Below are 55,664 nucleotides of genomic sequence, written 5' to 3'. Positions count from 1 at the left end.
ACGCGCACGGTGGCGGCCATGTGCGCCATCAGTTCGGCGCGGCTGGCATTGCGTTTCGGACGTTGCAATAGCGCATTGCGCGCGGCCCGCGTGGGGCCGGGCAAGCCGCGCCGGCCGCTGCTCGACATGATGGATGTCAGGCTGAGCACCTGCTGCGGCGCGCGCGCCGCCATCACTTGCGCAATCATGCCGCCCATCGACACGCCGATCACGTGCGCCTGCGCAATGCGCAAGGCCGCCAGCAAGCCCAGCGCATCGGCTGCCATGTCATCGAGGGTGTAGGAAGTTTTCAGGGGCCAGCCGACGAGGTTTTTCAGGTAGGCCAGCGGCAGATACGGCTTGCCCGCCAGCGCCATCTTGCTTGACAGGCCGCTGTCGCGGTTGTCGAAACGCACTACCCGAAAGCCTTGCTCGACGATGCCTTCGACAAAGTCCGCCGGCCAGGCGATCAGTTGCATGCCCAGGCCCATGACCAGCAGCACGCACGGATCGTCGGGGTCGCCGTGGCTTTCATATGCTATATTGAGGCCGTTCGCCATGATGGTTGCCATGATTGCCTCTCTTCCAGGAACCAGCACGCAGGCACGATCGCTGCGGCCTTGGAGTCAGCATACCACTATTGCGATCTTGCCATCATGACTCATGCAGAAGTCGAACTGAAGTGTTGCCGCGCCGGTACGCCGGGCGGCAACGGTACGGCTATTTACTTGGCTTTTGGCAAGGAATCAGCCAGGTCCACCCACGCTTGCGGCTGCGGCTTGCCCCGCTCGCGCACGCCGAAGAAGGAGACCACTTGCGTGCCTTCGTTATCGAAGAACTCGACCGAGGTGACGCCGCCGCGCTTGACTACCCAGCCGCTGCGCAGGGCCGTATCGCGGATGTGCAGGTTGAAGTCCGGGTCCAGCACATTGAAGAAGCCGCCGGCGGCCATGGTTTTCTCGATCTTGCCGCTGTAGATCTGCGTCAAGCCTTCGTTGCCCAGGAACACCATGATGGCGACCTTGTCCTTCGCCGCATTTTCCAGCAGGGTGCGCAGGGCCGCTGGCGTCACGCGCTCGACCACGCCGGCCGGCGCCAGGCGCAGCGCCTGTTCGCGCGACAAATGGAATTCGCGCATGATTTGCGCAAACTGGTGTACGTCCGTCATGTCCTTCCAGGCCAGCTGGAATTCCTTGACGTCGATCTCGGCATCGGGCTTTTCCGCCGCTTTCGGCGCCACGGCCAGCACGTTCAATTCCGCGCTTTGCTGGGGCAGGCGGAAGGTCGCCACCAATTTATCGTAGACGGCCACGCCCGGCTCGTTGCGCAGGTAGATCTTGTGCACGGCCGTGCCGTTGGCATCGAAAAATTGCAGGCTGCGCGTGGGCTTGCCATCGCGGCCTGCTTGTTCCACGGCAAATGCGTATTTCCAGTTTTCAAAATGGAAACGCAGGTCGATCTGGCCGCCCAGGTAACCGCCCGCGATATTGCGCTGGCGCGCTTCCGTTTCCGGATCCTTGGCGTCGGCCTGCTCGGACTTGTCGCCCGCCTGCTTGAACTTGCTGGCGACGCCCGTCGTTTCGATCACGCCGTTTTCATTGCGCGTGATCGCTTGCACCATGCCCAGGTCCAGCGCGGCGCGCATGATTTCGCGCGGCTGGTTGCCATCTGCCTGCAGGCGCGTGACGCCCTTGCCGATGTTGGTTGCCAGCAATTGCGCTTCGGATACACCCAGCGCGCGCGCCGCGTCGCGGATCTGCAGCTTCGGCTGCTCCGTGCGCAAGGTGGACCAGCGTTCCGCCAAAGTGGCTGGGGCCGCGTATGCGTTTGCGATCAGCAGGCTGCCTAGCAGGGATAGAACGAGTTTGGATAACTTCATAGAGAGACCATTCAATCAAACATGGAAAAAAAGAGGGGCAGGCACCCCTCCCCGGTAAAAATCAGTAGTTGATGCTGAGGCTGGCGGCGACGTTGCGGCCCGGCTTGGCATAGCGCTCGATCTCGGCGCGGTTGGCCGCCGTGGTGCCGGCGGCCAGGCTGCGCGCAGCGGCGTAATCCCAGTACTTGCGATCCGTCAAGTTGTACACGCCGACGATGATTTTGGCGTTCTTGTGCACGTTCCAGTAGGTCGACAGGTCGAAGATGGTGTACGACGGCACCTTGTAGCGCGGCGCCGTCGTGCCCATCAACAGATCGTTCGGCGCCTGTTTCTCGCCTGCATGCAGGGCCGTCAGTTCCAGGCCGAACAGCTGGTTCGCATGGTCGTAGCCGAAGGTCAGCGCCGTCTTGGGCGGCGCCACCGAAGCCAGGCCGCCGCTCTGGCCCGTCTGGGTATTGAAGGAGCGGCCCTTGGCCACACCCGTGGCCAGGTCGACCCGGTAGCCCTGCATGGCGGGCGACCAGGCGCCCAGCTCCGCGCGCAGGCTCAGCTCGCCGCCCCAGGTGCGGGCATCGCCGATGTTTTCCGGGCGGAACAGGCCCTGCACGATGGTGGGATAGTTGACCGGATCGTCTTCCTGCGCCACATACTCGATCATGTTCCTGTATTCCGTCTGGTAGACGGAGGCGTGCATGCTCAAGCCCTTGACGATGTCGCCCTTCAAGCCCAGCTCGTAGGCTTGGCTGGTTTCCTTGCGCAGATTCGCATTGCCCAGCACGGCATAACCCGTGCCCGTGCCCGTGTAGCTGAAGGAATCATAGGTGCCCGTGCGCTCGGCCGCCGTCGGCAGGCGCGTGCCGCGCGTGACGGTGGCATAGGCATTCATTTGCGGCAGCACTTCCACGGACAGGCTCAGGCTTGGCGTGAAATAGGTATCGCTTTCCTTGCGCACTTCCTTGGCGGCATTGGGCACGGCGATGACATAGTTTTGCAGGTTTTTCGGTTCCAGCTTGCGGTAGTCGGCACGCAGGCCCGGCGTCAGCACGGCTTTCTTGCCGGCCACATTAAAACTGTAGTCATCGCGCACGTACACGGCCACCTTGGTGCTGTCCATGTCGGCCATGCGGTTCTTGCGCGTGATCTGGTGCACGCCCGTGGCGATGATGGTGCGGTCTTCCATCCATGGCCGGCGCGATTTGCTCTGCTCCAGCTGCACGCCGTACAGCAGCGCGTTGTCCGCGTTGAGCTGCTTGGTCGCTTCCGACGTCAGGCCGATGCTGTCATTCTTGAAGCTGGTGTCGATGGTGCGCTGCGACGGGCTGCCGAAGGTATAGCGGCCTTGCGTCTTGTCATCGATTTTCGCATTCTGCAGATACACCTTCGACGTCAGGCGGTCGAACAGGGCGAAGTCCTTCAGCGCCACGTCGTGGCCCAGGCTGACGCGCGTGCGCCTGGTGGTGGAATCTTGCTGCACGCCGGTCGGATAATATGTGCTGACCTTGTTGCGCAGATCGCGCTTGTTTTTGCGCTCGAACATGTCGACCGTCAAGTCCAGCTTTTGCTCGCCCGGCAAGGCCCACACCAGCTTGGACAGCAAGGCGTTCGAATGCCAGTCGTCCGGATTGACGGGGGCGCTGCCGCGGCTGTCCGTCTGCTCGCCATCGCGGTGCACGTACACGGCCAGGCCTTGCAGATTGGCGCCGATCTTGGCGGCGCCCGTCAGGGTGTGGGCATTGCTGCGGTCCGCCGTGGCGCGGCCGTATTTATACGCCACATAATGGTCCACGCCTTCGCCCAGGTAATCCTCGGGCGACTTGGTGATGAAGGCCACGCTGCCGCCCAGGCCGGGATTGGCGCCGCTGGCGGCCGTCGTGCCCGAATCGATGCGCACTTCGCGGAAGGTTTCAGGATCAAAATAGTCGCGGCCCGTGCCGAAGGCGTTCAAGGTGGTGCCATCCGGTTTCGGCGCCGCATCTGGCAGGGAAATGCCATCCACGTCCAGGCTGACCCGGTTGCCTTCCATGCCGCGGATGTTGTAGCCCGTGTTGCCCGAACCATCCCACACGCTGCCGGCGCCCGAGGCCGCCATTGGCGTGCTGATCAGTGGCTGATAGCGCACGATGCCGCCCATGTCCGTCACGCCGCGGCGTTCCAGGTCTTCGCTCGTGATGACCGTCTTGGTGCCCGCGCGACGCTCGTAATCCTGCTTGGCGTTCACGACGATTTCCGGGAAGACGGGCAGCTTGGCCGGTTCCTGCGCTGCCGTGCCCGCATTGATGGCGGCGTTTTGCGCGGCCACGGGCAGCATGGGGGCCGCAAACAGGCCCAGCAAGGCGGCGCGCAGCACCAGATTATGGCGGCGGACAGGCAGGTGGGCTGGGGATACGACGGGTGCAGCGGTGCGCTGCAAAAGCACAGTAGTCATGATGATCCGGTGGAAGAGTGAAGGCTGGCTCTTGAACCCGGATCGATGACGATGCGTAAGGGGAAAGTTTGCTGGCGAAAACAATACTGTAACACGAATCATTCTCATTTGAGAATGGCAAAGTGGTCTAGACAGATGTTATTTCGCAACAGTTATAAAAAATACCAGCCTGAATGGCTGGCAAGGGTGGCAAGGGGGGCAAGGCCATGGCGGCCCTGCCCTGTCCGGGCTGGCGTCAGCCCTGGGGAGCGGCCAGCTTGCGCGCTTCCGCCTGCGCGCGGCGGCGCTCGGCAAAGAAACGCCGGAGGAAGGCGCCGCACTCATCGGCCAGCACGCCGCCCTCGATGGCCGTCTGGTGGTTCAGCGCCGGCTGCTCGAACAGGTTCAACACGGAACCGCAGGCGCCCGTCTTCGGGTCGCCCGCGCCATACACGACGCGCGCCAGGCGCGCATGCAGCATGGCGCCCGAGCACATCACGCACGGTTCCAAGGTCACATACAGTTCGCAGCCGGGCAAGCGGTAGTTGCCCAGCTTTTCGGCGGCCACGCGCAAGGCCATCACTTCCGCGTGCGCCGTGGGGTCGTGGCGGCCGATGGGCTGGTTGTAGCCCACGGCGATGACTTCCCCATCCTTGACGACGACGGCGCCCACGGGCACTTCACCCAGGTCCCATGCGTGCTGGGCTTGCTCCAGGGCCAGCTGCATGTAGCGCGCGTCCTGCGCGCTAGCGTGCGTTTCAGTCATCGGTCACTTCTGCCCAGCAATTCGGCGTTTCATGCAGCACCAGTTTATGCAGGTGCAAGCCCGTGCCGAAATGGTCGGTAAACGCCGCTTTCAGGATGTCGAAGGCGATGCGCGCCAGGTTTTCCACGGTCGGGATGCGGTCGATGACGACGGTTTTATGGTCGGGCAGGCTGGCCAGGAAGTCGCGCACGGCCGCGTCCTTTTCATAGACGAGGAAGGCGTGGTCCCACACGTCGACCAGGTGCTGCTTGGCCAGGGTTTTCACGTCGGAAAAGTCCATGATCATGCCATTGTCGGAATTGCCTTCCGCTTCGATGACCTTGCCGACCAGGGTGATTTCCACCGTGTAGCGGTGGCCGTGCAGGTTGCGGCACTGGCTCTTGTGGTCGGGAATGCGGTGGCCCGCGTCGAATTCGAGCTTGCGTGTGATAGTCAGCATATTATTTGTTTTAAGGTATTTGCAGGAGTTTATGGGTTTGCAGGCTCAGCTTCCATTTCGGATTGCTTTTGCACGTTTCGATCGCCAGCTTCATATTGTGCGCAGCCAGGGGGCCATCCATCGCCTGCACGAAGAAGTTCTCGAAATCGAGGCCTTCGTAGGCGGCCAGGTCTTGCTGGAACTGGGGGATGACGACCTTGATCTCGTTACCCTTGTGCACGACCAGGGTAGAACCCATCTTCGGGCTGACGCAGATCCAGTCCACGCCGGACGGCACGGGCAAGGTGCCGTTGGTTTCGATGGCGATGGTAAAGCCCACGGCGTGCATGGCGTCGATCAGGGCCGTGTCCAGCTGCAGCAGCGGCTCGCCGCCCGTAAACACCACGTATTTGCTGGCGGCATAGCTGGCCGGCCACAGGCTGTCGATCAGCGCGGCCAGTTCGGCCGGCGTCTTGAACTTGCCGCCCAGTTCGCCGTCCGTGCCGACGAAATCCGTGTCGCAGAACTGGCACACGGCCGTGGCGCGGTCGCTTTCGCGGCCCGTCCACAGGTTGCAGCCGGAAAAGCGGCAGAACACGGCCGGACGGCCCGCGTGCGCACCTTCGCCCTGCAGGGTGTAAAAAATCTCTTTGATGCTATAAGTCACTGTATTTCCTAAGAGCTGGCTGGCGTCCTCGCGCAGGGCGTACGCAGCGATGCCGGCGCATGCCGCCGGAACCGCAAAAGCCGATTGACAACCCTCTATTATATGCCGCCACGACACTTCCCGTGCAAATGCCGTGGCCGCCGCCTGATGCCGGCGCGTCAGCGGGCAAGAAAGCCACAGCGGCGGGCTTAACTGCGCAGCTTTTGCGTTTAGACAATATAAATAACCCCAAGTTAATATATTTTCTGTAAGAACATTGCCTGATGGAAAACATTTAGGGAGCAAGCACATGCTGCACCGCTGGCTACGCCTGCCGTACCGCCTCAGCATTCTGGCCTGCCTGGCGGCCGGCGCGCTCGCGTCCCTGCATGCGGGCCACGCCGCCGGGCCGCTGGTGCAAGCCGACCCGTCCTGGTCGCTGATGACGGCTTGCGCCCTCCTGCTGGGCGCGCTGGCGCTGCTGCTGTGGCGCCAGCACCGGCTGGCGCTGCGCCTGCAGGCGCTGGAACAGCAGCGCGCCGATGCCGGGCAGGCCCGCCTGGCCTGCGAACAGCGCAAGGCGCGCGAGCAGGAACGCCTGCGCATCGGGCGCGATATCCACGACGACCTGGGCCAGCATTTGCTGACCCTGAAAATCGACCTGGCCATGCTGCAGGCCAGCACGCATGGCGCCACGCCCTTGCTGGCGCGGCAGCTGGCCATGATGGCGCACAATGTCGACCTCAGCATCGCCGCGCTGCGCCGCGTCATCCACGACCTGCGCCCGCCCGCCCTCGATGCGGGCTTGCAAGCGGCGTGCGACGGCTTGCTGGCGGACTTCCAGCGCAGCACCGGCATCGATTGCAGCTGCGAATACCTGCTCGACGCCGCCGCCGGCAGCGCACACGGTCCCCTGCTGTACCACGCGCTGCAGGAGGGGCTGGCCAATATTGCCCGCCATGCGCGCGCCACGCATGTCCAGCTATGCTTGCAACAAGTGGGCGACACCCTGGCATGCCGCATCAGCGACGACGGTGTCGGCCTGTCGGGCTCGCCGCCACGCCTCGGTTGCGGCCTGTCCGGCATGCATGAACGCGTGGCTGCAGCCGGCGGCAGCCTGCACATCGAAAGTCTCAGCGGCGCCGGCACCACCTTGCGCCTGTCGCTGCCGCTGGCCGCCTGCCCGGACGGGTCCCCGGTCCAGGGCTGATAGTCGTGCACAATAAATATTGCTCAAGATCAACACCTTCCACCCCGCCACGCTGCATCATGGCCAACGAGCCCGCCCCATTCACCCATGAAGGATGCTTACATGCCGGATAGCCATGCCTACGCCAGCGCATCGCCCCACGATGAAGCCCAGGGTTTCGCCGTCAAGATGATGGAATTGCTGGTGGTGCCCACCTTTGTCCTCGATGTGCATGGCCGGGTGATGATCTGGAACCGCGCCTGCGAGCAGCTGACGGGCGTGCCGGCCAGCGAAGTGCTGGGCATGACCGAGCCGGGCCGCTGCTTTTACAACGACGAGCGCCCCACCCTGGCCGACCTGCTGCTGGCCGGGCGGGGCGGCGACATGCGCGCGCTGCATGCACAGCAGCAGTACCGCAGCAGCACGGGCACCAATCTGTGCGCGGAAAACTGGTGCGACATGCCGCGCACGGGGCGGCGCCGCTACCTGGCCGTCGATGCCAGCCCCATCCACGGCAATGTCGGCGAACTGGTGGCCGTGGTGGAAACCCTGCGCGACATGACGGACGAGAAGCGCGCGCAGGTGGAACTGGAACGCCTGGCCACGCGCGATGGCTTGACGGGCCTGGCGAACCGGCGCTGCTTCGACGACACCGTCCTCGCCGAATGGCAGCGCGCCCAGCGGCAAAGCCAGCCCCTGTCGCTGCTGATGGTCGACGTCGACAATTTCAAGGAGTACAACGACAGCCACGGCCACCAGGGCGGCGACCTGTGCCTGCGCAAGGTGGCCGGCGCCGTGGCCAGCGAAATGCGCACGAACGACCTGGTGGCCCGCTATGGCGGCGAAGAATTTGCCGTCATCCTGCCGAACCAGTCGCTGAAAGGCGCGGCCATCGTGGCCGAGCGCATCCGCCAGCGCGTGGAGCGGCTGCAACTGCCGCGCAAGCGCGCAGACGGCGCCTGCGTCACCGTCAGCATCGGCGCCGCCACGGCCCTGCCCGGCCCCGGCACGGAACTGGGCCAGCTGATCCACACGGCCGACTGCGCGCTGTACCGCGCCAAGCACCTGGGCCGCAACCGCATCAGCCTGCCGGAGACGACACTCACCTAGGCCCCGGGGCCAGCGCATCCCGCTGCCGCCCCTCCCTGAGTTTTTCCGCGCAGCAGTTCCCTCCCCTATGCATGACGGCGTGAATATTCTATGCTGCGGTGTTGCACTTTCATAACATCCCAAATAGAAGGAGCCCCCGTGTCAAGAGCCATGCCCCTGTTTATCCCCGCTTTCGCCCTGGCCCTGTCGGCCATGGCCTCGTCGAACCTGGCCGCCGCGCCCGTCAAGCCGGCCGCCGCCAACAGCGCCACCGCCAGCAAGGCCGACCTGCTGCCATTCAAGGCGACGGAAAAAACCTTGCCCAACGGTTTGAAAATCATCATCGTGCCGACCGGCTTCCCCAACCTGGTCTCGCTGCAGATTCCCGTGCAGACGGGTTCGCGCAATGAAGTCGAGCCGGGCAAGTCCGGCTTTGCCCACTTCTTCGAGCACATGATGTTTCGCGGCACCAAGGCCTATCCGCCCGAAAAATACCAGGAAGTGATCACCCGGGCCGGCGCGCGCCAGAACGCCTACACGAGCGACGATCTGACCAATTACCACACGACGTTTGCCAAGCAGGACCTGGAAACCGTGCTGAAGGTGGAAGCGGACCGCTTCCAGCACCTCGATTACGCGGAAGACGCGTTCAAGACGGAATCGCGGGCCGTGCTGGGCGAGTACAACAAGAACAGCGCCAATCCCGTGTCGAAACTGTTCGAAGTGATGCGCGACAGCGCCTACACCACGCATACCTACAAGCACACGACGATGGGCTTCATCCAGGACATCGAAGACATGCCGAACCAGTACGCGTATTCGAAGATCTTCTTCGACCGCTGGTACCGTCCCGAGCGCACCACCATCATCATCGCGGGCGACGTGGAACCGCAGCAAGCGATCGCGCTGGTGGAAAAATACTGGAGCAACTGGCAGCGCGGCAAGCAGCAGGCGGCCGTGCCCGTGGAACCAAAACCGCACGGCCCCGTCTACAAGCACGTGGCCTGGCCCACGCCGACCCTGCCGTGGGTGGCCGTGGGCTTCCACGCGCCTGCGTTTTCCGTGAAGGACAAGGACCAGGCGGCGCTGGCCACCCTGCTGTCGCTGTCGTTCGGCCGCACCTCGCCTTTATATAAACGCCTGGTGCAGAACGAACAGAAGGTCGACCAATTGTTCGACATGACGCCGGACCGGGTCGATCCCACCCTGGCCGTGATCGGCGCGCGCGTGAAAAACATCGACGACGCCGTCTACGTGCGCAACGCTATCCTGGCCACCGTGGCCCAGCTGCGCGACACGCCAGTGAGCGACAAGGACCTGGCGGACGCCAAGTCGGCGGAAAAATACGGCTTGATCCGCTCGCTCGACAACACGGAACAGATCGCCGGCACCCTGGCGTCCTTCGTGCATTTCGACCGTTCGTACGCCACCATCAACCAGTACTACCGCCTGATCGACACGCTCACGCCGGCCGACCTGCAAGCGGCCGCGCGCAAATACCTGACGGACGAGGGCCTGGTGGTGACCACCCTGTCGAACCAGCCGATGGCAGCGGCCATCGCCGCCACGCCGACACTGGCCAGCCTGCTGCCGGCCGCCTCGACCGCGAAGTTCGACGTGCTGGTGCAAAAATCCGCGCTGCCGCAAATCCGCTACAAGCTGCTGTTCATGGCTGGTTCCGCGCAAGACCCGCAGGGCAAGGAAGGCCTGGCCGCGCTGACGGCCGCCATGGTGGCGTCGGGCGGTTCGTCCGAGCGCAAGATCGACGAGGTCAACCAGGCCCTGTTCCCGCTGGCCGGCAGTTTTTCCCAGCAGACGGACAAGGAAATGACGACGTTTACGGGCTCCATCCACAAGGATAACTGGACCCAGTTCAACGCCATCGCCCTGCCCCTGCTGCTCTCGCCCGGCTTCCGCGAGGACGACTTCCGCCGCCTGAAGGATGCGCAGCGCAACGCGCTGCTGCTGGACCTGAAGGACAATAACGAAGAGGAGTTTGCCAAGGAGCGCCTGCAGACGAACGTCTACGCGGGCACGCCGTACGGCCATCCCGTGCTGGGCACGGTGGCCGGCATCGACACCATCACCCTGGACGACGTGAAGCAGTTCTGGAAGAGCGCGTATGCGCAAGGCGCCGTCAAGGTGGGTATTTCCGGCGACGTGTCGGACGCCATGACGGCTTCGCTGACGCAGGCGCTGGCAAGCTTGCCGGCCGGTCCCGGCTTGCCTGCCACGGTGAAACCCGCGGGCCGCAAGGCCCAGGGCCTGGAAGTGGAAATCATCGAGAAGAACACGCGCGCCACGGCGATTTCCTTCGGCCTGCCGCTGGACGTGACACGCACGCACCCGGACTTCCCCGCCCTGTGGCTGGCGAAAACGTGGCTGGGCGAGCACCGCGCCTCGAATTCCTATCTGTACCAGCGCATCCGTGAAATCCGCGGCATGAACTACGGCGATTACGCGTACATCGAAGCCTTCCCGCGCGGCATGTACCAGTTCTTCCCGAATCCGAACCTGGGCCGCAAGGCGCAGCTGTTCGAGGTATGGATCCGTCCCGTGGCGCCGGACAACGCCCACTTCGCCCTGCGCGTGGCCCTGACGGAATTGGGCAAGCTGATCGACAACGGCCTGACGCAGGACGATTTCGCCACTACGCGCGACTACCTGATGAAGAACGTGTTTGTCATGACCTCGACGCAAGACCAGCAACTGGGCTATGCGCTCGACTCGCAATGGTATGGCACGCCCGAGTTCACCAAGCTGATGCGTGACGGCTTGTCGAAACTGACGCTGGCCGACGTCAACCGCGCCATTAAACAGCACCTGTCGGCGAAGAACCTGTCCGTGGTCATCGTCGCCAAGGATGCGGCAGGCTTGAAGGATAAGCTCGTCAGCGACGCGTTTTCGCCCATCAAGTACGACGGCAACAAGCCGCAGGCCCTGCTCGATGAAGACAAGGTCATCGGCGCGATGAAGCTGGACATCAAGCCAGCCGCCGTCACCGTCACGCCGGCGGCGCAAGCGTTCGCCAAATAGCGCGGCAACGCACCAGATAAAGGCAGCCATGGCCGCCAGCATAATGCTGGCGGCTTTTTTTATGCACGAAAATGATGCATCGCAGCACCAGGCTCTAATTATGTTCCGACATTATCTGATTATCTCCCGGCATTATCTCGCCCTCCCCAGCAAGGCCAGCGATAATCGCCGACGCACCAAAATTGTGCATCTGCAAAATATTACAAATGTAAAAATTTGCAACATTCATGGACATTTGAAAAAATGACAATTTATTAAAGCGCGGATGAAATTTAAAATAAACGCATATAAAACAAATACTTACACAATGCACGGCGAATATTTTCATTGCACATAATGCAATTATCCGGGATTTATTAGCACAGTTTCTTTTTCCCACCATCAATTTTTTACCAAATATGTAAGCACAAAAATATTCTAGATTAACTGTTGTGTCAACGTGACAATATTAAAAAAAAACATAGCGCGACGTTTCCGAAGATGTTTTGATAAAGGTCTAGGCAAAACTGTTTATACGGTTCTGCAACAAAAATCGCTCAAGCGATCCACTAGACCGGGAAAGCTGGCCATCGCATAACGATGGTCGGCCATGTGTTCAGCAGTTGAAAATTGATGGAGAATATTTTGTTCAAAAGAATAGTCTTAAAACAAAGCGTCATCGCTGTCGCCCTCACCTTATCTTCCTCGCAACTGGTATATGCACAGCTGGCTCCGCAAGAGCCGGCGCTGCAAAAAATCCTGATCACCGGCTCCAACCTGAAACGGGCCGACAAGGAAGGCACCTCGCCTGTCGATGTGATTACCGCCAAGGACATCAAGGACAGCGGCGTGTCGACCGTTGCCGAACTGATGAAGCTGGTACCATCGATGGGTACCGACACCAATCAGGACCAGGCCAGCGGCAGCGGTTTTGCCAAGGGCGTCGCCACCGCCTCGCTGCGCGGGCTGGGCTCGAGCTCCACCCTGATCCTGCTGAACGGACGGCGCATGACGCCATCGGCCTACGCCGACCCGAACAACGGCAACTCCACCCTGTATGACTTGAACAGCATTCCCCTGTCCGCGCTGGACCGTGTCGAAATCCTGAAAGACGGCGCATCGGCCGTCTACGGCTCGGACGCCATCGGCGGCGTCATCAACTTCATCACCAAATCGAACTACCGCGGTGCGCAAATCGCCGGCAATGCGGGCGCGAATGACGACGGTCTGTTCCGCCGCAAGAACGTCAATGGCTTCTTCGGCACGGGCGACCTTGAGACCGATGGCTACAACGTCTTTGCCGCCGTCGACTTCTCGCAACGCGACCGCGTTGCCCGCCGCGACGTCAAGGACATTGCCTACTCGACCTACCAGGACTTGAACGGCCGCTTCCGCTCCAACTACTCGAGCTCCATCTCGAAGTATGCGGCGGTGTACCGCGAATCGGCGCCAGGTTCGCGCAACTTCGGCGTCACCCAGGCAAACGCGCCGCAGCGCCTGACGTTCAACCTCGGCTGCGATGCGTCGCAACAGATCACGGGCGGCGTCAAGGATGGCCTGCTGCCGACGAGCGTGCTGATCGGCCGCACCTTCTGTAACTATGACGCCGATCAATTTCTCGAAGGCCAGGGCGACGGCCGCGATGCGAGCGTACTGAGCCGTGGCACCTTGAAGCTCAGCAACTCCATCACGGGCTACGCCGAAGCGGCATACACGCGCTCCTCGCGTTCGTACACGGGCGCGCCGATCACGCTCGGCACGACCTCCGTCACCAACTACATGGCGACGGGCCTGGCCGATCCATTCCAGGTCATCCTGCCGATTGGCCATCCGGACAACCCGCTGACGAATGCCCGTGCTTCGGTCGCCTACCGCTTTGAAAACCTGCGTGGCGGCTCGGAAACGGTCAACCAGAACATGCGCCTGCTGACGGGCCTGCAAGGCGACCACTTCGGCTGGAGCTGGGACACGGGCCTGCTGTGGAACCGCTCGGAACGCGATGAAACGCAATATGGCCGCCTGTACCTGCCGACCTTGCGCAAGCTCAACACCGGTACGTCGCTGGCACAACTGGCGGCCGATCCGACCATCAGCTACGATCCGAAAAGCGAAGGCGTGGCGGAAATCGTCCAGCTGGACGGCAAGGCCAGCACGGAATTCGGCAAGCTGGGCGGCGGTGCCATGGGCCTGGCCGTCGGCTTCGAACTGCGCCAGGAGAAAATCCGCATCGATCCGGACAGCAAGGTTGCCAACGGCGAGATCTACGGCCAGTCCAATACCATTATCGACGGCCAGCGCAACGTCAAGTCGGCCTTCGTCGAGCTGCGTACGCCATTCACCAAGAGCTTCGAGATGGACTTTGCCGGCCGGGTAGACAAATATCCTGGCATCAAAACCAACTTCGTGCCGAAAGTGGGCGCCAAGTGGACCGCCACCGATACGCTGGCCTTCCGCGGCACGTATGCCGAAGGTTTCCGCGCTCCGGCGCTGTCGCAAGTGACGCCAGGCGGCGCGCAATTCTTCCTGTCCGGCGTGTGGGATCCGAAACGCTGCCAGGAAGATGAAAGCACACCGCGTCCCGGCGGCGTGACGGCCGACTGCAGCAAATCGATTTCCGGCGTCGGTGGCGCCAATCCGGACCTGAAGCCGGAAACGTCGAAAAGCTACTCGCTGGGCCTGATCTACTCGCCGACCTCCAACATCGACGTGGTCGTCGACGTGTACCGCGTACGCAAGGAAAAAGAAGTGGCGCTGGGTACGGCCAGCGAAGCGCTGAAAAACGAAGACCGCTCGCCGGAAAACGTCTTGCGCGACCAGAACCCGGCCAACTTCATTACCGATGCGAACGGCAATCCGATTCCCGGCACGGGCACCCTGCTGTCGGTCAAGACGCCTTGGTCCAACCAGGGTTCGACCGAACTGCGCGGTGTCGACTTCGAAGGCCGTCTGCGTAACAAGCTCGGTGAATGGGGTTCGCTCAGCACCGCCTTGCGTGGCACCTACGTCTACAGCTACAAGCTGGAGCAGCATGAAGGCGACACGGTCAGCAATGTGACCGGCACGCGTCCAGGTCTGTACGACTGGCAATTGTCTACCGGCACCGACATGCCGAAAGTCAAGGCTTCGCTGACCACCAACTGGACGCTTGGCGACCATAGCGTCAACGCCTCGCTGAACTTCGTTGGCAGCGTATCGCTCAAGCGTAACCGCGACGGCGCCCAGATCTACGACCAGCCTTTCTGCTACTACGGCACGAAGAAGCCTACCGATGCGGCGCCGGATCGCAATACCACGATCCCTGGCTACGAAGCGGCCTTCCCGGACTGCAAAGTGGCCAGCTGGACCACGGTGGGCCTGGGCTATACGTACACCGGCTTCAAGAACCTGAGCCTGGGCATCAACATCCAGAATCTGTTCGACCGCGCCGCACCGTATGATCCAGGCTACCCAGCCGTCGGCTACAACGAAGGCTTGCATAACGCCTATGGCCGTTACTTCACCTTCAATGCGCGCTACACGTTTTAATTAACGGTACGCACAAGCAAACGCCTCCTTCGGGAGGCGTTTTTTTTTGACCGCTACTCGAAGGGATTGGCCACCGACGTCACCTCGGGCGGCGGCAGCTGGTCAGGCAGTTCCTGCTTTTCCAGCTGGGCCACCACGTCGCCCAGCAGTTTTTGCAGCTGTTTCGCCAGCGCCAGGCCCGGCTTGTCCAGGGTCAGGTCGATGTCGCCGCTGATGCTGATGCGGTCGACACGGTTTTCGACGGTCAGGCCGCCGATTTCCAGCACATCGCTTTCATTGGCGTAGGGGACGAATTTCTTTGCGCACATATGACTTCCTCTTAAGCGGATTATTTTTTGGACTTGCTATTGACCTTGGGCAAACTCAGCATGCGCAGCTTTTGCTGCCGCGACAGCGACGGTAACAGATCGATGCCGATCCTGTCTTCCAGTTGCGCAATGCTCAGCACTTCATACGCCTTGGTATCGACGTTTTCGATGAAATAGGCGGCACCGGCGCGCTGACGCGGGCTGTACACGGCCTTGTACAGATGGCTGGGCACAATGACTCTTCCCACCTTGCGCAGGTTACCGCCGATAAAGGCCGGCCCCGTGATCACGTACAGGTCGCCCTCTTTCTTCGCCATCTTGCGCACGGCGCCTTCGATGCCGGCCCACACATAGCGGTTGTTGCGCGCGTCTTGCGGCACCATGTTGGCCAAGGTAAAGCTGTCGCGCTGGCTCTTGCGGTCCGGCATGTCGCCGTTCGGTGCCATGTGGCCACGGTCGAAGCCGCTGCGCGCATAGTCGGCCAGTTCCGCGCGCTGGGCGGCGGGCAGCTGGCGTTCGGCGTGGAAGGAGTTTTCGCGCGACAAGTCCTGCGCCGCTTCGAGGTTGTTCGCCGTCAAGTGCTCGGCCGACCACAGGGGCGTGCGCGTGATACCCGAGTGCATCACGCCAAACACCGTGTAGCACAGTTCTTTAGTCGCCACGTCCAGCTTGGGGTTGGTGATTTCCGGCTTGCGGCCATCGACATAATGGGCGGGACAGGCGTCGGCATGCGCCAGGTTCGCGGCAAAGGCGGAAGCCAGCACGCCGCACGCCAGGGTCAGCCTGGCGATCGATCGATGAATCATATTTCCCTTTGAAATCTTTGCAGGCCAGCATTCTAGCGGACGGCGGCCCCCGCCACAAACCTGTACAGCCTGGCGTGTGCGGCGGAGAATGGGCGTGCAGGCGGCCCTGCACAGAACTGGCGCAAATAAAGCCCAACAAGCAGCGCACAGCCATTCATATCTGCTAAGATTGCCTTGATTCGTTCGCATCGACCATTCAAGATTTGGAGAGCATATGATCAAAAAAACCCTGCTGTTGATCGTCGTCGTCGTCGCCGCCATCCTCGGCTATGCCACCACCAAACCCGACACCTTCAGTGTCCAGCGTGAAATCACCATCAAAGCCCCGCCCGAGAAAATCGCCGGCCTGATCACGGATTTCCACTACTGGGCCGCCTGGTCGCCGTGGGAAAAGCTCGATCCGGCCATGCGCCGCACGTTTACGGGACCGGCCAACGGCCTGGGCGCGCAATATGCGTGGCAAGGCAATGACAAGGTGGGCGCCGGACGCATGGAAATCATGGAAGCGGCCCAGCCCGAACGCACCGTCATCAAGCTGGACTTCCTCAAGCCGTTCGAAAGCCACAACACCACCACCTTCAGCATGACGCCCGAGGGCGACGGCACCAAGGTGAACTGGACCATGACGGGCCCCAGCCCTTACGTCAGCAAGGTCATGACGGTCTTCGTCAGCATGGACAGGATGATCGGCAAGGATTTCGAGAAGGGCCTGGCCAACCTGAAAGCGGCGGCGGAGCGCTAAGCCCCCGCTATGCAAGCTAAAACAGGGCCCGCGCGGCCCTGTTTTTCATCGTGCGCGCACTTTTGCAGCGCGCTCTGCGGCAAGGGCACGCGCCGTCAGAACTGCTCGATCCAGGCCGCCAGATGGTCTGGCGTGAGCGCCGGTTCAGCCTGCACCACCTTGCCCTGCAAGCCTTGCTCCGTCTTGCTCAGCTGCAAAGACCAGCCGCGCCGCGCCAGCCACAGCAGGCTGGCCAGCCAGAACGCGTGGGTGGGCGAAACGGGCGTGGTGGTGGGCGTTTCCAGGAATTCCGTCAGCAGCCGGCCATCGAGGAACAGCGCCGTGCCGCCCTGGTTTTGCAGCGATGCGCCAAACGCGGGCAGCAGCATGTCGACCGCCTGTTCCACGCCCCGCCCCGGATGCTCGCGCTCGAGCGCGTCGAGCTGCTGGCGCACGGCGGCGGCAAACGCCGTGCCGCGGAACGCTTCCGAACTGACCAGGTCGGCATAATCCATCAGCAGCCAGTCCGGCTCGGGCGGCGTGACGCCGGCCGTCAGGGCCGCCGACAGATACGCTTCCACAGGCAGCTGCTGTTCCGGACCGGCCAGGCTGGCGCACAGCGCGTACAGGGTGCCGATGCGGTTGGCGACGGCTTGCCGCTGGCGCACCATCAACTTTTCGCGCAGCAGCTGGGCATGCTCATTGCGCAGCCGTGCCAGTTCCAGCGCCTGCTTCAATTCCATGCGCAGGGCCGCGATATCCCATGGTTTCTGGATGTAGCGGTGGATCTGCCCCTGGTTGACGGCTTCCACCGTGTGCTCCAGCTCGGAATACGCGGTGGTCAGGATGCGAACGATATGCGGATGGCGGTCCCAGGCATAGGACAGCAGCTCGTTGCCGTAGGCGCCCGGCATGCGCTGGTCCGACACCAGCACGGCGATGCGGTCGGCCTGCTCGTCGAGGATGCGCTTGCCCTCCTCGACCGAGGTGGCCGTCAGCACGTTGGCCAGCGGCGCGATAGCGCGCTGGAAATATTTGAGGGCGTTGGCCTCGTCATCGACATAGAGTATCGTCGGCAAGCCTTGCGCCGGCTCAAGCTGAGCCGGTAAACGCAGATTGGCGTCAATCATGCTCGTTCCTTATATGTACTGGAAAATTCAGGGTTACCGTGGTGGAATTGCCAAACTCGGTGGCGATATCGAGGTTGCCGCCAAACGACTGCATCATGCGGTGACAGAACACCATGCCCCAGCCCTTGCGCTCGTCGCCGCTGGCACTGACGGGGTCGATCAACAGCTGCTCGACAATGTCGGGCGCGATGCCGGCGCCATTGTCGCGCACCTGGATGCGGCCGGCATCGATGCGGATGCCGATGGCCGGGTGGGCTTGCTCGCCGGCCGAGCGCAAGGCATTGGCCAGCACCGACGAGAGTATCAGCGCGACGCAATTGGGCGACTCGGCAATGGCGAAATCCTCGCCCTGCTCGACCGTGATGGCGGCGCGCTGGGCCGTGCTCAAGGGATAGCTGTCGAGCAAGGCGGCCAGCAGCTGGCGCGCGCTGCCGGCGCTGCGTCCGCCCTGCATGCCCGGTCCCGCGCTGGCCAGGCGCACCGTGTCGACAAAGCTGCCCAGCACGGACAGGCAATAGCGCGCATTGTCGTGCATCAAGGCAGCGGCCTCGCCGATCTCGGCCTGCGGCGCGGCATCCGCCTGCGCGCGCCGCGCGATGCCGCGGGCAAAATTGGCGATGGCCGCCAGCGGCGTGTTCAATTCATGCGCGAGGAAGGCCAGCGATTCCTCCATCGCCACCAGGCCCTGCCGGCGCGCGGCCCGCTCGCGGCCCGTCTGCACGGCCAGCTGCAGTGCCGTCTGCATGACGTTCAGGTCGAGCGGCTTTTCCAGCAGGCGGAACAGCGAGCCGCCATTGATCAGCTCCAGCAGCACGTCCTTGTCCGCGTACGCCGTCACCAGCATGCAGACGATGTGCGGATAGCGCTGCGCCACTTCCTGCAGCAGCTCGCTGCCCAGGCGGTCCGGCATGCGGTAATCGGTCACGAGCACATCGACTTGGGCGGCCTCGTCTTCCAGCAAGGCCAGCGCCGCATCGACGCTCTGCGCCGTCAGCACGCGGTAGCGCGAGGCCGCGGCGCGCTCGAAATACTTGCAGGCGAGCGCCTCGTCGTCCACATACAGCACGCTGGCGCGGCTATCGTTGTCCATGCTAACGGCCCTCCCAATCGGAGCGCTGCAAGTCGAAATTCATGCTGGCCCATTCGCCCAGCTCGCTTTCGGCGCTCAAGGTGCCGCCGTGGCGTTCGATCACGCCATAGCTGATGCTCAGGCCCAATCCCAGGCCCTGCCCCACTTCGCGCGTGGTAAAGAACGGTTCGAACACGCGCGCCAGGTTTTCCGGGGCGATGCCGGGACCGTTGTCGCGCACGCTGATGCGCAGGCGGTTCTCTTCCCAGTGGGCCGTGATGCGGATCTCGAACGGCGGCGCATTGCCCTTGCGCATGGACAGCACGGCATTGCCCAGCAAGTTGATCAGCACGCCCACGATGGCGGCCTCGTCGCCGCGCACCAGGGTGTCGACGGGCAAGTCGTGGCTGATGCTGACATTTTTCGTTTCATGGCCCACCAGGCGGATGGCCGCGTCGAGCGCGCTGCGGAACTGGAAGTGTCCCGTTTCCAGCTGGTTGCCGCTCTTGCGGTAGGCAAAGGTCTTCAAGTCGGAAACGATGTGCTGCACGCGCAGCATGCCCTGCTTGGCGTCGGCCAGGCATTCGCTGACGAGCGCGCTTTGCTTGGCGGCCGGATCTTCGATGGCCACCTCGATGGCCATCATGCAGAAATTCACGGGATTGTTCACTTCATGCAGCATGCCCGCCGCCAGGGTGCCGATGGCGGCCATTTTCTCCTGCTGCAGCATCTGTCCCTTGATATCGGCCAGGCTTTTATTCGTTTCTTCCAGCTGCGTGTTCTTTTGCGCCACTTCCGCCTTCAGCTGGAACAGCATGAAACGGGCGCGCTCATTGAAATAGGTAAACACGGCACTGATGCTGGCCGACATAATGAGGAACAAGCAATTGACGACGAACGTGCCCGCCAGGTCGAAACCGCCCGCATGCCAGGCACAGGCAGCCACGTACAGCAGGCAGGAGATGGCGCCGAAAACCATATTCTGCCACAAGCCGAAGGCCAGCACGATGCCCGACGAATAGATGGCCAGGGTCATGCCCACGTAATAGATCGAGGTGGCGCCTTCCGTGACGGCAATCATCCAGGCGATCATGATTTGCGGCAGGATCAGCCAGACAAAGGTGAGGCCCTGGATGCGGTCCTGCGCCCAGCGCGTGCGCATGGCCAGCACGACGCAGAAGATCAGCACCGACACGAGGATGCGCGCACCGGTGAAGGCCGACTGCTTGTCCGGATACAGGGCCGAATCGAGGCCCATGCCCAGCAGGATCAGCACGATGCCCGTGTAGGCCCCGCCGCGGCTGAATTCCAGGCGAAAGTCGCGCAGAACGGCCGTGTAGCCGGCGTGCAGGCCTGGAGTGTCCATCAAGGAATGCTCACTTCCGCGAACACATTCACGCCCGTCGCGTCGACATAGATTTTCGGCTCGATCGCATGTTCGGGCAGCAAGGCCGACAAGCTCGCTTCATTGCGATAGATCAAATGCCACTCGAGCAAATGCTCCATGCCGAACTTGCCCGGATTGTCGGCGTGCACATTGGTCACCAGCAGGCGGCCGCCCGGCCCCACGCGCGAGGCAAAGTGCAGCAGCAGGCGCGCGCAGACCTTGTCCGACAGATAGTCGAACAGGCCGGCGCAATACACGGCGTCAAAAACGCCGGGCAAGCCCGTGGCGCCCGAACCATGGCGGCGCTTGAGCAGGTTGTGCACGGAGTCGTGCACATAGTCGATTTCCACCACGCGTCCCGTGCGCTGCATGATGGTGGTCAGGCGCGCGCGCGTCCAGTCCAGGGTCTCGCTGCTGAAATCGACCAGCTCGAAAGCCAGCCACTGCGCATCGGGGCACGTTTCCAGGAAACGCTGCACCTCGATGGCGGGGCCGCAGCCCACGTTGAGCACTTTGTAGACGCGTCCGGCCGCGCGGGCCGCGGCGGCCTTCTGCGACAGGAACTCCGTCAGGATATCGATGCGGTTGCGGTGCGCCGTGGCGACGGCCGCCTGCAGGAAGGCGGCATTAACGATCTGAAAGTAGGTGCTCGGTCCCTGGCGCGGATCGTCCAGCAGCTGGTTGACCATCTGGTAGTCGCCCGCATAGCCGAGCGGCTTGGTAAACGTGCGGAAGACGAACGGCGCGCGCAGGATCAGCGGATGCAGGGCCGCCTGGGCAAACGCGCGGTGGGCCGGCGCCCGCTCTTCCTCGACGAGCGACGCTTCCACCTCGAGCTGGCGCAGATACAGCTGGGTTTGCTCCATCAGCGGCAAGGCCAGCTCGTCGAAGATATCGGGGCGCAGCCTGCCATTTTCCTTGGGCAGCGAGTCCGACAAGTCGACCTGCTCGACCCAGCGCGCCACTTCCGACAGGAAGGCGCGCATTTCGTTGACGACGATCTGGTAGTCGCGCCGGATGCGGAAGCGCTCGCCCCAGCCCGCGACAAAGGCGCTGGACTCTTTCAGCACGGCGCCCTTGACGACCACCACGTCGCTCAGTTCGCGCCACTCGTCGATCAGGGTCACGGAAACGATGGCGGTCAGGCCCGTGTTGACGCTGCTGATGACGACGGCCTTGCCCACGTAGGCGTTCTTCGCCCCCATGCGTACCGTCACGTCATTGAGCACCTCGCTGACCTGCACAATCGAGTATGGATTGTAGATTTCCATGACCAGCGAATTGCGCTGCAAGTTGAAAATCGTGCCGCGCACCGCCTCACCCTGGGTGTTGCGGAAACTGACGACTGGATCGATCTGCGATTGTGAATACACGATTGAGCATTATCAAGTTGCCCGGTTTCCGGCGCGCCACACTGGGGACGCCATTTTCCAGGCTGGGTTAAGGCACGGCACACCGGTCATCGCCGCCGGCCCGCCATCGGTATGGCGGCGTTACGGCGTCGTTTGACGCCTTGCCGGATCGCCTCAAAGCGCGTCTGTTCGCTCTCTGATCGAGTGTACTATGGATGTAGCAGAACGGGCAATTGTTCCCTCCGGAACGACTACCTGTGGCGCTGGCGCGCAACGCCCCCGTTCATCCGGCCACGAACAGGGCCAGCGCGTGACGCAGCAGCTGCGGCGTTTGCCCCGTCCAGCGCTTGAACGAGCGGCGGAAGTTGGTGGCATCATGAAAGCCGAGGTAGGCAGCCACGGCATCGTTGTCGTAGCCATGCGCCTGGAACAGATAGATGGCCTTGTGCGCGCGCACCTGGTCCAGCTCGGCCTGGAAATGCGTGCCATGGCGCGCCAGGTGGCGCTTGAAGGTGGCGGGACTGACGCCAAACTCCTGCGCCGTGCGCTCCAGGGTGGGCGCGCAGCGGATGTTGGCCAGCAGATAGTCGTACAGCGCGCCCAGCAGGCTGGCGGCAGGCACGGGCGCCAGGGCCGCCGCCCGCAAGGCCAGCGCGGCCGCTGTCGCATTGCCGCGCGGCCAGGGCTTGTCGAGCCAGCTGGAATCGATGAGCATGGCATCGACCTGGCAATCGAAACGCAGCGCCTGGCCCAGGTGCACCTCATGCTGCTCCACGTGACGGGGCCGCGCCCGGTTGAAGCAAAAGCGCCAGGGCAAGGATTCCCCCGCCAGCCAGCGGCACATGGCCGCCAGCGCCGTCATGTGCATTTCCACCAGAAACGGCAACTGGCTCGGTGCACCGAACGCATCGACCCAGTACAGCACATGCATGTCGCCCGCCTCGCGCAAGCGCGGCTGCAGCAGCGGACACAGCAAGGTATGGAATCCGCACAGGATGCCCAGCGCCTGGCGCAAATTCTGCGCCTGCAGCAAGGCGTGGCTGGCCGCACCGTAATGGCCGGGCAGCATTTGCTGGCCCAGCATGAAGCTGGTGTCGGCACTGTCCAGGCCGCGCGCCACATTGGCCAGCAATTGCAGGTATTGCGCGGCGCTGACCTGGCTTTCCGCGGACGGCAGCGCGCCCCCATCGAGACCAGTCCCCTTGAGCAGGGGCGCCGTGGCCAGCTCGCGGCTGCGCGCATAATCGAGTACCAGCGCGGGCTGGTGGTGGGCCGCGATGCTGGGGTCGCCTTGCTGGTTCAGGAGCATCAGGCAGGCGCGGTGGCATTGACGGCGGAACCGGGCCGCGGCGTTTCCACTGCACGGCTCAGTTCCGCGAGCACCACTTCCGGCACGCCATCGGTCAGCGCGCAGGCATGGCGCAGGCTCAGGCGGATTTCGCGGTTGTCGTTCGTGTGGTGGCGCATCTGCCCTACCATCGCGCACAGGTGGCGCGCCTTCGCGGCCGCATCTTCGCGCGACACGCCTGGCATCAGCACGGCAAAGCGGTCGCCCGCATAGCGGCACAGCAAATCGTCATTGCGCAAGTTCAACAGCAGCATATGGCCCACGGCTTGCAGCACGCGGTCGCCTTCGCGGTGGCCGTATTCGCGGTTAATCAGGTGAAAGCTGTCGATGTCGAGCAAGACCAAGGCGCAGTCGAGGCCGGGCCGGCGCTCCTGCTCCAGGCGCATCTGCGTGCGCAGGTAGCTGGCGTCGGCCAGTTGCGTGATGCGGTCGAAGGCGCGGTGGTCGCGGAACAGGCGTTCGCGCTTTTGCAGGTGTTCGTTCAGGCGAAACTGTTCCTGGCGCCAGTAATACATGCCGATCGTCAGCACCAGCATGCCGAACGGAATCAAGGCTTCCAGCCAGTTATCCCACACGGCACTCTTATCGACGGCAAAGAATTCATCGAGGCAATCAGCCCAGGAGCCCAGCATGATGGCGCACAGGCCGCCTGCGATCAGGCTCGTCACGCGGCCGCGGGGACGGCTGCTGAGAGTGAACAAGAACCAGATGCCCGCCATGACGGCCGTGCCGCCTTCGCAGACGATATCCATCCACTTCCAGATGGCAAACGGTTTAACGTGCCCAAGTGTGGCGTACAGGAAAAAGAACAGGGGCAACGCCAGCGCGGCGGCAATCAGGCTGTTACGGTGCAACGGCAGCATGTGGGGAACCTTTAAAAGTGGTGCTGTCGCCACGATAGCGCCCGCCCATGACGGCACGATGACATGCCCCACGCCCGTGCGGCAGGTGCAAACGGCTCATCATTCGTAGCCCAGCCGATGCAAATCCGGCAAGCCATTGCCCATGCGCCCTGCGCTGGCAGGTCATTTCAGCTCACCATGGTTTATTTCCGTTCGGAAAGCGGCCCCATGCCGTGGTTTTCACGGCGGCCCACCGTTGCCTGTCACGCAACCGTCATATTTGCTGCCTAGAATCCGCCCGGTTCCTTCCCCCTAACCGAGCCCACCATGAAAACCATGCACACTTCGACTCCCTCCCCGCTGCGCCTGACGGCCCTGACCCTGGCCATCATGGCGGTGTTCAGCGGCACCAGCCAGGCCCAGGCGCAAGCCCAGGACGATGGCCAGCCAGCCGCCACCGTGGTCGTCAGCGGCCAGCGTGCCAGCCTGCGCAACGCCATTGCCGCGCAAGAGAAAGCCGACAACATCATCAGCGTCATCAGCAGCGACGATATCGGCGGCTTGCCCGATAAAAATGCGGCCGAGGCGCTGGCCCGCTTGCCGGGCGTGTCCGTGCAGCGCGACCAGGGCGAAGGCCGCTACATCACGGTACGCGGCCTGGGGCCGGACCTCAATGCCGTCACCATCAACGGCGCGCTGGTGCCGTCGCCGGAGGCGGGCCGCCGCGCCGTGGCGCTGGACATCCTGCCCGCCGGCCTGATCCGCACGCTGGAAGTCTCGAAGACCTTGCTGCCGGAAATGGACGCCAACTCGCTGGGCGCCACCATCGAAGTCAAATCGCTGTCCGCTTTCGATTTGCCGGGCAAGCTGCTGTCGGCCAACGTGGGCGCCAGCCATGATGAAAAGACGGGCAAGACCAGCCCCAGCGGCGGCGCCCTGTGGGCCCAGCGCTTCCTCGATGGCAAGCTGGGCGTGGCCGCCGGCCTGAGCGCGGAAAAGCGCTCGTTCGGCTCGGATGACGTGGAAACGGGCGGCGCCTGGAGCAAGGGTAAATTGTCGGGCCTGGAATTGCGCGACTACCTGCCCGTGCGCAAGCGCGGCGCCCTGGCCGTCAATCTCGATTACCGCCCGGAAGCGGGCAACAGCTGGTTCTTGCGCTCGTTCGTCAGCGAATTTTCCGACAATGAAGTGCGCGACCGTTTGACCATCAGCAATATCGCGGGCGGCAGCCTGGCCGAAGACCAGACGGCCAGCGCGCGCGCCGAGCGCCGCATCCGCCAGCGCAAGTACACGCAGCAAGTGCGCTCCCTGGTGCTGGGCACGCAGCAGAAGTCGGGCGACTGGACCCTGGACGTAAAAGGCGGCCTGAGCCGCGCCACGGAAGACACGCCGGAATCCTTGAACGATGGCCGTTTCCGCGGCATCAGCAATTTCGCCGGCATCAGTTTCGATGGCACCGAGCAACCATTGCTGAGCGGCCCCGCCTCGCTGTACGACCCGGCCAGCTACGCGCTCAACGCCATCACCCTGCAAAAGCGCTACTCGAAAGATAACGAACACCACGCCCGCATCGACCTGACCCGCAAGTTCGACATCGCCACCCTGAAATTCGGCGCGAAAGTCAGCCGCCGCGAAAAAACCAATGACACGGATCAATGGGCGTATAACAGCAGCAAGGCCACGAGCGGCAATTACTGGGGCGCCGGCTCCACCTCGATGAGCAATTTCGTGCAAGGCCACAAGCTTGACTACGACCTGGGCAACATCGGCGTGGCCCTGGACCCGGCCCTGATCCGCGCCCGCGTGGCGGGCCTGGACCGCGACAAGGCGCGCCTGGCCACGGAATCTGTCATCAACGATTACCGCATGCATGAAGACATCAACGCCATGTATGTGCAGAACAGCTACGACTTCGACGCCTGGCACATCCTGGGCGGCGTGCGCGCCGAACGCACCAGTTTCGAGGCGGCAGGTTCGCAAGTGGACAGCGCCGGCGTGGCCACGCCCTTGACGCGCGAACGTTCGTACACCAACTGGCTGCCGAACCTGCAAGCCCGTTATGACGTGGATCAACATACCAGCGTGCGGGCCGCCTGGACGCAAGCCGTGGTACGCGCCAACTTCAGCCAGCTGGCGCCCGGCATCAGCCTGGCCAGCAATACGGAAGCCGTGATCGGCAACCCGGACTTGAAACCCTTGAAGGCAAACAACCTGGACCTGGGTATCGAAAGAGTGCTGGGCAACGACGGCGTGATGTCAGCCTACGGTTTCTACAAGGACATCAAGAACTTCACCTACACGACGAACCTGGCCGGCACGGGCCAGTGGGCAGGCTACACGACGGCGACCTCGTATGCGAATGGCGACGCGGCCAAGGTCAAAGGCATCGAACTGGCCTACATGCAGCCGCTGCGCATGCTGCCGGCGCCGTTCAACAAAATGCTCGTCGGCGTCAACGGCACCCTGAGCACCTCGAGCGCGCAAATCGGCCGCTTCGACAAGGCCAGCAACAAGCAGATGAACCGCGACATCCGCCTGCCAGGCCAGTCGAACCAGGTGATGAACTTGATGCTGGGCTATGAAACGGGACCCGTGAGCGCCCGCCTGGCCCTCAACTACAAGTCGCCGTATCTGCTGGAAATGGGCGGCGACATCCTCGACCAAAGCCAGGACCGCATCGTCGACAGCCAGAAGCAGCTTGATTTCTCGCTGTCCTACCAGATCAGCAAGCAATTCCAGGTCGTGTTCGAGGCGGCCAACCTGAACAACGAAAAATACTATGTCTACCAGGGCACGAAGCAATACAACGTGCAGAACGAACAATATGGCCGCACCTTTAAAGTGAGCCTGAAAGCCAGCGCCTTCTGATGATGATTGCCAATACCATGAAAAAAACCGTACTCTGCAGCGCCTTGCTGGCTGCCTTCTGCCTCGGCGGCACGGCGCAAGTGGCCTCTGCCCAAGCCGTCCCTTCGTTCACGCAGGAAGCGGAAGAACTGGCGCGCCTGCCCGGCGGCGGCTGGCTGCTGCTCGACAAGCACGGCTTGCGCCTGTTCGACGCTGCGGGCCAGGAACAGGACCGCATCGCCGTGCGCGCCAAGCAACTCGACACGCGCAGCGATGGCGGCAAGGTGCTGGCCGTCTTCCTGGAAGCGGACACGCAGCGCCCCCTGCCCGTCTCCGTGGACGTGCAGGCTGGCAAACTGGTCAGGCTGGCGCCGTTTCCCGTGCCCACGTTCTCCGTGGAAGCATCGTGCCTGTACCGCGACGCCCAGCAGCTAGCCCATCTGTTCTTGATCGGCAAGGATGGGCAAGCGGAACAGTGGGTGATGCAGGGCGAGCAGCGGCTGCTGGTGCGCAGACTCGCTTTGCCGCCGCACGCCAAGCATTGCCGGGCCGACGATGGCGCCCAGCGCCTGCTGGTGAGCGAGTCGAATATGGGCGTGTGGGCGTATGACGCCGAATCCGAAGGCATGGGCAAGCGCGAAGTGGTGGCCCTGCGCAAGCCGTATGGCCAGCTGGACGGCGGCGCCGGCGCGCTGGCCGTGCTGCCCGGCGGCGTGGCTGTGCTCGACGGCAAGGCGGACAAGCTGCATCTGCTCTCTCGCCAGGGAAGTCAATGGACGGCGCAGCCAGCCCAAGCCGTGGCCTTGAACGTGCGCAAGGGTGAAAGCCAGCTGGCGCTGGACAAGGACTCCTTGCTACTGCGCGGCAAGAACGGTTGGCAAGCGCGGCCCTTGAAATGGGCTGGCAAGGCGGAAACGCAGCCTGCGGTCGCCATCATCGCCCCGCAAGCGCAGACCGAACCGATGGCGCGCCAGGGCGACGCGGCCGACGACCCGGCCATCTGGCTGTCCAGCAATCCGGCCGACGCACGCATCCTCGGCACCAACAAGAAACAGGGGCTGCTCGTCTACGACTTGCAAGGCAAGCAGACGCAGCTGCTGGAAGTGGGCCGTCTGAACAACGTCGACGTGCGCCAGAACATCCAGTTGGGCAGCAGCAAGGTCGACCTGGCCGTGGCCACCCAGCGCGACGACAACAGCATGATGCTGTTCACCATCAATGCCGATGGCGTGGTGGCGGAAGCGGGCCGCTTCCCTACGGGATTGAAAAGCATCTACGGCATGTGCTTGTACCAGCCGGCCAGCGGCGGCGTGGAAGCGTTTATCAACGACAAGGACGGCACCTTCCAGCAATACAGCATCGGCCTGGAAGGCAACAAGTTCAGCGCCACCCTCTTGCGCAGCTTCAAGGTGGCCACGCAACCGGAAGGCTGCGTGGCCGACGACGCCAACGCCCGCTTGTTCCTGGGCGAGGAAACGCGCGGCGTGTGGACCACCTCGGCCGACGCCGCCAAGCCGGATGCGCTCGCCATGGTCTTACCCGTGGGCGCGCACCTGACGGCCGACGTGGAAGGCATGGCCATCTACCGCCAGTCTGGCGCCAAGGCCAACACGGGCTACCTGATCGTTTCCAGCCAGGGCGACAGCAGCTACGTGGTGCTTGACGCGCAAGCGCCGTACAAGGTGCGCGGCCGCTTCAAGGTGGGGTTCAACTTACCCGCAGGCATCGACGGCACCTCGGAAACGGACGGCCTCGACGTCACCTCCGCCAACCTGGGCGGCGCGTACGCGCAAGGCATGCTGGTGATCCAGGACGGCTACAAGCGCTTGCCCGATGGGCCGCAGAACTTCAAGTATGTGGCGTGGGGGGATGTGGCGAAGGCCCTGAAGCTGGACTAGTGACACGGGGGCGGCCTGCCCAGGCCGCCCTTGCCGCCGCGTGACAGACAGGCGCTACGCCGCGCGCGGCAGATCGATGGCGAAGGGCAGGCTTTCGCCAAAAAAATCCACCTTGCCCGTCAGCGTCAGCCGTTGCGCCGACAGTTCCACCAGGCACAGGTCCGCCACATCGCGGTATTCCATCATGTAGAGACTGCACTCGACGGCGTCGGCGTCGACGGCCAGCATGTGCACGGGCGCGGCATCCATTCCCGCAACGAGCAAACCGTGCAAAGAGAATGACGGCGGATACAGCGCCCACGACCACGGTGCGTCGTCGTCTTCCGTCAGCCGCATGAACTCCTCGTCGTCGGCCTCGACCGTGATATTAATTTCCCGCATGCCATTGGCAAGTGCCGCCACGCTGATCCGCGATTTCGCGGCATCCACGGCAAAATTGGTGTCGCCGATACTAAATACATACATTCAACACTACTCCATCGTAATAAGTCAGGGTACAGCGGCACGCACGGAAAGCGTTCCCGTCGCGCCCGGCTGGGTCAAGGACATGCGCAGCACCCAACTGTACTTGAGCCTCCCCTCGCGCAAAATGGCGTAAGACGAGGTCGCCATATCGCCCTGCCTGTCCTCGGCTTTCTGCACACCGTGTAGCCGGTGCTCGCCGGAGGAAGCCACCGTTCAAACTCGCGCTTCAAATCGGCTGGAGCTATCTGTTTCACCACAACGGCGCAGGTTTGCGGCTGCGTGGCAACTACCGTAAAGCGGCCACCTGTTTCGCTCGTGGACCAGGACTTGCCAGGCACATCATCCGGCAGTGCCCGCGCCTCTTTTGACGTCACCTCGACCAGCTTCACGCGCCTGACTGCCGTTTCGATCTGCTGCACATCCCCTTGGGAAGGCACGCAAACGCCGAGGAATAACTGCATCGCCAATGTTTCAACGGTTTCAGGCTCTGCCGCGCGAACGCCGCAACTGGCACCCAAGGCGAGCGCCAGCATCGTGCATCCGACGAGTTTCTTCCCGTATTGCCCCTTAACTGCTTCTCTCATTTGTTCCCTCATCAACATCATCATGCCGCACCGGCAAGCAGGCAGGCAAAGCGCTGTGCCAGCATGGTCCATCGTTCCCGGAGACCGGCCTCGGCGTTGAATGCCGAGGCCTTGCAGTAGGCCAGCAGCTCTTCGCAACGTGTCTTGCTTAGCGAAATGTTTCCCGATTCCATATAGGCATCCATGCCGCAGCATGCGCCCGCAAGGTACACGTCGAGATAAGCGACGCCACCGCGCTGCAGCAGTTCCTGCGCCAATTCAGCCACCACGCTCCTGACGCACCAGGCTTCCTTCGCCCACTGCGTCTCCGCGCGATACAGGGCGGCAATCAGCGGCAAGGAGCATGCCTGCGCATGCTCTTCGAAATAATCGCCTATGACGGTGCGAAACGCCATGTTGGCATCGTCGAAATCGGCCCCATGCCTGCCATTCCAGGCAAAGGCAATTTTCGCTTCGGATGAGGGGGTATAGGATGCAACGAAATCCACTGCCAGTGCTGTCATATTCTCAATTCATGCAGATTCAGGCTCTGCCCATTTCCGTGGACTGCTTGCCAGCCAGCGGCCATGCGCGGGCAATCCATCAATCGCCCTGCTGCTGCCAAAACGCCTTGCCGCCCTTGATATAGATCAATGCACTGGCAGAACCCTCTTTCGCCACCACGATTCCATCCGTTTTGAGGGATTTTTCATGATAGCTGTGCTGCAACGATCCCTTGTCTTCCACCTGCCACACTTCCAGCCAGGCGAAATCGTCGCCGCCGCTGGACAGGGCATGTCCGGCACCGACGATCAGGGGCGCCGTCTTTTGCCTGAACAGGAAGGCGATGCCCTCCTTCTTGCTATCCTTGTTCTTGACGAGCACGGCCAGATCACCCTTGCCATCGCCATCAAAATCGCCGCGCAGGACAAACGGGTTCATGCGCGCACTCACTTCGACCGCTTCGCGTTTGGCCAGACTATCGAGCTGTTGCGTTGCCCAGACCGGCAATTGCGCCTGCGGCGGCAAGGCCTGTGCTCCAGCCATGCCGGCGGCAAACACCAAGGCGACGGTCACTGCCATGCTTTTGCAGTTCATAGAGCGGCTCCATAGAGACAAAGAATCGGTGGCGGCACCCCACTGATCAGGGGGGGGTACCGGCAGAATAACATTATCAGAAAATACTTGCACTATTACAACAGTGTCCGCTCCGCATTGTCGCCAGTACGGGCGGATAAATGCCGTCCGTTGCAGATCTGCCAGCGACTAGCAGCCTGTTGCGTATTAAAATGGCGCCCCATGACCTCCCCCGCCTCGACCTCCCCCCTCTCCGACAGCATCCTGCTCCCTTCCCTGGCCGTATTGGGAGGGCAGATTTCCGTCAATCTGGGGGCGGCGATTGCGAAGAATCTGTTTCCCGTCATCGGCGTGGAAGGGATTACGGCATACCGCGTGGGGTTTTCGGCGCTGATCCTGCTGGCCATCTTCCGCCCTTGGCGCTACCGGCTGACGCGCAAGGATGTGCTGAATCTGCTCGTCTACGGTTCCGTGCTGGGACTGATGAATTTATTGATCTACCGGGCGTTCGCGCTGATACCGATCGGCATCGCGGTCGCCATCGAGGTGACGGGGCCGCTGGCCGTAGCCATGCTGTCGTCGCGCCGGCCGCGCGATTTGCTGGCCGTCGCGTGCGCCGTGTTCGGCCTGTATCTGCTGCTGCCCCTGCAGGGCAGTCCGGGCAGCCTGGACCCGGTCGGCGTGGCGTATGCGCTGGGAGCGGCCCTGTGCTGGGCGCTGTACATCATCTTCGGCAAGCGTGCCTCGACCTTGCAGGGTGGGCAAGCCGTAGCCTGGGGCATGACGGTAGCGGCCCTGGTGACGGTGCCCATCGGCATCACCTATTCGGGCACGGCCCTGCTAGCGCCATCGATTGCCTTGATGGGCCTGGCCATTGCCATGCTGTCCAGCGCCCTGCCGTACTCTCTGGAAATCTTTGCCCTGCGCCGCTTGCCCCAAGGGGTATTCGGCATGTTCAGCGCCGCCGCGCCTGCCGTCAGCGCGCTGGCCGCCATGGCCGTGCTGGGAGAGCTGCTGAGCCTGACCCAATGGCTGGCCATCGCCTGCATCGTGTTTGCATCGGCCATGGCAGCGCTGGGCGCCCAGGGCGGCAAGCGATAGCGATAGCGATAGCGATAGCGATAGCGATAGCGATAAGCGTAACGGTAGCGGGTAACGAATAAGCGATAACGGCATTCAGTCCGGCCGGCGCCGCTTCATGCAGCGCGGCCTGGCATCGCCGCGCAGCGGGCGGGCGGTATTTGATGTCCGCCTGTAAAATACGGCATTGCTTGCCCTATCGAACAGTCAGTACCGTACCTTCCCGCCTTACAAATGACATCAACCTTTATAGCTACCCTCACAGCTACCTTTCATCTGCTCTCCCCGCTTGCCGCTGCCGCCCTGCTGCTGGCGCCATGTACCGCCGCGCAGGCAGCAGCCGCTCCGGCGCCCGCGCCTCCTCTCACGGGCAGTGCCGAGGCGGGCAAGGCCGCGTTTCGCAAGTGCGCTTCCTGCCACCAGGTGGGGCCATCGGCACGCGGCGGCTTCGGTCCCAAGCTGACGGGCGTGATCGGCCGCAAAGCGGGATCCACCACCGATTACAAATATTCGGCGGCCATGAAAAACGCGAATATCGTCTGGACCGAGCAAAACCTGGCCCGCTTCCTGGCAGCGCCCAGCGATTTCATTCCGGGAAACAACATGCGTTTCTGGGGCATCGGCAATACGCAACAAGTGGCCGACTTGCTGGCCTACCTGCGCACCCAGTAAGCCCGCCCGCAACGCATGCACAGTGCATGCAGCGCACCCCAGCTGCGCATGCGCCAGCGCAGCTGCCGGCCATCTAGCAGGCCATACTCAAGCAAGCCATACCCTGGCCTGCCAACCCGCACGCCGGCAGGCAGGCGCCGCGGAGCACACTGCATCCGACCCAGGACGCCAGGTCAAGCCGCCAGCGCTTGCAACAAGCCCTTGCGCTTTTTGTGCGCCGCTTCATAGGCACGCAGGCGCTGGCGCTGGGCAGCGGACAGGCCGTCCAGCCTCTCGCGGATCTGCGCCACCGTCAAATGCTGGTAGCTGGCGATGGGCAGGTCTGACGCCGGTGCATCCGAGGCAACGCTGCGGGCCATTTTCCGCTTCGGCGCCTCCCTCGTTTCCCCCGCCTGCGCCCTTTGCCTGTTCACGATACGCGTCGCGACTTCTTCCTCGCGGCCCCGATAGCGCCCGTCCTGCCTGAACTGCTGTTCCAGCTTCCTGAATTCGCGTTCGCGCCTGGGATTTGCACCGGTGGGCATAGGCTTTCCCTAGGGCTTGCCTGGCAACTTGCGCACGCACAGGTAGATGGAATACAGCGCCGCCAGCCCCACCAGCACATACACGCCGCGCGACGCCGTCGTCATGGCGCCCAGGATACGGGCCACGATGTCGATATCGAACAGCCCCACCAGCGCCCAGTTCAAGCCGCCCACGATCAGCAGGATCATGGAGATCCAGTCGACCACATTCAGGCGCTTTTCCGTCATTTCCTCGTTTGCCGCACCGTCCGAACCTGCCTGGATATTCGCCATATCAACCTCCTGAGATTGGAAGAAAGGACCCGACGCCGGGTCTGTGCAAGGAACAGTGTAGGCGCGCCTCCGGCAGGCGCCAGTCGGACAATGCCGGGGATAGAGGTAGGACGAATCTGTAATCGGAGCGGTGATTTTATCTGGCAACAGATCCGGCACACACGGCAGGCAAACACGGCGGCCACTGCGCCCTATCGCGGGCGCTGGTGAATCGCGCAACGGTACCGCATGCGCCGCGCCGACGCCGGCTGTTGCTAAACAAGCAGTGACCAATTCCAATATGGAAATATTTATAGATTACTTAGTACTGCACTGCTACACTCATTTCACCCCAGCAACGTCAGGGGCAATAGCGCCGCATCATGCGCCTGGCATGGCAAGCGGCCACCATGGGACAACAGCTGAGGGGACATGAATATTTCAAACATACGCATCGGGGTACGCCTGACAACGGGATTTTTGCTGGCATCGCTGTTGCTGGCGGTAGTCGTCACCATCAGCACGTGGCAACTGGCCACGGTGAGCGGGGAAATCGACAGCAGCGTGAACCAGCGGTATGCGCGCATCGAACAATTGCAGGCACAACGCAATACGCTGCAAGCCCAGGCGGCACCGGACGCGGCCTCGCCGCCAGCGGGCCTGGCCCCGGCCATACAGGCGCTCGACCAGCAGATCGCCGCGCAATCGGCGCAGATGCGGGCGGCAGGCGATGCCGCCATGGCCCGCGCGCACAATACCAGCGTGCTGATCATTGCACTGGGCCTGGCAGGCGGCGTGCTGAGCCTGGTCACGGCATGGTTCATCAGCAGCGGCATCGTGCGGCCCCTGCGGCACGCCGTCAAGGTGGCGCGCAAGGTGGCCGGTGGCGACCTGAGCGGCAATATCCGCGTCGAATCGGGCGATGAGGTGGGCCAGCTGCTGCAGGCGCTGAAAGACATGAATGCCAGCTTGATCCATATCGTGGCCGACGTGCGCGGCGGCACGCACGATATCGCGGGCGCCTCCGGTGAAATCGCCGCCGGCAACCTGGACTTGTCGCAGCGCACGCAGGCGCAAGCCAGTTCGCTGGAGCAGACGGCCGCCTCGATGGAAGCACTGACGGGTACCGTCAAGCAAAATGCGGACAATGCGCGCCAAGCCAACCAGCTGGCCCAGTCGGCCGCCGACGTGGCCGGCAAAGGGGGCAAGGTGGTGGCCGAAGTGGTCGATACCATGAGCTCGATCAATGCGTCGTCGAAAAAGATCGTCGACATCATCGGCGTCATCGACGCCATCGCCTTCCAGACGAATATCCTGGCCCTGAATGCTGCCGTGGAAGCGGCACGGGCAGGCGAACAGGGACGGGGCTTTGCCGTCGTGGCCGCCGAGGTGCGCACCCTGGCACAGCGTTCGGCCGGTGCGGCGCGGGAAATCAAGCAACTGATCGGCGACTCCGTCGAACGGGTCGACGCAGGCGCGCGCCTGGTCGACACGGCAGGCGCCACCATGCGCGAAATCGTGGCCAGCGTACACCGCGTGACGGACATCATGGGCGAGATCAGCGTGGCCAGCGGCGAGCAATTGTCCGGCATCGAGCAAGTCAATGCAGCCATCGTGCAAATGGAACATGTGACGCAACAAAACGCCGCGCTGGTAGAACAGGCGTCGACGGCCGCGGCCAGCATGCAGCAGCGCGCCCAGCAACTATCGGGCACGGTGGGCATCTTCACCCTGGGCAACGAAGTGGCGCCCATGCACGCGGCACCGGCCATCAGCCTCGCCGCCGCGCAAGGCGCGACGCAGGACAGAGCGACCCCTGCGCCGGCACGCCTGCGCCCTCTTGTCGTTAGAGCGCGCCTGAAAGCCTGAGTTCCCGATTTACCTTGATTGAGGCTGCTGACTTCACTGCCTTATAACTGCTTGTACAGGATGGTGGTGGCGTCCAGCCGGTCGCCGGCCGGCGCCAGCGCATAGCCGGGGATGCTGCCCGCCACCACATAGCCCAGCGACAAGTACAGCGCTTCCGCGTGGTCGCTGCTGCGCGTGTCCAGGGTCAGCAGGCTGCGCGGCAGCTGGCGCGCCCGCCCTTCCAGCGCCTGCATCAGCAAGCGGGCGATGCCGCGCCGGCGGAACGCGGGCGCGACCAGCAGCTTGCGCACTTCGGCCCGGTGCGCCTGATTGGGATTGGTATCCCAGTCCAGCTGCACGGCGCCCGCCACCTTTCCGTCCACTTCCGCCACCAGCAGCAGGCGCACGCCCCGCGTCACGGCGGGCAGCACATTGTCCGTCCAGAAAGCCTGGCTGGCCGCCCCGTCGAACGGCAGGATGAAGCCGATGCTGGCGCCGTCGAGCACGCAGTCTTGCAGCAAGGCGCCCAGTTCCGGCAGCCGCGCGCGGATATCGGCGGGTGTAAAAAAACTGAACGATGGGGGCATGGCAACCTCAGACAATGAACAGAAAATAACGGGCGCCGCTGTCGGGCGGCGTGACAAACGTGCTGGCGCCCTGCAACTGGTAGCGCAGGCAATCGCCGGCCTGCAAGGCGTGGGAGCGGCCGTCGGCCGTCACGGTCAGCTGGCCTTCCTGCAATAACAGATGGTGTTCCATGCCGGGCCGGGGCGAGGCCGCGTAGGCGATCGTCACGCCCGCGCCCAGCTCGCATTCGAGCGCTTCGGCGGCCAAGGCGCGGGCGGGCGGCGAGACGGAACGGCGGATGAAGCCCGTGTCCGGGTCCGTCCATACGCTTTGCTGTGCCCGCCGCACGAGGGGCACGAAATCGTCTTCCACCATGCGCATCAGGCGCGACATGGCCAGGCCATACGCGGCGCACAGCTTGCCCAGCACATTGGTGGTGGGACTGACCTCGCCATTTTCCAGGCGCGATAATGTCGCGCGGCTGACCTGGCTGGCGCTGGCCAGCTGGTCCAGCGACCAGCCCCGCTCCACGCGCAACTGTTTCAGGCGCGCCGCCAGCCGCTGCTCCGTATCGTTCTCGGCAGTTGTTGAATTTTCCATATATGAGAATTTATCCCATAAAAGGAAATATGGCAAGCAGCCAGCACAGTTGCTCAACGCACAGACCTGCACGCGGATGCCAGGCACGATGGTGCCACCACTACAAGGAGAAGCCATGTCCGCCACTCCCCCCACTCCCCAGCCGCGCCAGGGCCAGGCGCCCGCGCCGCTGGGCAGGGTTGAATTTCATCTGCAATTCATCCGCTCGTTTGCCGATCCCACGTTCGACGCCGTGCGCGGCGCCCTGGTGCAGGTGGAAGAAGTGGCGTGGAAGAATTACCAGGGTGGCCGCAAGGCGCCCCTCACGCAAAAGGCGGGGCCCGGTTTTGCCGACCCGGACTATGAGCTGTCCGTGGAATGGGTGGCCACGCGCGACCGCCTGCTGGCCGCCGAAGCGCGCCAGAAAGACCCTGCCACGCCGTCGCGCGTGCTGCTGATCTGCGGCGCGGCGCGCAACGACGGTTCGTGTCCCGGCGAAATCTCGAAAACGTGGCGCATGACGCAGTGGGCCAAAGAAGTGCTGCAGGCCGAGCGCATCGAAGCGGACGTGCTGGACCTGAGCTTGCTGACCTCCTCGTATGATCTGCACATTCACCCGTGCAAGGGCTGCGTCTCGACGGCCATGCCCCTGTGCCACTGGCCGTGCAGCTGCTACCCGAACCATGGCGAACGCCAGACCAACGACTGGATGGCGGAGATTTACGAGCGCTGGACGGCCGCGCACGCCGTCATCATCCTCACGCCCGTGTACTGGTACCAGACTCCCGGCGTGCTCAAGCTGATGATAGACCGGCTCGTGTGCGCCGATGGCGGCAATCCCGATCCCACGTCCACGCACGGCAAGAAAGCCGTGGAAGCGAAGGCGCTGGAATTACAGGGCTGGAATTACCCGAAACACCTGGCCGGACGCGCATACGGCCTCGTCGTGCATGGCGACGTGGCCGGCATCGAAGGCGTGCGGCGGGGCCTGTCGGACTGGCTAGACTGGATGGGCCTGGTCGATGCGGGCGCCAAGTCGCGCCTGGACCGCTACATCGGCTATTACGACAGCTACGCGCAAAGCCATGAAACCCTGGACCGCGACACCAATATGCAGGAAGAAGTGCGCAACGTGGCGCGCGCCGTGGCGCAAGCCGTCAAGCAGCTGCGCGCAGGAGAACTCACCCCGCCTGATGCGGGCCTGTCGCCGCCGCGCCCCAAATAGGGATGCGCCCGGCTCAGGCGCACAGCGGCAAGGCAGCAGCAGCAGCAGCAGAAGCACCAGCAGCCTTGCCCGCTAGCCCGCCATGCGCGACGCGTGGCGGCACAGTTCCAGGAAACCCGTCAAGCGGGGCGAGAGTATCTTCTTGGACTGGCGGATCAGGTAAAAGTTGCGTTCCAATGGCGGCAGCATGGTTTCCAGCTCCACCAATTGCCCGCTGGCCAGCAGATCGGCCACCACCACGCGCGACAGGCAGGCGATGCCCAGGCCCGCCGCCGCGCCATATTTGATCGCTTCCGAGTTGCTGAATTCGCCTGCGGCGCGCAGGTAGTGCAGATACGGCACCAGTGCCTGCTCCACGGCTTCACGCGTGCCCGAGCCCGCTTCGCGCAGCAGCCAGCCCGCCTGGTTCAGCTCCGTAAAACTGAGCAGATGGCGCAGCTGCGCCAGCGGGTGCGTGGGCGCGGCCACGATCAGCATCTGGTCCGTCAGCCACGGCTCCACCAGCAAGCCCGCTTCGTGGCACGGCCCTTCGATCAGGCCGATATCGACCTGGAAGGCGGCCACGGCGGCCGCGATGTCGGCCGTGTTGGCAATCGTCACCTGCGGAATACTGCGTCCGTACTGCTGCGCCGCCTGCGCCAGGATGTGCGGCAGCAGATAGATGCCGATGGTGGTGCTGGCGCCGATCTGCAGGCTGACGGGTACGGACGGGTCGGCGCCCGCGAACTGGCGCTCGATGCTGGCGGCCCCGTCGCGCATCTGCCGCGCCTGCGGCAACAATAGACGGCCATTGTCGTTGAGCAGCAATCGCTTGCCCACCCGGTCGAACAATTGCGCACCGAGCAAGGCTTCCAGTTCGTTCAAGGCCGCGCTGGTGGCCGATTGCGACAACGCAATACGCTCGCCCGCCGCACTGGTGCTGCCCGTGTCTGCCACGGCCAGGAAAATCTGCAATTGCCGCAAGGTCAATGCCATGGTGCCATGCTCCCTTATTTACCTATTCAATCGGTTAAACATACAAAAATAATCCGTTTTACCATTTAATGGGCGAACTGTACAGTCATGCCATACGAACCAAGAACCATGGAGTACGGCATGTCTTCCCTCTCAACGACGAATACAACAAGTTTCAGCGACCGCTACGGCCGTTTGCTGCCGGGCCTGCTACTGAGCGGCGTGATCGCCTATGGCGCCATCGCGCTGGGCAAGCTGGAATGGATGCAAAGCCACGGCATGAGCGCGCTGACCCTGGCCATCATGCTGGGCATTGTGCTGGGCAACAGCGTGTATGCGCGCCTGGCGCCCACGTGCGGCGCAGGCGTGGCGTTTTCCAAGCAGACCTTATTGCGCCTTGGCATCATCCTGTACGGCTTCCGCCTGACCTTCCAGGATATCGGCCAGGTGGGCCTGGCCGGCATCGCCATCGACGCGCTGGTGCTGACGTCCACGTTTGGCCTGGCGATGCTCCTCGGCACCAAGGTGTTCAAGCTGGAACGCAACAGCGCCATCCTGATCGGCGCGGGCAGCTCGATCTGCGGCGCGGCGGCCGTGATGGCGACCGAACCTGTCGTCAAGGGGCGCAGCGAGGACGTGACCGTGGCCGTCTCCACCGTCGTGGTATTCGGCACGATCGCGATCTTTTTGTATCCGCTGCTGTACCAGCTGAACCAGGGCTGGCATGTGCTGGCGGCCACGCCCACCGCGTTTGGCGTCTACATCGGCTCGACCGTGCATGAGGTGGCGCAAGTGGTGGCGGCCGGCAAATCGGTGGGGCAGGAAGCGGCAAATGCGGCCGTGATCGCCAAGATGGTGCGCGTGATGATGCTGGCGCCCTTCCTCGTCATCCTGTCGGCCGTGCTGGCGCGCGGCAAGGCCAAGGCCGGCGGCCACGACAAGGCGGCCAAGCTGGCCATCCCCTGGTTTGCCTTCATCTTCATCGGCGTGGTGGCCTTCAATTCGCTGGGCTGGCTGTCGGCCCCCGTGGTGGCCACCATCACCGATATCGACACGGCCCTGCTGGCTATGGCCATGGCGGCCCTGGGCTTGACGACGCACATGTCGGCCATCCGCCGCGCCGGCATCAAGCCCCTGCTGCTGGCAGGCCTGCTGTTCTGCTGGCTGATCGCCGGCGGCGCGGCCATCAACCATGTGGTGGCCAGCCTGTTTGCATGAGCCTCGCCGGCTTCGGGCCGGGCGAGCCGACGCGGGAGCCGAAAACTTCGTACAATAAGCGTGTTTTGACTCTCAATCCGGCCACGGCCCCACCCAGGAACACCCATGCATCTCTCGAACTGGCTGCTTTTCTGCAGCGTTGCCCTGCTCGTCACGTTTTCTCCCGGCCCGGCCGTCCTGCTGGCCATCTCGAATGCCATCGCCGTCGGCCCCCGCCGCGCCATGATCAGCAGCATGGGCAATGGTTTTGGCCTGTTCATCATTTCCGGCGTGGCCATGGCCGGCATGGGCGTCGTGCTGGCCACCTCGGCCACGGCCTTCATGCTGCTGAAACTGGCTGGCGCCCTATATCTGGTCTACCTGGGCATCAAGCAATGGCGCAGCAAGACCAGCATCGTGGCCAATGCGCCCGTGGTACCAGGCACGGCCAATCCGAATTCGTTCTGGAAACTGTTCCGCCAGGGCTTGACGGTGGCGCTGACGAATCCCAAGGCCATCCTGTTCTTCTCGGCCCTGTTCCCGCAATTCATCACGCCGGGCGAGCCCGTGGCCATCCAGTTCACCGTGCTGACGACCTCGTTTGTCGCCTGCGCCATGCTGGCCCACTTGTTCTACGCCAACCTGGCGCGCCTGCTGAAAACCCAGCTGGCCACGCCGGGCCGGGCCAGGCTGTTCAACCGCATCTCGGGCGGCGCCTTCGTGCTGCTGGGCCTGAGCCTGCTGCGTCTGCGCGCCAAGGCGGCGTAACTAGTCCTTTTCCGTCAAGAACGCCTCGATGCTGGCCGCCAGGGCCAGCGGCGTTTCATTCATCGGATAGTGTCCCGCATTGGCCAGCACTTCCAGTCTGGCCTGCGGGTACCACGCCAGATACGTGCGCCGCATCAGGTCCGCATCGAAACGGGGATCGTGCTGCCCCACCAGTGCCAGCAGTGGCAACGCACAGGCCGCCCGCATGACTTCCCCGCTGAAATCCGTCCCGCTCCACGCCAGGAAATAGGCGGCAAACGCCGCCTGGTCCGAACTTTCCCACGAGTATTGCGCCTTACAGTCCAGCCAGGCGGCGGGCAAGCGTCCGCCCGTGCTGCGGTCGATGATGGCGCGCCGCGCCTGCACACTGCCGCTGGCATCGAGGAACAGCTGCCGGGCCGCCCCGTCCAGCGCCACGCCGCAGCTGGGCACGGGCGCCACGGCCACCAGCTTGCGCAAGCGCAAGGGCGCCAGCAAGGCCAGCCGTTCCAGCGCCATGCCGCCCATGGAATGGCCCACCACGCTGAACGTGGCAAAGGCCAGCGCATCGGCCAGCGCCAGCGCGTCGCGGGCCACTTCGTCCAGCGAGTAATCGCCGACCGCGCCCCGCATGCCGCCATAGCCGCGGCAATCCATGAACACATAGCTGAAAGCGCCACCATCGAGGGCCGCTTCCATGGGCGCAAACGCGTGCGCATCGCCAAACCAGCCGTGCAGGACGATGACGGCGTGGGGACCATGGCCCACGCGGTGATAGGTATTGATCATGCTCGCTCCCGACAAAGAGCCGATGGTAAGCGTTCGTCGGTCGGCCCGCCTTCGCCAGCAGGTCAAATACTGTAGAGTATGGGCCATGGATGATTTTTATACGGAAGTGCCGCGCGCCCTGATCGCCACCGCGCGCGACTATGCGCCCGGCGACATATTCCCCAGCCACAGCCATGCGCGCGGGCAATTCGCCTATGCGGCACGGGGCGTCATCACGGTGCACACGCCACAAGGCAACTGGCTGGTGCCGCCGCAACGGGCGTGCTGGGTACCGGCCCATCTGGCGCACGGCATGCGCATGCATGGCGCCGTGACCATGCACAATGTGTTCATCGATCCAGCCGCCATCGCCGGGAAGGCCTTGCCGTCCGCTTGCCAGGTGCTGGAAGCGGCGCCGCTGCTGCGCCAACTGCTGGCCGAAGCCGTCAGCGTGGATGCCTTGTACGGAGAACAATCGCGCGCGGGTCGATTGATGGCCTTGCTGCTCGACGAGATTGCCGCTGCCCGGCCCCTGCCCCTGAGCGCACCCCTGCCGCAGGAACCGCGGCTGGCGCGCCTGTGTATGGAAATGCTGCGGCATCCGAGCCTGGATACGGACCTGGACGCGATGGCGGCGCAGGCGGGCATGAGCCGGCGCACCTTTACGCGCCAGTTCCGCGCCCAGACGGGACTGGGCTTTGCCCAATGGCGCCAGCAAGCGTGTCTGCTGGCGGCCATCACGCGGCTGGCCGACGGACAAGCTATCACCCGCATCGCGCTCGACCTCGGCTATGCCAGCCCCAGCGCCTTCACGGCCGCGTTTCGCCGCGTGCTGGGGCAAGCGCCTTCCGACTATTTAGGCTAGGCAATGATGGCGGCAATGCGCTGCGACAATGCCTGCGCCAGTTTCTGTACATGGTAGCCGTCGACAAAGCCATGGTGGGCCTGGGCGGAAAACGGTATGCGCATGCGGCCGTCCTGCTGCACGGGGCCGAATTTGCCCCAGGTAAAGGTCGGAATATCGGCGTCGCGGTGGCGGCAGATCGGGTGTTCGATGGCCGCCAGTTCCAGCCATGGCAGGCAGGTGATGAAGATATTGTTGCGCTGCTCGCGTTCGGTCTCTCCTTCGCCCGTATTGATCAGCGCGGCGCTCGCTTCGGCGAGGCGTTTCGCTTCCAGGCTGCGCGCAATGAAGAGATCAAGCTGGTCCGTCATCGCGAAACGCGTGTAATTGAGATTGTCGTCACCGTTGATGACGGTATAGGAAGCGGGAAAATCATCGATCTTGATCACGTCGCCCTGGTAGATGCGGTACATGAACTGATCGATGTCCCGGACCGTATTGAGCAGGCAAAACAGGAAAAAGTGAAACACGGGAATTTTCCGTTCCTTGCACCACGGCCGGAAATCCGGCACGTCCAGCTGGAAATTGATATTGACGAGGGGATTGTCGAATGCCCGGAACAAGTCATAGCGGTCGCGCCGCTTTTCAAAATTTTTCATGCGGCGAGTGTAGACGATGGGGGGACTGGCGGGCAAGTCATGTCATACGCGCATGAAATGTTTTTTGATATTCCTTATTCCATAGTCAATGTGTTTATTATCTGAATTTGGCCGCCGGCCGGGATAACCGGTCGCAAGCCTCCCCGTATCGGGAGGCATATTTTCGCTGGATTTTCTTACCCGGCCTGATTCATCTCGTCATCGATCATATTGGCGAACAGGTCGAAACTCAGAATACCCGTGCCGATGCATGAAAATACTGTCGTACCCGCCGCATCCTTGATCGTCAATCTCTCGGTCCAGTCATTCTGATTCATGCACTTCAGGCTGGCGCCAGGCCAGGTGACGCCGTCCACATGCAAGCCCTGCGCCGACAAGGCCAGTTCCTGTGTCTTGAAATTCAGGAAATTACCGAACAAGCGCTTCTTGTACACGTCGCCGCTGCTGATATAGCGGAAAGTCACGCGCTCGCCGTCCGCCAGCTTCTGCGTCAAGACGGGCATGCGGTATTCCAGGTAACGGGAGCGAAATTCGTCCATGAACTCGTCAAAGCGCTTGAGTTCTCCGGTAGCCCATATCCAGGGCTGGTCGGCGCCCGTGCGGTAGGCAAGGTTATTGATCATGCCGGTCATGGCGGTGGAACCGCCGGCAAACAGATACAGGTCTTCGATATCGGCAAAGGCGGCGTAGCTGCGAATGCCGTTCAATTCATGCACCACACCGTCTTCATGCAATTCAAAACGGCTTTTCCGCCGCTTGAGCATTACTGCGCGCATGACCAGCACCAGCACGGCGAGCAGCAATAGAAAAGCCGCCGTGCCATACAAAATAGTCAAATTACTGTGCGTACCCAGCTTGGCGCCGTTACGCAAGGTCATGGCCTGCGTATCAGTCAGTGTTTTCTCAGGCATGGTCGTGCTCAGGTACAACACAAAACCTGCCACTGCCGCCAGGATCGCCGCAAATACGGCAAACAGCATGGGCACCGTCTTGCCATGAAAATACACGGCGAGTGCTTTATTGGTTTGCGGGATACTCAAATTGCCCATGTAATCTTCCTGTTAAATGATAGGGAGGGTTTTACAACCCGGAGGCCGAAATATATTCGGCCCGGATTGTCTCCCATCTATTACAGGAATGGCCACACGCACGTACACTCGATACTGATTTCTTACAGTAATGCCCGTGATTACTGGCCGGCCACAGTTATTATCTGGCATTGCAGAATTTCCCGGGCCACCTCGGCCACGCCTTCTTCCAGTTCTCCCATTGTCGGGGCATGGGCGAAGCGTTGCAATTCCCCGTCCAATTCGCATGCCAGTTCCCGTGAATGGCGCACGATGCCCTGCAACACAAAGTACTTCCATTGTTCGTCATTACCGGCCAGCACCGTTTTTATATAGGGCGCGAGGCGCACACCGATGCCGGCCAGGTACGGCAGCAGCACGCCGGCCACGGGCCAGTTCGCATCTTGCACCCATTCCAGGATCTGCGGCATGACAGGACGGATTTCCTCCCAGCTCAAGGCGATCAGGGCTTGCGCATGCTGCGTATCGTGTTTATCGCGCGGCAATGGCAGATGCATGGGCGGCGTCCCAGTCATGATGCGCCGCCGTGCGCCAGGCCCCGCTGCACTTTCCACGCCAACGGTAAAGTGAGCAGCAATACGGCCGCCAGCGCCAGCAGGGCCGTGGGCACGCTCGTATGGTCGCCCAGCGCGCCGAACAGCACGGGCGACAGCGCGCCGCCGCCGATGCTGCCCGTGTAGAACAGCGCAAACGCGTGCTCGCGCTTGCCGGGGGCAGCCAGTTCCGGCACCACGCCGTACAGCACGGACGAAGTGCCGTTCAGCGCCAGCCCCAGCAAAGACAGCATGGCCATGACGCCGGCCAGCGGCAGCCACAGGGCTGCCACGATGAGCAAGGACGTCATCGATTCCGTCAGCCACACGGTTTTCATCATGCCGATGCGCGCGCCCAGGTAGCCGCACAGCAGCTTGCCGAAGGCGCCGCCCACGAACAGCAAGGACAGCGCCACGCCGATGCCGGCCGTGCCCGCACCCTTGCTTTTTAATAAAAATGGCAGAAAGGTGAGAAAACCCATGCGCACGGCGCTGTCCAGAGTGCCCGTGGCCAGCAAGGCGCGAAAGCTGGCGGCCGAACCGCTGCCTGCGATGGGCTTGAGCGCTTTCTTCTGGCTGGCCTGGATGTCGCCCGGTTTCGGCAGCAGCCACCACAGCAAGCCGGCCGCCGCCAGGCCCAGCAGTCCCAGCAAGGAAACGCTCGCTTGCCAGCTGCATACCAGCAACAGCAAGCCCACGAGCGCGGGAATCAGGGTCTTGCCGATATCGCCGGCGAAATTGTAGTGCGACAGCGCTTCCTTCACGCCGCCGCCCGCCTCGTGCGTGTCCGTGACGATGGACGAGGCCAGCGGATGCTGCGTGCTGGCGCCCAGGCCGCCCAGCAGCAGGGCAAACAGCAGCACGCCCAAGCCGCCCGCCTGCCCCGCGACCAGGTATGCAACGCCGGCCAGCGCCGTGCCGCCCACCAGCATGCGTTCGCGCCCCCAGCGCCTGGCCAGGCGGCTGGCCAGCAGCTGGAAACCGGCCATCATGCCCGAGTACGAACCGCGCAACAGGCCTACCATCGCGTAGCTGATGGCAAACTGCGCCTGCCAGATGGGCAGGAGCACATAGATCACGTCCGTCAAGCCGTCATGCACGGCATGCGCGCTGCAGGCGGCGAACAGCGAGCGGCGGCGCAGGGATTTGTCGGAAGGAGACGATACGGAGGGAGCAGCAGCGGCGGATGGTTCGGTCATGACTTCGGCAGGAAAACGATGTGGACAGTGCAAGCTTACTACAGGGGCTGGCGGTGCAGCAGCACCTTGCCATACGTGGTCCAGCTACGCGTGCCGCCCACGCCAGGATCGATAGCAAACCGGCAACCCTGCACATAGGTAATCGCCGCCTCGACCAGTTCCGCTGGCAGGCCCGGCGCTTCAGCCACGATGCGTGCAGGAGCTCCTTCGCTGCCGATAAACATGCGCAGCACGACGCCGCTGTCATTGCTGGCCGACTTGTCGAGGTTGTTATAGCCCTGGATGCGCTGGGAAGGCTGGCAGCTGCCGGGTACCAGCAAGGGACGCAAGAGCTCGGTGTCGTCGAGGCCCCATACATATTGAACGCTGAAATTTTCCTTGGCCGCCCTATCAGCCGGGAACACGCACTGGCGCACATTGCTCAGCGCCGCATCGTCCAACACTTTCCACCCTGAACTGCGTGCCACGGACGCCGTTACCACCTTGCCATCCTGCCCTACGGAAAAGCGCATGGTCGTCTTGCCATCGAGTTCATACCGGCGCGCTTCCTGCGGATACACCTGGGGCTGACAGGCCGCGCCCGGCATCGCCTGGCCAAGCCCGGGCAGGATGGCCAGCGCCGCTGCCACACAGCGTAATGGGAAGCTTGCTTCATGCATCGGCATCGTGACTCCATCAATTGCTATTAAATAAGTTTTCAATTTTAGCAAATTGCCATGGATACCAACAAGCCGCTGGATAAACGACGGCAGGCGCGCCACCGTGCAACGATGGCGCGCCTGCCCATGCAGAACCTTGCTTGCCCGCTTATTTGGCCATCGCATCTTTCTTCATTTCATCTTTTTTCATTTCATCTTTCTTCATGCCGTCTTTCGCCATGCCATCCTTGGCCATGTGATCCTTTTTCATGTGCTTCTTGGCCATGGGCTTGTGCATGCCATCCTTGTCCATCGCATCCTTGTGCATGGCGTCCTTGTGCATGGCATCGGCCGAGGCGTCCTTGGCCATCGGGTCTTTCTTCATGGCGTCCTGGGCGAACGCGGCGCCCGACAGGAGGATGGCGGAAGCGACGATGGCGGCGAAGGTAGTGGTCGTGGTTTTCATGATATGTCCTTGTCTCAGTGTTGGATGGGCGAGATTGCCCGGTGGTAAAACTGTTGCCGTGCTACGGGTGCTGCTTGCTGCTAAATAATGAAAGCCGGGAGGCGGTCAGGGCCAGGCGCATTGCCGCAGGCAGTACGATTACCGCACTGGCCGCCTCTCCGGCCGTCCTAGGAACCGCCGAACCAGTTGTAGCCCTGGTTCTCCCAATACCCTCCCGGGTAGGTGTTCGTGACGAAAATGGCCTGGATGTGCTTGGGGTTCTTGTAGCCCAGCTTGGTCGGCATGCGCAGTTTCATGGGATAGCCGTACTTGGGCGGCAATGGCTGGCCGTCGTACGTGAGGGCCATGATGGTTTGCGGATGCAGGGCCGTGGCCATGTCGATGCTGGTGAAGTAATCGTCGGCGCACTGGAAGCCGATGTATTTCGCCGTCGTGTCGGCGCCCACCCGCTTCAAAAAGTGCGAAAACGGCACGCCGCCCCACTTGCCGATGGCGCTCCAGCCTTCCACGCAGATGTGGCGCGTCACCTGCGTTTCCTGCGGCAAGGCGCGCAACTGCGGCAGACTCCACGGCTTTTTGTCGGCAATCAAGCCGCTCAATTCCAGGCGCCAGGCGTCGCCATCGACCTCTTCCACTTCGTCTTCGCCGTAATACGCGTTGAAGGGAAACGGCCGCGTGATCATCGAGTCCGGGTAGGTCGGCGCCAGTTTGTTCGGGTCGAACAGCCAGCCCTGTACCTTGTCGTTGAAGCGCGAGACGGCCGTCAGCGCTGTCTCGATGCCGGACGGGTCGCTGACGTTGCAGCCGGTCAGCAAGGACAGGCCGCCCAGGGTCAGGCTGCGCTGCAGGAACAAACGCCGCGACGGCTGTTTGATCTGGCGCAAGGCGTCCGCCAGCATGGCCTGGCCCTGCTCTTGCACAATGATGGCTTTTTTCATGATCGTTTCCTTCAGCGGCCGCGCAGCATGGCGACCAGGGTGCGCGGCACCAGCGCCACCATCAGCAGATGCACGCCGACAAAGCCCGTCAGCAGCGCCATGGCGATGAAATGCACGCGGCGCGCGCTGTCGTAGCCGCCCATCAACTCGCGCAGCACGGGAAACTGCACGGATTTCCACAGCACCAGGCCGGACAACACCAGCACGATGCAGTCGAACATGACGAACAGATAGGCGGCGCGCTGCACCATGTTGTAATGGCGGGGGTCCGCATGGGCCAGCTTGCCTTTCAGCGCGGCGGCGAAATCGGCCAGCAGCAGGCGCGGCGTCAGGGGAAAGAACTGGCGCCGCAGCCGTCCCGAGGCGATGTTGATCGCCAGATACAGCAAGCCATTGCCTACCAGCAGCCACATGGCGGCAAAATGCCATTGCAGGGCGCCGCCCAGCCAGCCTCCCAGGGTCAGCGCGCGCGGCAGCTCGAACGGGAAGAACGGCGCCGCGTTGTAGATGCGCCAGCCGCTGGTGGCCAGCACCACCACGGCCACGGCATTGAGCCAGTGCGTGAGGCGCAGCCAGGCGGGGTGAATCACGGCGCTGGAAACAGTCGGAGTAGACATCACAACACTCCTTTCGCGCAGGATGCCGTGCTGACGGCTTGCAGGATGGCGCTGCTGTCGGACCGCTGCACGAAGGCCACCACTTGCAGCTGCTCCGGGCGCCAGCTGGCGGGCAGCTTGACTTCGCGGCGCAGCTGGGCGCGGCCTTGCGCCAGCGCAACCGGCCCCAGCCACAAGCGCACGGCCGCATCGTGCTGCAGGGTGGCGCCCCGGTTCTCGCCGCGCAGCACTTTCGACACGATGGCGCTTTCGCTGATGGCCACGTACAGCTGGCCGTTCGTCTGCGCATCGGGCGCGCTGGCATTGGCTTCCAGCAGTAATTTTCCGCCTGGCCCCGGCGTGGCGGACAGGCCGATGTTGACGGTTGCGGCGGTCGCGTTGATGCGGCGGATGGCGGCCGGCAGCTGCGTATCCCAGCCACGCAATTCCGTGCCGCCCACAAAGAACTGGGGCGTGTAGGCCACGTGGCGGGGCTGATGGCGCAGCAGTTCGGCCTGGCGCGCATCGAATTGCGCCTGCGCCAGCGGGTCCGCCCAGCCGATCTGGTCCCAGTACGTGACGTGCAGGGCCAGCGGCACGACCAGGCTGGCCGCCCCCGCTTCCTTGCGCAAGGCGTTCAGGCGCTGGTCGGCGGGCGGGCAGCTGGAGCAGCCTTCGCTGCTGTACAGTTCCACCAGCGCCGCCGTCTGCGGCCCGCTCTGCACGGTGCAGCGCTGGCTGGCGGCCAGCTGCGCCATGGCCGGGGCTGCCACGACCGTGCCCAGCACGGGGAAAAGAAGTGTTGCGAGGCGGTGCTTGATGTCCATGGTCTTTCACCGGTATATTGAATGAAGAAGCGTGCTTGCCTGTCAATTCGCCGCGATGGGCGGATTGGTTACAGCCGCCTCCCATTATTTTTGAATTTATTTTTTTCATTGCCTGTCACCAAAGGCCTGCATGCAACGAATACCTGTAAGCGAACACCTGCATGGCACGGAATTGCGGCTGCATGGCCTGATGCTGCGCGGGCTCGACGGCGATGCGGCGGCCTACCGCAGCTTCCTGCAAGCGACCAGCGGCCATTTGCGCGCGTTCCTGCGGCGGCGCCTGCAGCGCTGGCCCGACGAGGTGGAAGATCTGGTGCAGGAATGCTTGCTGGCCATCCACAACCAGCGCCTGACGTACGATACGGGCGTGCCGCTGACGTCGTGGATCCATGCGATCGCGCGCTACAAATTGATCGACTGGCTGCGCCGGCATGCGCGGCGCGAAGCGCAGCACTTGCCGTACGACGAGGAAGATGACACGCAGGAACTGTTTTCCAGCGCCGACGCGGAGGCGGCCGAAGCCAGCCGCGACCTGGGCAAATTGCTGGCCGGCTTGCCTGCGCAGCAGCGCGACGCCATCGTGCATACCAAGCTCGACGGCTGGTCCGTGCGCGACACGGCAGCCGCCATGGGTATTTCGGAAGCCAGCGTCAAAGTGGCCGTGCATCGCGGCTTGAAGGCCCTGGCGGCCAATTTAAGGACAGGCAATGAGGGAGTTGCACCATGAAAACCGATGACTTGATCGCCATGCTGGCCAGCGGCCCCGACGTGGCCGCCGCGCCCCCGCCGGGCGCGTACTGGCGCGCTGGCGCCATCCTGGGCGCGGGCTTGCTGGCCAGCGTGGCGCTGATGGCCATGCTGCTGGGCGTGCGGCCCAACCTGGAACAGCTGGCCCTGCTGCCGGATTTCTGGATCAAGGTCGGTTTCGTCATTTGCCTCTGCCTGGCAGCCTCGCATGTCGGCCGCCGCCTGTGCGTGCCGGGCGCCAGTACGCGCGCCCTGCCCCTGCTGATCGCCGTGCCCCTGCTGCTGATGTGGGCGCTGGGCGCCCTCATCCTGAACGAAGCACCGCCCGAACAGCGCGCCGAACTGTTCTGGGGCGCCACGTGGCGCAGCTGCCCCTTGCTGATCGCCATGCTGTCGCTGCCCCTGCTGGCCGCCGTGCTGCGCCTGATGCGCCAATTGGCGCCCACGCGCCTGCGCCTGGCGGGCGCGGCCGGCGGTTTTGCCGCCGGCGCCCTGGCGGCCCTCGTGTACTGCCTGCATTGCCCGGAGCTGGCCGCCAGCTTCGTCGGCTTCTGGTATGTGCTGGGCATGCTGGTGCCGACCGCCCTCGGCGCCGCCCTCGGCCCCAAAATGCTGGCCTGGTAAGCCACTCTTGCAGCCGGCGCGGCGCCCGTCAAGCGGGCATTGCACGCCTATCGACTTCATATCCGCAAAAGTCACGCATTCCCACGCGCAGCCTTTGCCCCTGCATACATGCCGGCATAGCGCAACAGGCTATCGCCGGCAGCCGCGGGCCTGTCTTTTCTTGTCCACAAAATATTTATTCTTACTGACATGCAATACGCGCGTAGATTCGACTGCGTGCGCCAGCCCCTGACGATCGACGGCCGTTCATTCCGCTACCCAAAAATTAATTGTGGAGGAATTGAATCTGATCGTGCTGGCGCCCCGTACAAGTGATGCAGTCCCGTAATTTCCGCAAGTCCTGCCACTGCGTATAACAATTCAGGGAGAATCGACATGTCTTTGCATCACTCGAAAACCGCTCTGGGCGCCGCACTCCTGGGCAACCTGCTGGCCGTATCCTTCACTTTGGCCCTCGCGCCAGCCGCCCATGCTTCCAGCCACCGCGAAGCGCCATTCATCACGCAAAACCCGAAAGTCGACGCCACCGACTTCTATATGTTCCGCAGCTATGAAGCGGGCCGCGGCGCGTACACAACGCTGGTGGCCGACTATATTCCCCTGCAGGACGCGTATGGCGGCCCGAATTACTTCGCCATGGACCCCAACGCCCTGTACGAAATCCACATCGACAACAACGGCGACGGCAAGGAAGATCTCACCTTCCAGTTCCGCTTCACCAACACCATCAAGGATGGCCAGTTCACCGTGGGCGGCAAGAAAGTCTCGATTCCGCTCGTCATCAACGGCGGCGCCATCGACACGGTCAACCCGGCCGGCCTGAACGTGCGCGAAACCTACAGCGTGACGGTGGTGCGGGGCGACCGCCGCACGGGCACGCGCAGCAGCGTCACCAATGCCACGGGCGGCGGCACGACGTTCGACAAGCCCGTCGACAACATCGGCAACAAGGCCATCCCCAACTATGCCGCGTACGCCGCGCAGCACGTCTACACGGTCAACATCCCCGGCTGCGCCACGCCGGCCCGCATGTTCGTGGGCCAGCGCAAGGACCCGTTCGTCGTGAACCTGGGCGAAACGTTCGACTTGATCAACATCAAGGCGCCCGCCACGGAGTTTGCCGCAAATGCGGAGTCGGCCGCCAAGGATGACCTGGCCCGGAAAAACGTCACGGCCATCGAGATGGAAGTGCCGACGGCCTGCCTGACGGCGGGCAGCGACCCCGTCATCGGCGGCTGGACCACGGCCAGCCTGCGCCAGGGCCGCCTGCTGAACCCGGCGCCGGGGACCACCACCACGGCGTCGAAGGAAGGCGGCGCGTGGGTGCAGGTATCGCGCCTGGGCATGCCGCTGGTGAATGAACTGGTGATCGGCCTGAAGGACAAGGACCGCTTCAACGCCAGCAAGCCGTCGGGCGATGCGCAATTTGCCGACTACGTCACCAACCCGACGGCGCCGGCCCTCGTGGAAGTGCTGTTCGGCTCGGCAGGCGCCAAGGCGCCCACCAACTTCCCCCGCAATGACCTGGTAGCCACCTTCCTCACGGGCATCAAGGGCGTGAACCAGCCCGTGACGGTGGTTGCCTCTGAAATGCTGCGCCTGAATACCTCGATTGCCGCCACGGCCGTCGGCGGGCAAAACCGCCTGGGCGTGATCGGCGGCGACAATGCGGGCTTCCCGAACGGCCGCCGCCCCGGCGACGACGTGGTCGACGTGGTGCTGCGCGTGGCCATGGGCAAGCTGTGCACGCTGAACATCGGCTGCGCCCCGGCCGACGCACCCGCCGGCGGCCTGCATTTCACGGATGGCGCTTTCCTCGACGAAACCTACTTCACGGCAGGCTTCCCCTATCTGAAAACGCCCGTGGCCGGTTCGCCGCAAATGTAAGCCCGACAGGAGAACGCGATGAAAAAACTGTATGCAATCAGCGCCCTGGCGCTCACGGCCCTGCTGGCCGGCTGCGGTGGCGGCGGCAGTAGCAGCCACGGCGGCGATAACGGCGGCGTCAATCCCCCGCCCGTGGTCTTGCTCGACGCCTTCTATGTGGCCGTCAGCAACGTCATCCTGACCACCAGCGATGACAAGGACGGCGTCGCCATCGACGCCATCATGGCGACGTCTCCGGAAAATACGGAGCCCGTGCCGCTGTAACGCGCAGTCAGCAAGTGCGGGCGCCGGAGACAGCGTTCTCCGGCGCCCCACCCTTGCCGCCCCACTCCACCATCGACGGCGTCCACGATGAAAACACCGATTTCCCTGCTGTGCGCCTGCCTGCCCTTGCTGGCATGGGCCGCGCCCTACACGCCAAAGGATGGCGGCACCGTCATCGAACAGCTGCCGCGCCGCGCCGACGCCACGCAGGTCGCCCTGCGCGGCCTGCGCCAGCAACTCAGCGCCACGCCGGGCGACCTGGGCCTGGCCACGGGCCTGGCCCAGCGCTACATTGCCCTGGCGCGCAGCGAGACGGATCCCCGCTACCTGGGCTATGCGCAGGCGGCGCTGGCGCCCTGGTGGCGGCAGGCGGCGCCGCCCCTGCCCGTGCGCCTGCTGCGCGCCACCATTTTGCAAAGCACCCACCAGTTCGGCCCCGCCCTGCAAGACCTCGACGCCGTCATCGCCCAGGAACCGGCAAATGGCCAGGCCTGGCTGACGCGCGCCACCGTGCTCACCGTGCAGGGCGACTATGCGAAGGCGACGGCCGCCTGCGCGCGCCTGTCGGCGCTCACAACCCAGCTCGTCACCGTCACCTGCATTGCCAACGTGGCCAGCGTCACGGGCCGCGCCGCCACCAGCGAGCGCCTGCTGGACCTGACCCTGCAAAGGAGCGCGGGCGCGGCGCCCGGACTGGAAAGCTGGGCCCTGACCCTGCTGGCGGAAATGGCCACGCGGCGCGGCGAAACGGCGCTGGCCGAGGCCCGCTACAAAAAAGCGCTGGCGCAGCAGCCGCGCGACAGCTACCTGCTGGGCGCCTACACGGATTTCCTGCTCGACCAGCAGCGCCCGCAGGACGTCGTCCAATTACTCAAAGACCAGCAGCGCATCGACGCCCTGCTGCTGCGCCATGCGCTGGCCCTGCAGGCGCTGCCCGGCCAGCAAACGGCATTCCTGGCCGCGAAAGCGGAACTGGCGGCCCGCTTCCGCGCCGCCATGCAGCGCGGCGACACCGTGCACCAGCGCGAGCAAGCCCGTTTCGCCCTGTTCCTGCAGCAGGATATCCCCGCTGCCCTGCAACTGGCGCAGCAGAACTGGGCCATCCAGAAGGAAGTGCCGGACATGCGCATCCTGCTCGAAGCGGCCCTGGCGGCGCGCAACTACGGCGCGGCCCAGCCCGTGCTGGCCTGGATCGCCGCCAACGGCGTGGAAGACACGGCCCTGCAGCGCCTCGTCCGGCAGCTGGGCCCTCAGGATGGCGCGAAAATCAGCGCCGCGCAAAAGGCAGGTGTGCTGTGAACGCCCGCCTCGCCCTGTGCCTGTTCCTGCTGTGCGCGTGGCTCGCGCCCGCGCAGGCGCACAAGCCCAGCGACAGCTACCTGAGCCTGGCCGTGCATGGGCAGCAGATCGAGGGCCAATGGGATATCGCCCTGCGCGACCTCGATTTCGCCATCGGCCTGGACGGCAATGGCGACGGCGCGCTGACGTGGGACGAGATCCGCGCGCGCCACGAGGCCATCGCCGCCTACGCGCTGCAGCGCCTGCAGGTGGCCAGCGACCAGGGCACGTGCCCGTTGAAAGTCGTCGAACAGCTGATCGACAACCATACGGACGGCGCCTACAACGTGCTGCGCTTTACGGCCGCCTGCCCCGGCAACGCCGCGCCAGCCACCTTAAGCATCGGCTACACCTTGTTCGCCGACCTGGACCCGCAGCACAAGGGGCTGCTCAAGATCGACAGCGGCGGCGCCACGCAGACGGCCATCTTCGACCCGGACAGCCCGCGCCAGACGATGTCGCTGGCCGCGCCCGACCGCCTGGCCCAGTTCGGCGCCTACGTCAAACACGGCATCTGGCATATCTGGATCGGCTACGACCATATTCTGTTTTTGCTGTCGCTGCTGCTGCCGGCCGTGCTGCTGCCGGGCTTGCGCGACCAGCAGCAAGGCTTGCGGGCGGCGTTCTATGACGTGCTGAAGGTCGTCACGGCATTCACGCTCGCCCATTCCATCACCCTGACCCTGGCCAGCCTGTCGCTCGTGTCGCTGCCGTCGCGCTGGGTGGAATCGGCCATCGCCGCGTCCGTGATCCTGGCCGCGCTGAACAATCTGCTGCCCCTGTTCCGCGGCAAGCGCCCCGTGGCCGCCTTCGCCTTTGGCCTAATCCACGGTTTCGGCTTTGCCAGCGTGCTGCGCGACCTGGGCTTGCCGCAAGGCTCGCTGCTGGCCAGCCTGTTCGGCTTCAACGTGGGCGTGGAAATCGGCCAGCTGACCATCGTCGCCGCCTTTTTGCCCATCGCCTGGCTGCTGCGCAAGACCTGGCTGTACCGGCAGGTGCTGACCGTCGGTTCGCTGGCCATCGCCGTGGTGGCGGCCGTGTGGCTGGTCGAGAGAATTGCCGATATCAAGCTGATTTCCGCCTGACGGCTGCTTGGGAGCGTTGCTGGACCGCCACTGCCGGGCCACAAGTGGCGGCAATCGGGCTACAATACGAACAATTCTCAATCGCATCAAGGCCACGCCGTCCCACGGAACATGGCATGGAAAGGTTGCATGCTACGCCCCGAACTGGAACTGCACCGGCAAATCGAAGTGCTCTACAGCAACCACCATGGCTGGCTGCAGGGCTGGCTGCGCCGCAAGCTGGGCAACGCCTTCGATGCGGCCGACCTGGCGCACGACACGTATCTGCGCATCCTCTCGCGGGGCCGCGCGCCCGAACCCGGGGAATCGCGCCAGCACCTGGCGCAGATCGCCAACGGCCTGGTGGTGGACCTGTTCCGCCGCCGGCATATCGAGGCAGCCTACGCGGACGCCATCGCCGCGCAGCCGGAAGCGGCCGCACCCACGCCGGAAATGCGCGCGCTGATCGTCGAAGCGCTGCTGGAAATCGACGCCATCCTGGCCAGCCTGCCGCCCAAGGTGCGCGACGCCTTCCTGCTGTGCAAACTCGAAGGCATGGGCTACGCCGACATCGCCGCGCGCGTGGGCGTGTCCGTCTCATCCGTGGAAAAATACATCGCCCGCGCGCTGCTGGCCTGCTGCATGGCGCAATGCGCATGAGCAGCGCGCACTTCCAGCCTGACGGCGCGCCCATCGCCCCCGCCGTGCTGCAGCGCGCCGCCGAATGGATGGCGCGGCTGTGGGCGGAAGACGCCAGCGCGGCCGATGCCGACGCCTGCGCCGCCTGGCGCGCCGCCCACCCCGAACACGAGCGGG

56 protein-coding genes (1 of these 56 running past the window's edge) are annotated in these 55,664 nt (G+C 63.6%); 23 read left to right on the top strand and 33 right to left on the bottom strand.

What is annotated here, in order from left to right; all coding sequences use genetic code 11:
* The 6 genes from GCN75_RS00275 to queE all read right to left on the bottom strand — a co-directional run.
* Nucleotides 1-551 carry the 5' portion of an alpha/beta fold hydrolase gene (locus tag GCN75_RS00275; protein ID WP_152280829.1) on the bottom strand. 367 nt of this gene lie to the left of the window's left edge, so the window shows 551 of its 918 coding nt (coding positions 1-551); its start codon is at nt 549-551; its stop codon lies off the left edge, out of view.
* A gap of 152 nt (nt 552-703) precedes the next feature.
* Nucleotides 704-1,858 (bottom strand): hemin-degrading factor, encoded by a 1,155-nt coding sequence (locus tag GCN75_RS00270; RefSeq protein WP_152280828.1) that lies wholly within the window; start codon nt 1,856-1,858, stop codon nt 704-706.
* A 61-nt stretch (nt 1,859-1,919) separates the two neighbouring features.
* Complete coding sequence (locus tag GCN75_RS00265; protein WP_152280827.1) at nt 1,920-4,283, bottom strand: TonB-dependent hemoglobin/transferrin/lactoferrin family receptor; 2,364 nt, start codon at nt 4,281-4,283, stop codon at nt 1,920-1,922.
* 235 nt (nt 4,284-4,518) lie between these two features.
* The gene (gene tadA, locus GCN75_RS00260) at nt 4,519-5,028 is read right to left on the bottom strand and encodes a tRNA adenosine(34) deaminase TadA (RefSeq protein WP_152280826.1); all 510 of its coding nucleotides are present in this window, start codon (nt 5,026-5,028) and stop codon (nt 4,519-4,521) included.
* Complete coding sequence (gene queD, locus GCN75_RS00255) at nt 5,021-5,467, bottom strand: 6-carboxytetrahydropterin synthase QueD (RefSeq protein ID WP_152280825.1); 447 nt, start codon at nt 5,465-5,467, stop codon at nt 5,021-5,023. Before queD ends, tadA begins: the two co-directional genes overlap by 8 nt.
* A 10-nt stretch (nt 5,468-5,477) precedes the next feature.
* Nucleotides 5,478-6,113, bottom strand: a complete 636-nt coding sequence (gene queE, locus GCN75_RS00250) for a 7-carboxy-7-deazaguanine synthase (RefSeq protein WP_152280824.1) — start codon at nt 6,111-6,113, stop codon at nt 5,478-5,480.
* 289 nt (nt 6,114-6,402) lie between these two features.
* Here queE and GCN75_RS00245 point away from each other — a divergent pair, with 289 nt between their 5' ends.
* From GCN75_RS00245 to GCN75_RS00225, 5 genes are all read left to right on the top strand, one after another.
* Nucleotides 6,403-7,302 (top strand): sensor histidine kinase, encoded by a 900-nt coding sequence (locus tag GCN75_RS00245; protein ID WP_152280823.1) that lies wholly within the window; start codon nt 6,403-6,405, stop codon nt 7,300-7,302.
* A 102-nt stretch (nt 7,303-7,404) separates the two neighbouring features.
* Nucleotides 7,405-8,391, top strand: coding sequence for a sensor domain-containing diguanylate cyclase (locus GCN75_RS00240; RefSeq protein ID WP_152280822.1), 987 nt, complete (start codon nt 7,405-7,407; stop codon nt 8,389-8,391).
* Nucleotides 8,392-8,529: 138 nt separating this feature from the next.
* Nucleotides 8,530-11,406 carry a M16 family metallopeptidase gene (locus GCN75_RS00235; protein ID WP_226940953.1) on the top strand — a complete coding sequence of 959 codons (2,877 nt, stop codon included), beginning with the start codon at nt 8,530-8,532 and terminating at the stop codon, nt 11,404-11,406.
* Nucleotides 11,407-11,434: 28 nt separating this feature from the next.
* Nucleotides 11,435-11,653 (top strand): hypothetical protein, encoded by a 219-nt coding sequence (locus tag GCN75_RS00230; protein WP_152280821.1) that lies wholly within the window; start codon nt 11,435-11,437, stop codon nt 11,651-11,653.
* A 377-nt stretch (nt 11,654-12,030) separates the two neighbouring features.
* Nucleotides 12,031-14,910, top strand: coding sequence for a TonB-dependent receptor plug domain-containing protein (locus tag GCN75_RS00225; protein WP_193317328.1), 2,880 nt, complete (start codon nt 12,031-12,033; stop codon nt 14,908-14,910).
* A 53-nt stretch (nt 14,911-14,963) separates the two neighbouring features.
* Here the strand turns inward: GCN75_RS00225 and GCN75_RS00220 are convergent, their stop codons facing one another.
* Together GCN75_RS00220 and GCN75_RS00215 are read right to left on the bottom strand one after the other, a co-directional pair.
* Complete coding sequence (locus GCN75_RS00220) at nt 14,964-15,218, bottom strand: nucleotidyltransferase family protein (protein ID WP_152280819.1); 255 nt, start codon at nt 15,216-15,218, stop codon at nt 14,964-14,966.
* Nucleotides 15,219-15,238: 20 nt separating this feature from the next.
* Complete coding sequence (locus GCN75_RS00215) at nt 15,239-16,024, bottom strand: DNA/RNA non-specific endonuclease (RefSeq protein WP_152280818.1); 786 nt, start codon at nt 16,022-16,024, stop codon at nt 15,239-15,241.
* A 214-nt stretch (nt 16,025-16,238) separates the two neighbouring features.
* Between GCN75_RS00215 and GCN75_RS00210 the strand changes: the two genes are divergently transcribed.
* The gene (locus GCN75_RS00210; RefSeq protein ID WP_152280817.1) at nt 16,239-16,766 is read left to right on the top strand and encodes an SRPBCC family protein; all 528 of its coding nucleotides are present in this window, start codon (nt 16,239-16,241) and stop codon (nt 16,764-16,766) included.
* A 95-nt stretch (nt 16,767-16,861) separates the two neighbouring features.
* Here the strand turns inward: GCN75_RS00210 and GCN75_RS00205 are convergent, their stop codons facing one another.
* The 6 genes from GCN75_RS00205 to GCN75_RS00180 form a co-directional block, all read right to left on the bottom strand.
* A complete protein-coding gene (locus tag GCN75_RS00205) occupies nt 16,862-17,875 on the bottom strand; it encodes a response regulator (protein ID WP_152280816.1) in 1,014 nt (337 codons plus the stop codon).
* Entirely contained in the window at nt 17,868-18,965 is a 1,098-nt protein-coding gene (locus GCN75_RS00200; RefSeq protein ID WP_152280815.1) for a hybrid sensor histidine kinase/response regulator, read from the bottom strand. Before GCN75_RS00200 ends, GCN75_RS00205 begins: the two co-directional genes overlap by 8 nt.
* A gap of 1 nt (nt 18,966) precedes the next feature.
* Entirely contained in the window at nt 18,967-20,310 is a 1,344-nt protein-coding gene (locus GCN75_RS00195; protein WP_152280814.1) for a sensor histidine kinase, read from the bottom strand.
* The gene (locus tag GCN75_RS00190) at nt 20,310-21,704 is read right to left on the bottom strand and encodes a class I SAM-dependent methyltransferase (RefSeq protein WP_152280813.1); all 1,395 of its coding nucleotides are present in this window, start codon (nt 21,702-21,704) and stop codon (nt 20,310-20,312) included. Before GCN75_RS00190 ends, GCN75_RS00195 begins: the two co-directional genes overlap by 1 nt.
* A gap of 262 nt (nt 21,705-21,966) precedes the next feature.
* Entirely contained in the window at nt 21,967-22,992 is a 1,026-nt protein-coding gene (locus GCN75_RS00185) for an AraC family transcriptional regulator (protein WP_152280812.1), read from the bottom strand.
* Nucleotides 22,992-23,894, bottom strand: coding sequence for a GGDEF domain-containing protein (locus GCN75_RS00180; protein ID WP_152280811.1), 903 nt, complete (start codon nt 23,892-23,894; stop codon nt 22,992-22,994). Before GCN75_RS00180 ends, GCN75_RS00185 begins: the two co-directional genes overlap by 1 nt.
* Nucleotides 23,895-24,209: 315 nt before the next feature.
* On the opposite strand from GCN75_RS00180, the gene GCN75_RS00175 reads away from it, so the two are divergent.
* Complete coding sequence (locus GCN75_RS00175; RefSeq protein ID WP_226940951.1) at nt 24,210-26,741, top strand: TonB-dependent receptor; 2,532 nt, start codon at nt 24,210-24,212, stop codon at nt 26,739-26,741.
* Between the two features lie 17 nt (nt 26,742-26,758).
* On the top strand, nt 26,759-28,618 hold the full coding sequence (locus tag GCN75_RS00170) for a phytase (RefSeq protein ID WP_152280809.1): 1,860 nt from the start codon (nt 26,759-26,761) through the stop codon (nt 28,616-28,618).
* 54 nt (nt 28,619-28,672) lie between these two features.
* On the opposite strand, the gene GCN75_RS00165 is transcribed toward GCN75_RS00170, so the two are convergent.
* The 4 genes from GCN75_RS00165 to GCN75_RS00155 form a co-directional block, all read right to left on the bottom strand.
* Nucleotides 28,673-29,083 (bottom strand): hypothetical protein, encoded by a 411-nt coding sequence (locus tag GCN75_RS00165; protein ID WP_152280808.1) that lies wholly within the window; start codon nt 29,081-29,083, stop codon nt 28,673-28,675.
* A gap of 74 nt (nt 29,084-29,157) precedes the next feature.
* A complete protein-coding gene (locus GCN75_RS29950) occupies nt 29,158-29,544 on the bottom strand; it encodes an NMCC_0638 family (lipo)protein (protein WP_405002770.1) in 387 nt (128 codons plus the stop codon).
* 143 nt (nt 29,545-29,687) lie between these two features.
* Nucleotides 29,688-30,170, bottom strand: coding sequence for a hypothetical protein (locus GCN75_RS00160; RefSeq protein WP_152280807.1), 483 nt, complete (start codon nt 30,168-30,170; stop codon nt 29,688-29,690).
* A gap of 79 nt (nt 30,171-30,249) precedes the next feature.
* Nucleotides 30,250-30,729: a hypothetical protein gene (locus tag GCN75_RS00155; protein WP_152280806.1), complete on the bottom strand. Its 480-nt coding sequence runs from the start codon at nt 30,727-30,729 to the stop codon at nt 30,250-30,252.
* A 216-nt stretch (nt 30,730-30,945) separates the two neighbouring features.
* Between GCN75_RS00155 and GCN75_RS00150 the strand changes: the two genes are divergently transcribed.
* Nucleotides 30,946-31,824: an EamA family transporter gene (locus tag GCN75_RS00150; RefSeq protein ID WP_193317327.1), complete on the top strand. Its 879-nt coding sequence runs from the start codon at nt 30,946-30,948 to the stop codon at nt 31,822-31,824.
* Nucleotides 31,825-32,037: 213 nt separating this feature from the next.
* Nucleotides 32,038-32,475, top strand: coding sequence for a c-type cytochrome (locus GCN75_RS00145; RefSeq protein ID WP_152280805.1), 438 nt, complete (start codon nt 32,038-32,040; stop codon nt 32,473-32,475).
* 173 nt (nt 32,476-32,648) lie between these two features.
* On the opposite strand, the gene GCN75_RS00140 is transcribed toward GCN75_RS00145, so the two are convergent.
* Together GCN75_RS00140 and GCN75_RS00135 are read right to left on the bottom strand one after the other, a co-directional pair.
* Nucleotides 32,649-32,999, bottom strand: a complete 351-nt coding sequence (locus tag GCN75_RS00140) for a hypothetical protein (protein ID WP_152280804.1) — start codon at nt 32,997-32,999, stop codon at nt 32,649-32,651.
* A 9-nt stretch (nt 33,000-33,008) separates the two neighbouring features.
* On the bottom strand, nt 33,009-33,272 hold the full coding sequence (locus GCN75_RS00135) for a DUF378 domain-containing protein (protein ID WP_226940949.1): 264 nt from the start codon (nt 33,270-33,272) through the stop codon (nt 33,009-33,011).
* Between the two features lie 411 nt (nt 33,273-33,683).
* Between GCN75_RS00135 and GCN75_RS00130 the strand changes: the two genes are divergently transcribed.
* On the top strand, nt 33,684-35,120 hold the full coding sequence (locus GCN75_RS00130) for a methyl-accepting chemotaxis protein (protein ID WP_152280803.1): 1,437 nt from the start codon (nt 33,684-33,686) through the stop codon (nt 35,118-35,120).
* A 41-nt stretch (nt 35,121-35,161) separates the two neighbouring features.
* Here the strand turns inward: GCN75_RS00130 and GCN75_RS00125 are convergent, their stop codons facing one another.
* Together GCN75_RS00125 and GCN75_RS00120 are read right to left on the bottom strand one after the other, a co-directional pair.
* The gene (locus GCN75_RS00125) at nt 35,162-35,686 is read right to left on the bottom strand and encodes a GNAT family N-acetyltransferase (protein WP_152280802.1); all 525 of its coding nucleotides are present in this window, start codon (nt 35,684-35,686) and stop codon (nt 35,162-35,164) included.
* 7 nt (nt 35,687-35,693) lie between these two features.
* Nucleotides 35,694-36,266: an XRE family transcriptional regulator gene (locus GCN75_RS00120; RefSeq protein WP_152280801.1), complete on the bottom strand. Its 573-nt coding sequence runs from the start codon at nt 36,264-36,266 to the stop codon at nt 35,694-35,696.
* A gap of 115 nt (nt 36,267-36,381) precedes the next feature.
* Here GCN75_RS00120 and GCN75_RS00115 point away from each other — a divergent pair, with 115 nt between their 5' ends.
* Nucleotides 36,382-37,470, top strand: coding sequence for a flavodoxin family protein (locus GCN75_RS00115; protein ID WP_152280800.1), 1,089 nt, complete (start codon nt 36,382-36,384; stop codon nt 37,468-37,470).
* Between the two features lie 72 nt (nt 37,471-37,542).
* Here GCN75_RS00115 and GCN75_RS00110 read toward each other — a convergent pair whose 3' ends face one another.
* Nucleotides 37,543-38,445: a LysR family transcriptional regulator gene (locus tag GCN75_RS00110; protein WP_152280799.1), complete on the bottom strand. Its 903-nt coding sequence runs from the start codon at nt 38,443-38,445 to the stop codon at nt 37,543-37,545.
* A gap of 120 nt (nt 38,446-38,565) precedes the next feature.
* On the opposite strand from GCN75_RS00110, the gene GCN75_RS00105 reads away from it, so the two are divergent.
* Nucleotides 38,566-39,642: a YeiH family protein gene (locus GCN75_RS00105; RefSeq protein WP_226940947.1), complete on the top strand. Its 1,077-nt coding sequence runs from the start codon at nt 38,566-38,568 to the stop codon at nt 39,640-39,642.
* A gap of 105 nt (nt 39,643-39,747) precedes the next feature.
* Entirely contained in the window at nt 39,748-40,389 is a 642-nt protein-coding gene (locus tag GCN75_RS00100; RefSeq protein ID WP_152280797.1) for a LysE family translocator, read from the top strand.
* Here GCN75_RS00100 and GCN75_RS00095 read toward each other — a convergent pair whose 3' ends face one another.
* A complete protein-coding gene (locus GCN75_RS00095) occupies nt 40,390-41,157 on the bottom strand; it encodes an alpha/beta fold hydrolase (protein WP_152280796.1) in 768 nt (255 codons plus the stop codon).
* 85 nt (nt 41,158-41,242) lie between these two features.
* Between GCN75_RS00095 and GCN75_RS00090 the strand changes: the two genes are divergently transcribed.
* On the top strand, nt 41,243-42,001 hold the full coding sequence (locus GCN75_RS00090) for an AraC family transcriptional regulator (RefSeq protein ID WP_152280795.1): 759 nt from the start codon (nt 41,243-41,245) through the stop codon (nt 41,999-42,001).
* On the opposite strand, the gene GCN75_RS00085 is transcribed toward GCN75_RS00090, so the two are convergent.
* The 9 genes from GCN75_RS00085 to GCN75_RS00045 form a co-directional block, all read right to left on the bottom strand.
* Complete coding sequence (locus GCN75_RS00085) at nt 41,998-42,639, bottom strand: CatA-like O-acetyltransferase (protein ID WP_152280794.1); 642 nt, start codon at nt 42,637-42,639, stop codon at nt 41,998-42,000. The genes GCN75_RS00090 and GCN75_RS00085 overlap by 4 nt on opposite strands.
* A gap of 176 nt (nt 42,640-42,815) precedes the next feature.
* Complete coding sequence (locus GCN75_RS00080) at nt 42,816-43,688, bottom strand: hypothetical protein (RefSeq protein ID WP_226940945.1); 873 nt, start codon at nt 43,686-43,688, stop codon at nt 42,816-42,818.
* Between the two features lie 140 nt (nt 43,689-43,828).
* A complete protein-coding gene (locus GCN75_RS00075) occupies nt 43,829-44,224 on the bottom strand; it encodes a DUF5071 domain-containing protein (protein WP_193317326.1) in 396 nt (131 codons plus the stop codon).
* 14 nt (nt 44,225-44,238) lie between these two features.
* Nucleotides 44,239-45,459 carry an MFS transporter gene (locus tag GCN75_RS00070; RefSeq protein WP_152280792.1) on the bottom strand — a complete coding sequence of 407 codons (1,221 nt, stop codon included), beginning with the start codon at nt 45,457-45,459 and terminating at the stop codon, nt 44,239-44,241.
* A 38-nt stretch (nt 45,460-45,497) separates the two neighbouring features.
* Complete coding sequence (locus GCN75_RS00065) at nt 45,498-46,124, bottom strand: energy transducer TonB (protein WP_193317325.1); 627 nt, start codon at nt 46,122-46,124, stop codon at nt 45,498-45,500.
* A gap of 142 nt (nt 46,125-46,266) precedes the next feature.
* Nucleotides 46,267-46,563, bottom strand: coding sequence for a pentapeptide MXKDX repeat protein (locus GCN75_RS00060; protein ID WP_193317324.1), 297 nt, complete (start codon nt 46,561-46,563; stop codon nt 46,267-46,269).
* 167 nt (nt 46,564-46,730) lie between these two features.
* Complete coding sequence (locus tag GCN75_RS00055) at nt 46,731-47,462, bottom strand: molybdopterin-dependent oxidoreductase (protein WP_405002769.1); 732 nt, start codon at nt 47,460-47,462, stop codon at nt 46,731-46,733.
* A gap of 50 nt (nt 47,463-47,512) precedes the next feature.
* Nucleotides 47,513-48,118 carry a cytochrome b/b6 domain-containing protein gene (locus GCN75_RS00050; RefSeq protein WP_152280788.1) on the bottom strand — a complete coding sequence of 202 codons (606 nt, stop codon included), beginning with the start codon at nt 48,116-48,118 and terminating at the stop codon, nt 47,513-47,515.
* Nucleotides 48,118-48,924 carry a DUF1223 domain-containing protein gene (locus GCN75_RS00045; RefSeq protein ID WP_152280787.1) on the bottom strand — a complete coding sequence of 269 codons (807 nt, stop codon included), beginning with the start codon at nt 48,922-48,924 and terminating at the stop codon, nt 48,118-48,120. The genes GCN75_RS00050 and GCN75_RS00045 overlap by 1 nt, the downstream gene beginning before the upstream one ends.
* A 130-nt stretch (nt 48,925-49,054) precedes the next feature.
* Here GCN75_RS00045 and GCN75_RS00040 point away from each other — a divergent pair, with 130 nt between their 5' ends.
* The 8 genes from GCN75_RS00040 to GCN75_RS00005 form a co-directional block, all read left to right on the top strand.
* Nucleotides 49,055-49,651 carry a sigma-70 family RNA polymerase sigma factor gene (locus GCN75_RS00040; RefSeq protein WP_152280786.1) on the top strand — a complete coding sequence of 199 codons (597 nt, stop codon included), beginning with the start codon at nt 49,055-49,057 and terminating at the stop codon, nt 49,649-49,651.
* Nucleotides 49,648-50,295 (top strand): NrsF family protein, encoded by a 648-nt coding sequence (locus GCN75_RS00035; RefSeq protein ID WP_152280785.1) that lies wholly within the window; start codon nt 49,648-49,650, stop codon nt 50,293-50,295. The genes GCN75_RS00040 and GCN75_RS00035 overlap by 4 nt, the downstream gene beginning before the upstream one ends.
* Before the next feature lie 375 nt (nt 50,296-50,670).
* On the top strand, nt 50,671-52,182 hold the full coding sequence (locus GCN75_RS00030) for a DUF4331 domain-containing protein (protein WP_152280784.1): 1,512 nt from the start codon (nt 50,671-50,673) through the stop codon (nt 52,180-52,182).
* Between the two features lie 18 nt (nt 52,183-52,200).
* The gene (locus GCN75_RS00025; protein WP_152280783.1) at nt 52,201-52,446 is read left to right on the top strand and encodes a hypothetical protein; all 246 of its coding nucleotides are present in this window, start codon (nt 52,201-52,203) and stop codon (nt 52,444-52,446) included.
* Nucleotides 52,447-52,533: 87 nt separating this feature from the next.
* Nucleotides 52,534-53,745 carry a tetratricopeptide repeat protein gene (locus GCN75_RS00020; protein WP_152280782.1) on the top strand — a complete coding sequence of 404 codons (1,212 nt, stop codon included), beginning with the start codon at nt 52,534-52,536 and terminating at the stop codon, nt 53,743-53,745.
* Nucleotides 53,742-54,869, top strand: a complete 1,128-nt coding sequence (locus tag GCN75_RS00015) for a HupE/UreJ family protein (RefSeq protein WP_152280781.1) — start codon at nt 53,742-53,744, stop codon at nt 54,867-54,869. The genes GCN75_RS00020 and GCN75_RS00015 overlap by 4 nt, the downstream gene beginning before the upstream one ends.
* 129 nt (nt 54,870-54,998) lie before the next feature.
* Nucleotides 54,999-55,508, top strand: coding sequence for a sigma-70 family RNA polymerase sigma factor (locus tag GCN75_RS00010; protein WP_152280780.1), 510 nt, complete (start codon nt 54,999-55,001; stop codon nt 55,506-55,508).
* Nucleotides 55,499-55,664 (top strand): DUF4880 domain-containing protein (locus tag GCN75_RS00005; protein ID WP_152280779.1); only part of this gene is annotated, 166 nt, incomplete at its 3' end. The genes GCN75_RS00010 and GCN75_RS00005, both read left to right, overlap by 10 nt.

This window comes from Janthinobacterium violaceinigrum, from assembly GCF_009208555.1.
Classification (GTDB): domain Bacteria; phylum Pseudomonadota; class Gammaproteobacteria; order Burkholderiales; family Burkholderiaceae_D; genus Janthinobacterium; species Janthinobacterium violaceinigrum.
The sequence above is the reverse complement of the archived record's forward strand: the minus strand, read 5'-3'. Positions and strand labels throughout refer to the sequence as shown.

What these genes read in the sequence shown, in the direction of transcription:
- GCN75_RS00270 (WP_152280828.1), bottom strand. Translation starts at nt 1,858, where the DNA reads ATGAAGTTATCCAAACTCGTTCTATCCCTGCTAGGCAGCCTGCTGATC.
- GCN75_RS00265 (WP_152280827.1), bottom strand. Translation starts at nt 4,283, where the DNA reads ATGACTACTGTGCTTTTGCAGCGCACCGCTGCACCCGTCGTATCCCCA.
- tadA (WP_152280826.1), bottom strand. Translation starts at nt 5,028, where the DNA reads ATGACTGAAACGCACGCTAGCGCGCAGGACGCGCGCTACATGCAGCTG.
- queD (WP_152280825.1), bottom strand. Translation starts at nt 5,467, where the DNA reads ATGCTGACTATCACACGCAAGCTCGAATTCGACGCGGGCCACCGCATT.
- GCN75_RS00245 (WP_152280823.1), top strand. Translation starts at nt 6,403, where the DNA reads ATGCTGCACCGCTGGCTACGCCTGCCGTACCGCCTCAGCATTCTGGCC.
- GCN75_RS00240 (WP_152280822.1), top strand. Translation starts at nt 7,405, where the DNA reads ATGCCGGATAGCCATGCCTACGCCAGCGCATCGCCCCACGATGAAGCC.
- GCN75_RS00230 (WP_152280821.1), top strand. Translation starts at nt 11,435, where the DNA reads ATGGCCGCCAGCATAATGCTGGCGGCTTTTTTTATGCACGAAAATGAT.
- GCN75_RS00220 (WP_152280819.1), bottom strand. Translation starts at nt 15,218, where the DNA reads ATGTGCGCAAAGAAATTCGTCCCCTACGCCAATGAAAGCGATGTGCTG.
- GCN75_RS00215 (WP_152280818.1), bottom strand. Translation starts at nt 16,024, where the DNA reads ATGATTCATCGATCGATCGCCAGGCTGACCCTGGCGTGCGGCGTGCTG.
- GCN75_RS00210 (WP_152280817.1), top strand. Translation starts at nt 16,239, where the DNA reads ATGATCAAAAAAACCCTGCTGTTGATCGTCGTCGTCGTCGCCGCCATC.
- GCN75_RS00205 (WP_152280816.1), bottom strand. Translation starts at nt 17,875, where the DNA reads ATGATTGACGCCAATCTGCGTTTACCGGCTCAGCTTGAGCCGGCGCAA.
- GCN75_RS00200 (WP_152280815.1), bottom strand. Translation starts at nt 18,965, where the DNA reads ATGGACAACGATAGCCGCGCCAGCGTGCTGTATGTGGACGACGAGGCG.
- GCN75_RS00195 (WP_152280814.1), bottom strand. Translation starts at nt 20,310, where the DNA reads ATGGACACTCCAGGCCTGCACGCCGGCTACACGGCCGTTCTGCGCGAC.
- GCN75_RS00185 (WP_152280812.1), bottom strand. Translation starts at nt 22,992, where the DNA reads ATGCTCCTGAACCAGCAAGGCGACCCCAGCATCGCGGCCCACCACCAG.
- GCN75_RS00180 (WP_152280811.1), bottom strand. Translation starts at nt 23,894, where the DNA reads ATGCTGCCGTTGCACCGTAACAGCCTGATTGCCGCCGCGCTGGCGTTG.
- GCN75_RS00175 (WP_226940951.1), top strand. Translation starts at nt 24,210, where the DNA reads ATGCACACTTCGACTCCCTCCCCGCTGCGCCTGACGGCCCTGACCCTG.
- GCN75_RS00170 (WP_152280809.1), top strand. Translation starts at nt 26,759, where the DNA reads ATGAAAAAAACCGTACTCTGCAGCGCCTTGCTGGCTGCCTTCTGCCTC.
- GCN75_RS00165 (WP_152280808.1), bottom strand. Translation starts at nt 29,083, where the DNA reads ATGTATGTATTTAGTATCGGCGACACCAATTTTGCCGTGGATGCCGCG.
- GCN75_RS29950 (WP_405002770.1), bottom strand. Translation starts at nt 29,544, where the DNA reads ATGCAGTTATTCCTCGGCGTTTGCGTGCCTTCCCAAGGGGATGTGCAG.
- GCN75_RS00160 (WP_152280807.1), bottom strand. Translation starts at nt 30,170, where the DNA reads ATGACAGCACTGGCAGTGGATTTCGTTGCATCCTATACCCCCTCATCC.
- GCN75_RS00155 (WP_152280806.1), bottom strand. Translation starts at nt 30,729, where the DNA reads ATGGCAGTGACCGTCGCCTTGGTGTTTGCCGCCGGCATGGCTGGAGCA.
- GCN75_RS00150 (WP_193317327.1), top strand. Translation starts at nt 30,946, where the DNA reads ATGACCTCCCCCGCCTCGACCTCCCCCCTCTCCGACAGCATCCTGCTC.
- GCN75_RS00145 (WP_152280805.1), top strand. Translation starts at nt 32,038, where the DNA reads ATGACATCAACCTTTATAGCTACCCTCACAGCTACCTTTCATCTGCTC.
- GCN75_RS00140 (WP_152280804.1), bottom strand. Translation starts at nt 32,999, where the DNA reads ATGCCCACCGGTGCAAATCCCAGGCGCGAACGCGAATTCAGGAAGCTG.
- GCN75_RS00135 (WP_226940949.1), bottom strand. Translation starts at nt 33,272, where the DNA reads ATGGCGAATATCCAGGCAGGTTCGGACGGTGCGGCAAACGAGGAAATG.
- GCN75_RS00130 (WP_152280803.1), top strand. Translation starts at nt 33,684, where the DNA reads ATGAATATTTCAAACATACGCATCGGGGTACGCCTGACAACGGGATTT.
- GCN75_RS00125 (WP_152280802.1), bottom strand. Translation starts at nt 35,686, where the DNA reads ATGCCCCCATCGTTCAGTTTTTTTACACCCGCCGATATCCGCGCGCGG.
- GCN75_RS00120 (WP_152280801.1), bottom strand. Translation starts at nt 36,266, where the DNA reads ATGGAAAATTCAACAACTGCCGAGAACGATACGGAGCAGCGGCTGGCG.
- GCN75_RS00115 (WP_152280800.1), top strand. Translation starts at nt 36,382, where the DNA reads ATGTCCGCCACTCCCCCCACTCCCCAGCCGCGCCAGGGCCAGGCGCCC.
- GCN75_RS00110 (WP_152280799.1), bottom strand. Translation starts at nt 38,445, where the DNA reads ATGGCATTGACCTTGCGGCAATTGCAGATTTTCCTGGCCGTGGCAGAC.
- GCN75_RS00105 (WP_226940947.1), top strand. Translation starts at nt 38,566, where the DNA reads ATGTCTTCCCTCTCAACGACGAATACAACAAGTTTCAGCGACCGCTAC.
- GCN75_RS00100 (WP_152280797.1), top strand. Translation starts at nt 39,748, where the DNA reads ATGCATCTCTCGAACTGGCTGCTTTTCTGCAGCGTTGCCCTGCTCGTC.
- GCN75_RS00095 (WP_152280796.1), bottom strand. Translation starts at nt 41,157, where the DNA reads ATGATCAATACCTATCACCGCGTGGGCCATGGTCCCCACGCCGTCATC.
- GCN75_RS00090 (WP_152280795.1), top strand. Translation starts at nt 41,243, where the DNA reads ATGGATGATTTTTATACGGAAGTGCCGCGCGCCCTGATCGCCACCGCG.
- GCN75_RS00085 (WP_152280794.1), bottom strand. Translation starts at nt 42,639, where the DNA reads ATGAAAAATTTTGAAAAGCGGCGCGACCGCTATGACTTGTTCCGGGCA.
- GCN75_RS00080 (WP_226940945.1), bottom strand. Translation starts at nt 43,688, where the DNA reads ATGGGCAATTTGAGTATCCCGCAAACCAATAAAGCACTCGCCGTGTAT.
- GCN75_RS00075 (WP_193317326.1), bottom strand. Translation starts at nt 44,224, where the DNA reads ATGCATCTGCCATTGCCGCGCGATAAACACGATACGCAGCATGCGCAA.
- GCN75_RS00070 (WP_152280792.1), bottom strand. Translation starts at nt 45,459, where the DNA reads ATGACCGAACCATCCGCCGCTGCTGCTCCCTCCGTATCGTCTCCTTCC.
- GCN75_RS00065 (WP_193317325.1), bottom strand. Translation starts at nt 46,124, where the DNA reads ATGCCGATGCATGAAGCAAGCTTCCCATTACGCTGTGTGGCAGCGGCG.
- GCN75_RS00060 (WP_193317324.1), bottom strand. Translation starts at nt 46,563, where the DNA reads ATGAAAACCACGACCACTACCTTCGCCGCCATCGTCGCTTCCGCCATC.
- GCN75_RS00055 (WP_405002769.1), bottom strand. Translation starts at nt 47,462, where the DNA reads ATGCTGGCGGACGCCTTGCGCCAGATCAAACAGCCGTCGCGGCGTTTG.
- GCN75_RS00050 (WP_152280788.1), bottom strand. Translation starts at nt 48,118, where the DNA reads ATGTCTACTCCGACTGTTTCCAGCGCCGTGATTCACCCCGCCTGGCTG.
- GCN75_RS00045 (WP_152280787.1), bottom strand. Translation starts at nt 48,924, where the DNA reads ATGGACATCAAGCACCGCCTCGCAACACTTCTTTTCCCCGTGCTGGGC.
- GCN75_RS00040 (WP_152280786.1), top strand. Translation starts at nt 49,055, where the DNA reads ATGCAACGAATACCTGTAAGCGAACACCTGCATGGCACGGAATTGCGG.
- GCN75_RS00035 (WP_152280785.1), top strand. Translation starts at nt 49,648, where the DNA reads ATGAAAACCGATGACTTGATCGCCATGCTGGCCAGCGGCCCCGACGTG.
- GCN75_RS00030 (WP_152280784.1), top strand. Translation starts at nt 50,671, where the DNA reads ATGTCTTTGCATCACTCGAAAACCGCTCTGGGCGCCGCACTCCTGGGC.
- GCN75_RS00025 (WP_152280783.1), top strand. Translation starts at nt 52,201, where the DNA reads ATGAAAAAACTGTATGCAATCAGCGCCCTGGCGCTCACGGCCCTGCTG.
- GCN75_RS00020 (WP_152280782.1), top strand. Translation starts at nt 52,534, where the DNA reads ATGAAAACACCGATTTCCCTGCTGTGCGCCTGCCTGCCCTTGCTGGCA.
- GCN75_RS00010 (WP_152280780.1), top strand. Translation starts at nt 54,999, where the DNA reads ATGCTACGCCCCGAACTGGAACTGCACCGGCAAATCGAAGTGCTCTAC.